Source organism: Methanoculleus sp. UBA303 (genome assembly GCA_002501655.1).
In the GTDB taxonomy this organism is placed as follows: Archaea; Halobacteriota; Methanomicrobia; order Methanomicrobiales; family Methanoculleaceae; genus Methanoculleus.
Window position 1 is genome coordinate 1 of sequence record DANY01000040.1, and the last position, 47,159, is coordinate 47,159.

Sequence of the window (47,159 nt, forward strand, 5' to 3'; positions counted from 1 at the left end):
CGGCTTTGCCATGAACGACGCATGCAGGCCGCGCATCAACGCCATCGTCTTGACCGCGAACTTGAAGGTGATGACGTTATCTGCGGTGTGGAGGGCGTCGCTGTACTTGAAGTCGATCTCGTGCTGACTCTCGGCGACCTCGTGGTGCGACGCCTCGATCTCGAACCCCATCTCGGTGAGGGCGATGATGATCTCGCGCCGGACGTCCTCCGCGAGATCGGTCGGCGCGAGGTCGAAGTAGCCGCCGACGTCCTGAAACTGCGTGGTCGGTTTGCCGTCGATCATCCTAAAGAGGAAGAACTCGAGTTCCGGGCCGGTGTTGAAGGTATATCCATCCTTCGCCGCATCTTCCATCGTCTTCCGGAGCACGTAGCGCGGGTCGCCCTCGAACGGCTCCCCGTTCGCCTTGTAGACGTCGCAGACGAAGCGCGCAACCGTGTACTCCTGGGGACGCCAGGGCAGGAGGGTGTAGGTCGAGAGGTCGGGCCGGAGCACCATATCGGACTCCTCGATACGGACGAACCCCTCGATCGACGATCCGTCAAACCCGATACCCCCGGTCAGCGCCTTCTCCGCCTGCTTCACCGGGATAGCGACGTTCTTGGGCATGCCGAGGAGGTCGGTGAACTGGAGCCGAAGGAATCGGACGTTATCCTGTTCGATGCGCTCAAGCATTGCAGAAGTGGCATCACGGGACATGTGGAAGTCTACTTCTATCCGATGGAATAAATATCTACTGACACAAATATACCCGGGCAGACTTATAGGAAACGGCAGCAGAACGTTATTCACCGAGGTTACAATGTGCGGCATATTTGGTGTAATGGATAAGAGGCGTCAGATGATGGATGGTTCAGGCATCCGGCAGGCCCTCTCCATAATGAACGAGCGCGGCAGCGGCGAGGGGGCGGGGTACGCGGCCTACGGTATATACCCCGACTACCGGGATTGCTACGCGCTCCATGTCTTCCTCGACAACGCTTGCGAGAGCAAAGCGGTTGTCGACGCAACACTGGAGCAGTGGGGAGCGATCGAGCACGACGAGGCGATCCCGACCTACGACCAGCCGAACCTTCGGGCGCCCTGCACCCCCTGGCGCTACTTCTTCAGGCCCGACCCCTCTCTCGCGCCCGGGAGCGCAACGCCCGAGAAGGATGTCATCACGAACCTTGTGATGCAGATCAACAGAGCGTCGAACGGCGCCGAGGTCTTCTCGTCCGGCAAGAACGTCGGCGTCTTCAAGGCCGGAGGAGCCGGCAGCTGGCCGGAAGCCGTGGCGGACTACTACCGGATCGAGGACTACGAGGGCTACATCTGGCTCGCGCACAACCGGTATGCGACGAATAACCCCGGCAGATGGGAACGCCCCGACCCGTTCAACCTGCACGACTGGAGCGTCGTGGAGAACGGGAAGATCACCACCTACGGGACCAACCGGCGCTACGTTGAGAGTTTCGGCTACACGTGCTCGAACTTTACCGACAGCGAGGTCATCACCTACTTAATCGACCTCCTGGTGCGGCGGCACGGCCTTGACATCAATCTCGCCATCCGGGCGCTTGCCCCGCCCTACTGGGAGGATATCGACCAGATGCCGAAAACCGAGCAGGACCTGAACCGCGCCCTCCGGTTCGCCTACGGCTCTGCGACGATGAACGGGCCGTTCACCATCGTGGCCGCGAACCCCGACATGATGGTCGGGTTCACCGACCGGGGCAAACTCCGGCCGATGGTCGTCGGCGAGTGCGGAGACTGCCTCTACATATCGAGCGAAGAGGCGGCGATCCGGGCCATGGAGCCCAACGTCGAATCGATCATGATGCCGGCCGCAGGCGAGCCGGTGATCGGGAGGGTTGCCCCATGAGTAACAACCTCGGCAGCATGCCGCTGCGGTACCGGGTCACGATCGACCGCGAACAGTGCATGGAATGCGAGCGGTGCATCGAGAACTGTTCTTACGGCGTCTTCCGGCGGGACGGCGACCGGATCCTGATCAACTCCCGGAAGTGCACCGCCTGCCACCGGTGCCTCGCCTACTGTCCCCGGGACGCCATCATGCTCGAAGAGCAGCCCTGCGACTACCGGAGCCACCCGGTGTGGACCAGGGCGACCCGGGAAGCGATATACAACCAGGCACGGACCGGCAAGATCATCCTCGCCGGAATGGGCAGCGTCGCGAACCTCCCGATCATATTCGACCACCTGATGCTGGACGCCTGCCAGGTCACCACGCCCCCCACCGACCCGCTTCGCGAGCCCGTCGAGCTCCGGACCTACCTCGGGAAGAAGCCGTCACGCCTGGATCTCCGCCGGAACCCGGACGGGGACATCGAACTCGCCACGGAACTCGCCCCGAACCTCATGGTCGAGACCCCGGTCATGCTCGGTCACATGAGTTACGGGGCGATCAGCCTCAACGCCCAGATCTCCATGGCCCGGGCCGCGAAGGAGACCGGAACGTTCATGGGTACCGGGGAGGGCGGACTGCACGCCGGTCTCTACCCTTACCAGGACCGCATGATCGTCCAGGTCGCCTCGGGAAGGTTCGGTGTGAACATCGATTACCTGGAGCGCGGCGCCGCCATCGAGATCAAACTCGGGCAGGGCGCAAAACCGGGTATCGGCGGCCACCTCACGGGCGAGAAGGTCAGCAAGGACGTCTCCCGCACCAGGATGATCCCGCAGGGAAGTGATGCGATCAGCCCCGCGCCGCACCACGACATCTACGGCATCGAGGACCTCTCCCAGCTCGTCCGGTCCATCAAGGAGGCTACGGAGTGGAAGAAGCCGGTCTTTGCCAAGATTGCAGCCGTCAACAACACAGCCGAGAACGTGGCGGCCGTTGCCCGGTCCTCGGTGGACGCTGTCGTCATCGACGGGTTCCGGGGCGGCACCGGCGCGGCGCCGCGGGTCTTCCGCGACCACGTCGGCATACCGATCGAGGTCGCCGTCGCAAGCGCCGACCGGGAACTCCGCAAGCAGGGGCTCAGGAACGAGGTCTCCCTCATCGCCTGCGGCAGCATACGGGAGAGCGCGGACGTTGTGAAAGCAATCGCCCTCGGCGCGGACGCGGTCTACATCGGCACCGCAGCGCTCGCGGCGATGGGCTGCCGGGTCTGCGGGAACTGTTACCAGGGCCTCTGTCCCTGGGGGATTGCCACCCAGCGTCCGGACCTCGTCGAGCGCCTGGACCCCGACGTGGCATCGAAGCAGGTGGCGAACCTTATCCACGCATGGACGCTCGAGATCACTGAACTGATGGGTGCGGCAGGGATCAACAGCATCGAGAGCCTGCGGGGCAACCGCGACCGGCTCCGGGGCTATATGCTGGACGAGGGTCTCCTTGACGTTCTCGACGTCAAGCCGGTGGGAGCGTGAGCATGATGGTAAAACTGGTCACAATCGATGCGAAGGGGATGCACTACACTCCCCTGAACCAGCAGGTCCGGAGAGCTGTTGAGGACGGTGCCGACGAGGTCGTCGTCCAGAACGTCCTCGGGCAGCGGTTCATCGGCGACGGACTCAAGGGCGACGCCACCATCCACGTCTACGGCGTCCCGGGCGGCGACCTCGCCATGTTCATGAGCGGGCCGACGGTCATCGTCCACGGTAACGCGGAGCACGCACCCGGCAACACGATGGATGCCGGGAAGGTGGTGATCCATGGGAGCGCCGGCGATGCGGTAGCGCACAGCATGCGGGGCGGAAAGGTCTTTATACGCGGCAACATCGGCTACCGGGGCGGGATCCACATGAAACAGTATGAGGCGCAGCGCCCCATACTGGTCGTCGGAGGGTCTGCCCAGACGTTCCTCGGCGAATACATGGCGGGCGGCCTCCTGATCGTTCTCGACCTTGACGGGGCCATGAAAGCCCGCGGTATCGGGAGCGGTATCCACGGCGGGGAGATCATCATCCGCGGGGATGTGGACGACGCCTGCCTTGCCGCCGGGGCAAAGAAGGTGCCGCTCACCGATGAGGACCGGAGAAGGATCGCCCCGGTGATCCGGGAGTTTGCAGGCGATTTCGGGCTTGATCCGGAACCGCTCCTGAACGCGGACTACACCCGGATTGTGCCCGCGAGCGCACGGCCCTTTGCCGGGAAGTATACGTGGGAGTGATTGGGATGGATATGAAGACATTCAAAGATCTGGAGGCCGAGGTCTGGGCTACGGACCTCTGTTCCGGGTGCGGGGCATGCGTGGCGGTCTGCCCGGCAGACGCCCTCCGATTTATGCCGGGGAACACCGATGCACCGGTGAACATCGGCTACTGCAAGGCCGAGAACGACAGTGTGCCCTGCGGGGCATGCTACGCGGCCTGCCCGCGAGTCGACCTCGCAGGGCAGGGGGAGATGCTCGGGTCGTACAAGGAGATCGTTGCGGCCCGGTCGGTCTTCCCGGTTGAGCGAAAACAGAGCGGCGGTGCGGTGACGGCGATCCTCGTCAACGCCCTCGATGAGGGGCTGATCGACGCGGTCGTCACGGTGACGAGGGATCCCTGGACGCTGAAACCGTCGTCGGCGGTGATCACATCGTCGGATGCCCTCATCCAGCATGCCGGGAGCCGCTACTCCTGGTGGGTGCCGCTTCTTGCCTCCCTCAAGGAGGCAGTGGTCACCCGGAAGTACCGGCGGGTCGCCGTCGTGGGCGTGCCCTGTGTGGCACGGGCGACGCAGGCGATCCGGGCGAGCGACCATGAACTCCTCCGGCCGTACGCGAAGGCGATCCGGCTCGTCGTCGGCCTCTTCTGCACGGAGACCTTCGATTACGCGAAACTGGTCGAGGGGAAACTGCAGGCCGAGCGCCAGATCGAGCCCTGGGAGATCCGCCACCTGGACATCAAGGGGAAACTGGACGTCTACCTGCAGGACGAGCGGCATATCTCCATCCCGCTCGCCGAACTCCAGGAGTCCGTCCGGCCCGGGTGCCGGGTCTGCACCGACTTTACGGCGGTTGAGGCCGACGTCTCGGCCGGGGCCGTCGGGTCGCCGGAAGGCTACACGACGCTTGTGATCAGGAACGATATCGGCAGGGGGTTCGTCGACCGGGCGGTCTGGCAGGGGAAACTTGCGACCGGCGGGAGCGTCGACCTCACCCTCGTCGAGCGTCTGGCCGCGAAGAAAGCAGAGCGGCGGCCGGAATAATACTTTTTTCGCGGGGTTCCCGGCGCAGACGGCAGGCCGGAGGCTGATCCCGAACTCCGCGATACCGAGAATATCCTGCTGAAGGAGTCCATCTACGATTACTTCGAACGCGAGGTGCTGCCCCGGTCGCTTGATGAGGGCGAGGCGAACATGAAGAGCCTTGCGGTGGAGATCCCTGGTATGGTGAGGAAGATAGTGGGATGACGGTCGCGCCCTACGTGCCGGAGCCGCTGCCCCCGGCAGGTATCGACTGGGAGGCCCACATCCCCCAAATTGCGTCGGCGAACCGTGCTCTCGCCCGATACGCCGGCATCATTCAGGCTATCCCGAACCCGAGATCCTGCTCATCCCTACCTCCCCCGTAAGCCCAACAACGCTGCCATCTGCCACGATATCCGGGTATTTCACGCCGTTTCACCATCGAACCGACAGGAGGAGAACAGCCGGCTCGCGTAGATTTAAGCGTATCGCGCAACATCGCCGGGTGAGAAGAAATGTTTTTGATATCCTCAAAGAGAGAGGCGTCTCGTGAACATCCATGGATGCAAAAAAGATCATTGCAGGGGGGTTCATCGGCGGTATAACCCTCCTCATCGTGAACTTCGTCATCTCGGCGCTCATAATGCTTGTCGCCCCCTACGATGCCCTCACCCTAGGGGGTATGCGCCCGGCGGAAGATCCGCTGATACTGTTCCTCTTCGCCTACCCCTTTGTCCTGTCGTTTGCGGCGGCCATCGTATTCGATCTGGTGAAAGACGCATTGCATGGCCCGCCGGGCAGCAAGGGAGCAGCCTTCGGTGCGGCACTCTTCCTGATCTACACGGTGCCCAGCGTCTTCATCACCTTCACGTCGATGAACTATCCGGCCGGGTTCTACTTTGAAAACCTCCTCTTCGGTGCTGTGGGCTTTCCCCTCATCGGCGCCATATATGCCCTGATCTGGGAGCAACTGTAGCCGGTTCTCACCCCGGGCCCGGCGGGAGAGACCCAAAACAACGAGCGGCAAGGGTATCGGAAGCCCGGGCCGACCGCGGCGCCGGAGCGGGGAACCCGGCGAACGACGCAGGCCGGGCAGGACTTTCCAACCGCCACCCGGGGGCCGGGTCCCCCTACCTTCCCGTCGTCCTCTTGATCCTCGCAAGCGGCGACGAACGTTCCAGGAACGCCGAGAGGAACCCGGCAAACTCATCGTCCCAGCACTCCGCACCGGCCTTCACCGTCCAGCCCTGCTTCATTGAGCGGCGGACGTGTTTGCCGAGCGCCACATCAAAGAGGCTTTTTGACCGCAGCAGGTCGACGGCGCGGGTGAACGGGCGGGGGATTTCCACGACGTAGCGGCCGTCCTCGATGTAGGGGCCGGCGAAGACGTCCTCCTGGACGTACTTCAGAAGGAATTTCTCTGCGTTCTCCCTCGATGAGACCGGCGGCCCGATATGCCGGCGCATGACCGGGACAGACCCGGCCATCAGCTCGAAGAGGAGCATGCACCGTTCCTCCTGCATGCAGACGTCGATGCGGTTGGCCAAAAACCCGCTCCGCTCGAGGAGTTCCCGAACCGATTCGGCGGACTTCCGGAGCTGGGGGACCACCGTGTCGGGCGTGTACTCCGGTGTCGCGAAGGTGAGAGAGAAGAGGTGTGTCCCCCGGGCGGAGAGGAGACGGGCGAAGACCTCCCGGGTGAGCGGCGGGGACGGCGGCCGGCAGAAGAACGTCTCCGACGGCTCTGCGAGGTAGCCGCGGGCGAGCTCCGCGAACTCAAACATCCGCGAGAGCGAGAGCGCCGCCGCCACGTTCCTCTCCGGGTCGACCGGATCGATGACGACGAGCGGTTCATCGAACTGCTTTGTCCTGTGCTCCTCGATATCGATCACCTCCCCCGGCTTCCAGCGGGCGGCGGCCTCGATGAGCGGGTGGAACCCACCGTAGTAGATCGTCAGGATCTCGCAGAGGTAGCCGGAGAACCCCTCGGTCATGTGGTCCGACCCGTAGACCCCGCCGGCCTTCGCGAACTGCTTTACGAGGAGGACGTCGTCGGCGTAATCATTGATGTGGGCGAGTATGTACCGGGTGTGAAACGGGGTCCGGTCCACGGCGCTCTTGATCTCAGTGGCGCTCGATACAGCGTAGCAAGGGACGAGATCGATGTCCAGCGAGTTGATCGTCGCGTTGACGTAGGGGTGCTCCGCGTACTTCTCGCGCCAGGTCGCGCCGAACTCCTCCGCGATCCGGTGTGCGAGGCCAAGCCCCTGCTCTTGCAGTTCCTCCCTGGGGAGGGCGGGGTCGAAGAGCATGAAGACGTCGAGGTCCCGGTCGCCCCGGACGAATGTATCGCGGGCGACCGAGCCCACCATCATCGCCTTCGCCACCCCTGACTTCTCCACCGCCTCGATCAGGCGCTCTCCCATCGCCCGGATGTAGGTTCGCTCTTCGGGTGTGGGACGGATCCTCCTGAGCACCTCCTCCTCACAGGGGCACCGGGTCAAAGTGGAACCTCCCGGAGATCCTCGTAGACCGATCCGCGGGGTGTAAGCGTGCTCTTCTTGAGTTTGATGCTCTCCACACGGAACTTCCCGAGCGGTTCGCGGGGCGTGCACGCCACCTGCGGGATGAGCGAGGGATGGAACTCCTTTACCCGTGCAAGGGTCACGTGGGGGCGGAAGGGGCGGCTCTCCCGGGGGAACCCAAGCGGCAGAAGGAGGTCGTCCACCTGCCGGGCGAGGGCGGCGCTCTCCCCGGCGTCCGTGACGTCGCACCAGACCACCCGCGGCCTCCGCGGGGGGTTGCAGACCGGGTGCCCGACCGTCATTTCGAAGGGGGCGGCCCTGACAGCCAGGAGCGCCTCGATGACCGGCTCGATCCTCTCGGGCTCGACCTCCCCGAGAAACTTGAGCGTAATGTGGAGGTTCGCAGGGTCGACGATGGCGAGCCTTCCTTCGGACCGTGCCAGGATCTCCTGGGACTCAAGGGCCCTCTCACGGATCTCCTGCGGCAGATCGATTGCAACGAACGTCCTGACCATATCATCGTACTATCGTGCCTCACCCTACAAAATGGTGATTGTGCAGCAGAGGCGCACCCGGCGGAACGCGGCCGATGGCGGCGGAGGAGCGAATCCGACGGGACTTTTCTCCGGGGTCCGCACACAGATGCAGGAATGCGCGCCAGGCGATAACCAGGATCCTCGCACGAATGAGATTTTTTATAAGAGTACAGAACGAAAACATAACGACCGACTCCGGGGGTATTATCATTTCAGATACAACGCAATTCATCGTATATACACTTGAATTTTGCCCGAATTGCGAAATTCTCAAAGAGTTCCTGGCCTCCAGGGGTGTTCCCTTCGTCGAGTGCGACATGGCATCTGCTGAGGCGCTGACGGAACTCCGCATGAACGGCATATTCGTCCAGGAAGCACCGGTGCTGCAGAAAGGCGACGCATTCTATACGTCCGCCGATCTTTTTGCCGGCGGCGCGTTCCGGGAAGACCTTGTCGCTGACCTGATCGCGGAGGCATGAGGTTGGCGCGCAAGTCAACACAGACGACCATATTCGGGGAGTTCATCCCCACCTTCCCTAAAGTCCGAACATCGCGGGGCTACCTCCTCGACTGGAACCGCGACCGAATCGTCAGGCAGATCATAGAGGAGAGCCGCCTCGTCGAGGTCTTCTACGGCTACAAAGGGGCCGACGAGGAGACAGCGCAGGATATCGCCCGGCGGGTCGAGAAGAAGATCCAGATGCTCGGACTGCAGTCGCTCTCCGGCCCCCTGATCCGCGAGATCGTCAACATGACGCTCCTTGAGCGCGGCCTCACATCCTACCGCAACGTCTGCACCCGGGTGGGAACCCCGGTCTTCGATGCGCACCTCATCGATGTCGGGCGGGGATTTGAGGCCCACGACAACGCAAACCTCCAGGAGAACGCCGAGACATCGCACAAGAAGAAGGCTGACAAGATCAGTAAAGAGCAGTACCTCCTGCAGCTCCCTCCCGACCTTGCGGACCACCACCTCCGCGGTGACCTCCATATCCATGACCTGGAATACTTTGGGACAAGGCCGTTCTGTATCGACGGGAGCACGGCCATACCTGTGCGGATGGAGAACCGCGTTCGGAGCATCCTCCCTGCCGAACTCCCGATCGAGGGAGGCGAGTGGCGCCCGGAAGACCTCTCCGCGCTCACCCCGAAGGGCTGGCGGCGGGTCCTGAAGGTTACCCGCCGGAAGGTGAAGTCGGGCGAGATGACCCGGATCCGGACATCGGGCGGACGGTCGCTCTCGGTCACCGGCGAGCACCGGATTCCGGTGCGGACAAAAGAGGGCATGACCATCCGCCGCGCCGACGAGATCCGCCCGGGGGACGCCCTCTACAGGATCTCCCGGACCGATGCCATCCGCGGGGAGGCAGTCGAGACGATCGATCTCGTCCGGGAACTCGCAACATCGGTGCCGGCCCACCTCCTTCGAGACGTCCACGTCCGCGGTGCCGGGGATATCTTTGCCGATGTGGTGCGAACCGGACGGGCCGCCTCGTACGTGGATATCTCGCGGGCGCTCGGCGTCGAGCACCAGAAGCAGTGGTATACGCGCGGGACCATGCCGGTCGCTCTCTTCGGAGCCTTCTCTCGCCTTTACGGCGTCGAAGACTACGGTCGGGTCACTATCGGGGTCACCGGGAGCGAACACGAACTGCCCGCTCTTCTCACGCTTACGCCGGAACTCGTCCGCCTCCTGGGATTCTTCGTCTCTGAAGGCAACTACAACGTCTCGTTAGAGGCCGGGCAGTATAACCTCGCAACCACCGAGAACGCCCGGGCACCCGCCATCCAGGCGGCGGCACAGATGGCCCTGAACACCTATGCAACAGTTGCTGGCGGCACCCCCGGCACCACGACCATCTACGGGGTCGAAGTGGAACGTAACCGGGCCCCGCAGGTCTATTTCGGCGGGAAGATGGGATACCTGCTCTTCCGCTACGTCTTCGGCATCCCGGAGGGAGCGGCGGGAAAACGTCTCCCCTGGATAGTATACCACGTAAGTGACGTGCTCCTGCACGAATTCCTCTCCGCCCTCTTCACCGGGGACGGTTCTGCGTACTACCGCCCGGAGAAATCCGACTGCATCGTTAACTACACCACCACCTCACCGGCGCTCCGGCAGGAACTCTCGCTCCTGCTCACCGCGCTCGGGATGGTCCCCCAGATCGTCGAACTCTACGGGGAGGAAGACCGCCCGACTCTTTACCAGCTCCAGCTCAACGGGCGGAAGAATATCGAGACATTTGCCCGGTATGCCACCTTCCTCGATGAGCGGCAGGACCACATCGACAATTTCCTCTCTGCGGTGAAGGGAGGACGAACCGTGGAACGGGAGGAGACAGTCATCGAGGTCGCTCCGGCAGAGCCGACCGGCGAGTACGTCTACGACCTCTTCCTCGACGGCGACGGGACCGAGGAGAGCCATACGTTCTTCGCCTCCGACGGCCTGCTCATCCATAACTGCCAGGATTGGGACCTGCGCTACTTCTTTTACTACGGCCTGATGCCCGACGGCAACGGGACGAAGGCGTCGGTCGCCGGCCCCGCAATGAGGGCCGAGGTAGCGGTCCTCCACGCGGTCAAGGCGCTCGGCTCCGCCCAGACGAACTTCGCCGGCGGTCAGGGTTACTACAACTTCCTCACGTTCATGGCGCCCTTCCTCGAGGGGATGGACTATAAGGAGATCAAGCAGCTGATGCAGATGTTCGTCTACGAGATGACCCAGATGATGGTCGCCCGGGGCGGCCAGGTGGTCTTCTCGTCGGTCCAGCTCTCCCCGGGCGTTCCCGCCCTCTGGAAGGACAAGCCCTGCGTCTACCGCGGCAAGGTCTGGGACGGGACGCAGGCGCCGCTCCGGACCTACGGCGAGTTTGAGCGGGAGGTCCGGCTCCTCTTCAAGGCGCTGATGGAGGTTATGCTCGAGGGGGACTACTGGGGCAAGCCCTTCTCCTTCCCGAAACCCGAGATCAGCATCGAGCCCGACTTCCTCACCGAGAACGAGGAGTTCAACGGCGAGCACCCGGATCTTCCCACCTACCACGACCTTTACCTGATGACCTTTGAGCTGGCATCCAAGTTCGGCACCCCTTACTACGACAACCAGATCCCTGGATACCGGGGCGCCGGGGAGGGGATATCGTGTTACCAGTGCCTTGCAGGCGACGAACTGGTCCCGGTTGCCGATAAGGACGGTAAGGTCGCCGTCAGGACTATCAAAAGCCTCTTTGATGCTGCAGCGAAGAACGGGCGGCGGGTCGACTCGTTCGGCACAGAACTCGCCTACTATGACGGAAAAGCCCCGAGCGTCGACTTCACCACCCTGGAGGCGTCGCTTCGCCCGTTCCGCGGCGTGATGCGCCAGCGGTATACCGGGAACCTCCTCCGGATTACCCTGGAGTCGGGCCGGCAGATCACCGTCACACCCGACCACCCGGTCTATGTTCTCAATGGGGGCGGGTTCGTCAGAGAGACGGCAGGAGACCTCGAGATCGACGATTACCTGCCGGTGCTCAAGGCGGGCGGGTTCTGCGAGGGCACGGTTGCGGAGATCGACGTTGCAGAGGTCCTCACGGAGGCAGGCCACGCCGATGCAATCCGCGCCACGGAAGAAGCGGTGAAGATTCCGGGCACCCGGCATCCCGGCCTGCCCCGCACCCTCCCGGTCAGCCGCGACCTCGCCAGGTTCCTCGGCTACTACCTGGCGGCAGGGTCGAGCGAGCGTTCCGGACGGCGCTATACGGTCCGGCTCTCGTTTTCGGGGCACGAGACAGGCCTTGCGGCGGACGCCGCAGCCTGCATCCGCGCCGGCCTCGGGTACGAGCCCCGGGTCCGCGAGTCTGCAATGGGGGCCGACGTCATCGTCAACAGCAAACTCATCTACCTCCTGGTCGGCGCCCTCGGGTGCGGCTCCTCTGCCGGCGATAGAACGGTGCCCGACCTCCTCTTCAACCTCGACCACACCCTGGTGGGCGACTACCTCGGTGCGGCCTTCCGCTCAGCCGGGACGAGAGCCTCCGGGCGCCGCGCCCGGAGCATCAGGCTGAAGGCGGCCTCCCGGGATGCCGTCCGGAAACTGGTCTGGCTGGCGGGGCAGATCGGCGTCCAGATGGGCTACGCTGAGCGTGAGGCTGTGGTCCGGCAACCCGGGGATGAGGTCCCGCACAAGACCTACACCTGCAGGATCACGGCTCAGGACCAGATCGACCGGTTCCACGCGGAGACCGGGTGCTCTGGAGAGGTGCCCGCGGGAAGAGAGACCGGCGGGGCCTTCACCCACCTCCCGGAGAGCAGACACGCTCCCGGATACACCGCCGTCGCCTGCGCAGGCAGGTACAGTGCCGACGGGATAGAGGGGCTTCAGGTGTCGCTCTTCATCCCGCCCATCACCCGGCCGGCCGGGATAGGCCGGCTCGCCCGGGGCGACGTCCACCCGCTCCGCATCCGCTCGATCGAACCGGTGGAGTACGACGGCTACGTCTACGACCTCGTCGATGTCGCCGGTACCCACACCTTCGTAAACGCGCTCGGTATCGTGACCGGGAACTGTTGTGCCTACCAGTTCTCCTCGCTCGCCGACGAAGACGACGAATTCGAGGATAAACTCTACTTCCGGGAGGGGAAGCACTTCTCGATGGGCTCCTGGCAGGTGATGTCCATCAACTGCCCGCGGGCGGCGTATAAGGCGGAAGGCAACCAGGAACGACTCTTTGCCGAACTGAAGGCGCTCATGGACACCGCCGTTGAACTCTACCGGATCAAGCGGCGGTGGATGTCCCTGATCCGGACGAACGGGCGGATGCCGTTTGCCATGCAGCGCCCGAAGGACCCGAACACCGGCGAGCGCGGTGCGGTTGCCGTGGACCTCGAAGGGCTCGTCTACACCATCGGTGTGGTCGGCGTCAACGAGATGGTGCAGCACTTCACCGGCCACCAGCTCCACGAGTCAAAGGAGGCGTTCCGTCTCGCTGTCCGGGCCATGACCGAACTCGAGATGTATGCCCGCGAGCTCTCGAAGAAGCACAACATGACGATCGCCCTCGCCCGCACCCCGGCAGAGACGACCGGCCAGAGGTTTGCGGTCGCCGACCTCCTCGACGAGCGGTTCCGGGAGCACGCGCTCAAGGTCATCAAGGGCGACGCGGAGAAAGCAGTCGAGATGCTCGGCACGACGCTCGATCTCCCCATCTACTACACGAACGGCACCCACGTCACACCGGCAGCCCCGGTCCCGCTCACAAAAAGAATCGAGATCGAGCATATCTTCTTCCCCATCGTGGACGGTGGGAACATCTTCCACGTATGGCTCGGGGAAGCGCGCCCCGATCCCCGGGGGTTGATGGAGATGGCGATGAATCTCTGCCGGACGACCCAGATAGGCTACTTCGCCTTCACCCGGGACCTGACGGTCTCCCTCAAGGAGTACCGGGAGTTAAAACCGGTGCACCCGGACCCGGGGAAGACAGCAGGGGTCTCCCCGGCGGCAGACCGGGCGGATGCCTGACCACGATCACACCTTTTTTAGGTCCAGCGGGGAGACTCTGATAGGAACCGCCTGCCGTGAGGTTACAGCGGTGCGTGAGGCCATAATGATCGATCTGACGACTCCACTTCTCGCTATCGATGTCGGCAGGGGCACCCAGGACATCCTGATTTACGAGCCCGGCCGGCCGATCGAGAACAGCATAAAACTGGTCCTTCCCTCCCCGACCGTGGTGGTGGCGGAGAAGGTCCGGCAGGCCACCAGAGCCGGGCGCCCGGTATTCCTCGACGGATTCCTGATGGGCGGCGGTGCGAACACCGGCGCGATACGGGAGCACCTGGCGGCAGGCCTCCCCGTCTACGCCACCCCCGAGGCCGCCGGGACCCTCCACGACGACCTCGAGAGGGTGCGGGCGATGGGCATCGAGATCCGCGCCGCCCCTCCGGGAGACGCGGTGAGGGTCCGCACCACCGACTACATGGAGCCAGAGCTCCAAAAGGCGCTCTCCCTCTTCGGTGTTGGGTATCCGGAGGATGTCGCGGTCGCTGTCCAGGACCACGGCTACTCCCCGCACCGCAGCAACCGCATCCACCGGTTCGAACTCATGCGGGACCGGCTGGATGCCGGAGACTGGGACCTCCTCTCGCTCGCCGCGGACCCAGCCCTCCCCGATATGACAAGGATGCAGGCGGTCCGGAGGCAGGCGCCGGGCGCGCTCGTCACCGATACCGGACCGGTCGCGCTCATCGGGGCGCTCTGCGACCCCGTGGTGCGGCAGCGGGCGAAGGAGGGAGTCATCCTCGTCAACGCCGGGAACGGGCATACCCTCTGCTTTGCCCTGAAAGGACGGGAGATCTACGGGCTCTTCGAGCACCATACCGGCGCGCTCGATCCTGCAAAACTCCAGCACTACATCCGGCGGCTCGCCGACGGCACGCTGACGTCGGAAGAGGTCTTTGACGACGGCGGCCATGGGGCGGCGGTCAGAAAACCCCTCGTCACCGATACCGTGGTTGTCACGGGCCCGAACCGGCTCCGGCTACTTCCGGAGGCCTACCAGGCGGCACCCTTCGGGGATATGATGCTCTCGGGGTGCTTCGGGCTTATGTATCTCTGGAGGAGACTCCGGGAGAGGTAGGGCTGGAGGGCGCGGTTTTGCGATGCGTGGTGCCCGGGATCACGGAGAGGCGAGATGCAGAGTCTCACCGAACCACCCGAACAGCCCGCTGAAGAACCCCGCGATCAGGTCGAGGGGCGACGACGAGGAACCGGCCGGCTCCCCCGCCCCGCCCTTCCCCTCCCCGGCATAGATGGCCGCTACCTCCTCCTTCCCGAGGTTCCTGAGGGCATCAAGGTATCCGGCCGCCCCGGCAGTGATCGCATCGTAGTCGACGCCCCGTCTCCACGCATCGGTCATCGTCTCCGACGGACGGAGTGTCGAGTCCTGACCGCCGAGAAGCGCGTAGAGGGCGGGGAGGGATGACTCCTCCGCCACGCCCGTGCCCTCATCGGACCGGACGGCGATCACCGGGTCGGAGAGCGCTGTCGAGGGATGCTCCTGATTGCCGGCGAAGGCGTATGCCCGGAAGGCGAAGAGATCCGGGTTCGACGTCAGGTTGGTGACCAGCCGCTCCTCGGGAAGGGTGAGGTTTTCAAGCGTCAGCCTCCCGGTCCGGGTGACGACCGAGAACTCCCAGACGCCGCGCTCCCCGTCCCGGAGGCTCCGGGGTTCTTTGGTCCGCACGATCTCGTAGACCCCGATCTCACCCGGCGGTGGTACCAGGACGACACAGGCCGGGTCCTCCCCTGTGAGCGTCAGGTTCCTGGCCTCGACCGTCACCGTGACAGTGAACGTCTCCCCCTCAAAGGCCGCCCGCGGATGCCGACCGCCGAGACGCATGGCCGGATCGAGCAGCCAGTCAAGATTCGCTATCTCCACCCCACTCCGGGTGAGGGCGACGTCCTCCGGAGTCCGGTCGAGAAGGATCCCGACACCCTTGACGATCAGGCCGTCGCGCGGCACGACGACTTCAGGCGGTGTCCCGGTCTCGTTCTCAACAGGAGTGAACGGCGATGCAGGATTGACGAGCTGGTGATCACTCTGGACCAGCGGGCGGTCGTGGGACTGGTGGGCTTTCGCCATCGTCGCGCCCGGCCGCGGCGGGGCCTCCCGCTCCAGGGTCGGTATCGGCGCCACAGTCTCCTCCGGCTCCTCATCGTCATCAGAGCCGTCAGCGTATACAGTACCCGTCGCGGTAGGTTCCAGCGAGGCCGTTGCAGTCGGGGAGGTCGTCACTGTCGAGGTCGGTTCCGTTGTCTCAGTCGACGTTATCGCCAGGGCCGCAGGCTTCGTCTCTACGGCCTTTTCCGTCGGTTTCTGATGATCCGTGGTCGCTTTGGCCGTTGAATCCGGCGATCCCTGTGAGATGACATCTCCCCCGGAAACCGGGAGGGCGGCAGCGAGAGGGGCAATCATACCGATACAGAGCACCGCTATCACGGACACCATGAGAAGGCGCCTCAACGCCATCCCCTCCAGCACCCGGGAACACCATGCACCCGCCTCACCGGTTCTGCCGCAGGCTCCACCATCCGCCCGGATCCACCGTTCATGAGAGTCTCATGGAGCGCACACCGATATAAATAATTTCCGGATAGGAGCCCGCTGGAGACCCCCCGCGCGGATCAGCCCCGCCAGAACTTCGGAGGAACCAGGCAGATCGTCCCGGGCAAGGGAGCACAGACCCGGAAGATCCGGAGTCCAGGAAGGATTGAACCGCTCTATCCGGCAGGGCAGGAGCGCCACCGGGGATGATGGAACCCCAACAGGAAAATTGCAGGAGACCTGCGACAAAAAAAGGAGAAAATTCAGGCCAGATCGTTCTGCATCAGCTGGACATCGGCGATGTCGTGCTGCCGCTGTGCAAGAACCTTTGCCTTGAATATATTCTTCCCCGCTTTGCCGATGGCAAGACCCCGGTCCTCGTCCCGCACCTCGACAAGGGCGACCTGCTGGTCCTCCTCATCGGTGTCGAAGTCAATATCAGTGACCTGGGCAGGAAGGAAGCAGTTCCGGAGGAACTGACCCGGGTCTGCGGAGTATTCCACGACCTCGATCCTTTTGCCCATCACATCGGAAGCCTTCTTGATGCTCGATCCGCTCTTGCCGATGGCAAGTCCCATGTCGCCGGGATTGATCACGAAGATGATACGCTCATTGCGGTTATCAACGATACAATCGCGACTGCTTGCGCCGGTGAGGCTCTCAAATTGGGAGATGAGGCGCATGCACTCTTCAGTCAGCACGACCTGTGGCATTGTCTACACTCTCGCAGCATTCAGGATATCGGATTCACCCGGCTCGACCACAGCAAGCGTACTGACGACGTACGGCCTACCGCAGGCTTTCCCGAGCTGGACACTCGATCCATCGTAGACGAAGACAGGGATATCGGTCTCATTTACGAGAGTTTTGACGGATTCTGGGCTGTTTTTGGCCACCACGACAAGTTTAGCCTTGCCTTCCTCGATGCATTCCCGGGTCTTATTCTGGCCGAGGAACACTGTACCAGTCTTCACGGCTTTACGTAGTGAAGCATTAAAGTCCATAGATGATTCTCCTAGATTTTCAGGTTTACGGGTTTCGCGATGAGTTTCACATCACCGGTGCCGAGCTGGATAGGCTGGCCCACGATCACGTTCTCGGTGACGCCGTTCAATTCGTCCACTTCGTTGGCGATTGCCGCATCCAGCAGATGGTTGACCGTTACTTCGAATGCAGCCCGGGAGAGGACACTCTCCTTCTCACCAGCGATACCGTGCCGGCCGATCTGCTTGACCTCGCCATCCATGCACATCATGTCAGCGACGAGCATGATATGGCGGACATCAACGCCGATACCCTGTTCGTTCAGGGTACTTAAGGCTTCATGGATGATCGCGTTCCGGCCTGCCTCAATACCGAGCACATCGGCGATCTCGCTTATGTTGTTGCTCCGGGTGCGAGCGGTATCAACTCCCTCGACTTCGAAGACATCTTTTAGGTTGGAGCCTTCAGTATAAAGGATATACTCTCCGCCCTCCTTTCTGACGACCACCCGCTCGATATCATCGATACCCTGAACGATGACGTTCCTGACATGCTCTGCGAGCTGGAAGAGGTTCTGGTAACTCTCCCGGTTCTTCGGGATGAAAGTGATCGTCGCCTTCTTCGGGTCCCCTTCGACATCGAAGTCGCGGAAGTGCCGTTTTTCCCGGATCTTCCTTGGGGCCGCCTCGAAGATCTCATCCACCGTGATCTTCCGTCGGTCGCAGACCGACTTGTTCAGCAGGACAAGAACCTGCATGTTCTCCATGTCGATGGTGATATCCCCGAACTCGTGGAGCGGCGCGGCCTCGATCTGCCAGCTCACCTCACGGGCGCGGTCACGGTTGAACGTCCAGTCATCCAGCAGGTAGACCGCCATCGTGGGAGTGCTCGGCTCACGCCGGGCATCCATGATCTCGATGAGACGGGGGAGACCGAGGGTAACGTTGATTTCAGCCACACCTGCGTAGTGGAAGGTCCGCATTGTCATCTGGGTGCCGGGCTCGCCGATCGACTGCGCCGCCACGACGCCGACCGCCTCACAGGGCTCGATCCGGCTCTTCTCATACTCGGAGAAGACCATATCGAGGATCCGGTCGAACTCTTCATCGGTGATATCCCGGCCTGTGAGACTCGTCTTCAGGTCTTCCCGGGTCCGGTAGGGCAGATCGAGGGTATCGATCCGCTGTTCCATATCGTTGTTCACTTGACCTCCTCCTTTAACACGCTCTCCACGATACCCTTCACGTCTACCGGAGCGCCATAACTGCTCTTTCCGGGATCGGTCCCATCCTCGCCGTAGCAGAACTGGATGATCCGGCCGCCTGTTGTCCGGACGGTACCGTCGTACGCCACCTTGAGGTCCTGCAGGGCGTTGATCATCCGTCGCTGCAGGTATCCGCTCTGTGACGTCCGGACCGCAGTGTCCACAAGACCTTCACGCCCACCGATAGCGTGGAAGAAGAACTCAGTGGGGGAGAGACCGCTCTTGTAACTGCTGGCGATGAACCCGTGCGCCTCCGCACCGCGCTCGTTGCGCCGGAAATGCGGCAGAGTCCGGTCCTCGTAGCCACGCATGATCCGCTCACCACGAACCGACTGCTGCCCGAGACACCCGGCCATCTGCGTCAGGTTCAGCATCGACCCACGGGCGCCGGAGACCGCCATCACAACAGCGCTGTTGTCCATACCGAGATGCCGGCCGGCGATCTCACCGGTGCGGTCACGGGCCTTGCCGAGCACCTGCATGATCTGCATCTCGAGCGTCTCCTCGAGCGTCCGGCCGGGCATCGGTTCAAGTTGCCCCTCGTTGAAGATCTTGATCCGGCGCTCGACGTCACCGATAGCGCCCTTCAGCGCCTCGTCGATCTGACCATACTCATTCCGGGTCAGGTCTTCGTCGTCGATACCGAACGAGAACCCTTCGAGCATGATGCCACGGATCGAGAGTTTGGTCACATCATCGATGAACTGAGCGGCCTGCTTCATGCCGTGCTGCCGTATGATCCGGTGCAGGATCTGGCCGTCGAACGCACCTATTCCCTTTTTGTCGATGGTACCGGTGATCAGGTTCCCGTCGACGATCTGGACGAAAGCATCGTTCTCGCACATCTCCCGCCGACAGGTCTCACAGTTCTGGCACGACGAGGCGTGGAAGAGCATGTTCAGGTCCTCGGGAAGGATGAGCGAGAAGACCTGCTTGTTGGTCCAGAAGGGGTTCCCGGCAGCGTCTATCTTATCCGGCTCGGGCAGGTGATCGAGGGGCAGGTGCTGGGTGAGGTAGAGCGTCTCCTCCTTGCTGAAGTGGCGGATCCTGTGCGTCAGGAGGAAGATGCCCGATATGTGGTCGTGGATACCGCCGATGATCGGGCCGCCGGTCCTCGGCGAGAGGATGTTTGCCTGCACCGAGACCAGAATCTCGGCCTCGGCCCGTGCCTCCTCGGTCTGCGGTATGTGCAGGTTCATCTCGTCGCCGTCGAAGTCTGCGTTGTAGGGCGGACAGACGGCCGGGTTCAGCCGGAAGGTCTTCCCGTCCATCACGATGACCCGGTGGGCCATGATGCTCATCCGGTGCAACGAAGGCTGCCGGTTGAAGAGGACGATATCTGCGTCTTTCAGCTGCCGTTCCACGGTCCAGCCCGGCTCGATCATCTCTGCGACCGTCTCCAGGTTCGCGTCTGATAGGCGCATCCTCCGGTTGTCGGGCCGAATAGCGTAGTTTGCACCGCAGGGCGACCGGGTGGTGGGACGCTCGGGGCCGTTTAAGACGTACTGCCGCATCTCCTCAAGGTTGAACTGAGTTACCCTGATCGGGAGCGTCATCTCGTTTGCGATGGCAAGCGGGATCCCGACCTCACCGATGGAGAGGTTCGGGTCGGGAGAGATCACCGTACGGGCGGAGAAGTTCACACGCTTACCGGAGAGCGAGCCACGGAATCGCCCTTCCTTCCCCTTGAGACGCTGCGAGAGGGTCTTTAGGGGCCGGCCGCTCCGGTGCCGGGCGGGCGGGCATCCCGCCACCTCGTTGTCGAGGTAGGTGGTCACATGGTACTGCAGGAGTTCCCAGAGATCCTCGATGATCAGCTGGGGCGCACCGGCGTCCTGGTTCTCCTTGAACCGCTGGTTGATCCGGATGATATCCACGAGTTTGTGGGTCAGGTCGTCCTCGGATCGCTGCCCGTTCTCGAGGATGATCGAGGGGCGCATGGTGACCGGCGGAACCGGGAGGACGGTGAGGATCGTCCATTCCGGACGCGCGACGTCCGGGTTGACCCCCATAACCCGCAGGTCGTCGTCCGGGATCTTCTCGAGGCGCGCCCGGATGTCGGCCGGAGTCAGTTTGTGCTCGGTCTTCCTCCCGTCTTCCACAAAGACCTCAGAGAAGGTGGTGGGTTTCTCGAAGTTGATCTTGAGTTGCTGCTCCCCGCAGTGGGGGCAGACCCGCTCTTTCTTGATGTCCTTCTCAGAGACGATATCCCCGGCAAGTTCGCTGTCCTCGGGCCCGACGACCTTCTCGACCTCTTCGGCCGTCATCAGCAGCCGGGAACAGGACCGGCAGGTCACCCGCAGGAGTTTCCGGATCAGCCGGGTATACCCGACGTGGATGACGGGCTTTGCGAGTTCGATATGCCCGAAATGGCCCGGGCAATCTGCTGCCTTCTGGTCGCAGGTCTTGCACCGGAGACCCGGATCGATGACACCCAGGTTCAGGTCCATCAAACCCTGAGGGTAAGGGAACCCATCATCGTCATAGGTGTCTGCCCAGATGATCTTCCGGACGCTCATTTTGCGGATCTCCTTCGGGGAGAAGAGCCCGAATTCGATCCTTCCAACACGTTTTGGACTGGTCATAGTTTGAAACTGCCCCCTCTCTTATACCATATCATCGAGTCTCAGGCGGGGTGCAATGCCCATACTCTTCATCTCGTCAAGGAGGAGCTTGAAGGCGTAGCTCATCTCGACGGGGTAGATATCGGTCTCGCCGCCGCAGGCAAGGCACCGCGTGACCTTCCTCTTCCGGTCGAGCATCGCCACCATGCCGCACTTCGCGCAGACCCACTGGGTCACCTTATCCGACTCGTCAAGCAACCGCTCTTTGAGGGCCATGGCCGCGCCGTGACCGATCATTACGTCCCGTTCCATCTCACCGAACCGGAGGCCACCCTCACGAGCACGCCCTTCGGTCGGCTGGCGAGTAAGCACCTGGACGGGGCCGCGCGACCGCGCGTGCATCTTACTCGAGACCATGTGGTAGAGTTTCTGGTAGTAGATGACGCCGATGTAGATGTCGGCCGCAAACTGCCGGCCGGTGATGCCGTCGTACATCACCTCACGGCCGTTGTGGGCAAAGCCGAGCTCCTTGAGCGAACCCCGAAGGTCCGCCTCGCGCTCGCCGCGGAACGCCGTCGCGTTGATCCGGCGGCCTTCGAGGGAGCCGACCTTGCCGCCGAGCATCTCGAGCATATGCCCGACAGTCATACGACTCGGGATCGCATGGGGGTTGATGATCAGGTCGGGTGTCATGCCCGACTCGGTGAACGGCATATCCGCCGAAGGCTGGATGAGCCCGATAACGCCCTTCTGGCCGTGCCGGGATGCAAACTTGTCGCCCACCTCCGGGACCCTGAGATCTCGGGTCCGGACCTTCACGAGACGCGAGGAGTTCTCGCCCTCGGTGATGATGACGGTATCCACGATGCCGTGCTCGTTGCTCCGCATCGTGACCGACGTGTCGCGCCGCTTCTCGACGGCGATCAGTTCGCTCGTAGGCTCCTCGAGGAATCTCGGCGGGGAGGTCTTACCTATCAGCACATCCTTCTCACGGACAACCGTCTCGGGGCTGATGACGCCGTCGACATCAAGGTTCGCGTAGAACTCGGTGCCGTGCGCTCCGGAGACCTCTTCGTCCGGAACCTGGATCCGGTCGACCTGACCGCCGGGGTAGCGCCGCTCCTCACCGTCGTAGGTGCGGAAGAAGTGCGACCGTCCAAGGCCCCGGTCGATGGCGGCCTTGTTGATGATCAGTGCGTCCTCAATGTTGAACCCCTCGTAGGATATGATCGCGACGACGAAGTTCTGGCCTGCAGGCCGGTCGTCGGAACCGATCGCGTCGGAGGTCTGGGTGAAGGTGAGGGGCTTCTGGACGTAGTGGAGCATGTGCCCCCGGGTGTCGGGGCGGAGTTTCATGTTCGCCGCACCGAACCCGAGCGCCTGCTTGACCATCCCTGCCCCCATGGTGACACGGGGGCTGGCGTTGTGCTCGGGAAACGGAACGTGCGCCGCACCGATCCCCAGTATGAGCGAGGGGTCGATCTCAAGATGCGTGTGCTCCACCGTGAGATCCGCTTCGTTGATGGCGATGAAGAGGTCTTCCTCCTCTTCGGCATCGACAAACTCGATCGCGCCCTTCTTCACCACGTCCTCGAAGGTCATCTCACCTTTTCGGAGGAGTTCGATCTCATCCGTGGTCACCTCCGGTTTGCCGTTCCGGACCACGATCAGGGGCCGGCGGGCTCTCCCGCGATCGGTGTGGACGATGACGTCTTTGTTGAACTCCTTGTAGGAGACGTTAACCTCGGCAGGGATCTCGCCGCGCCGGCGCATATCGCGCATCCGGGCGACCAGGTCCTGAGGGTCATTCACAAGCCCGATCAGGGCACCGTCAACGAAGACACGTGACTGTCTCATGCCGTCTCCCTCCGGAGGGCGATGACACCCATATCATACAGAATGTTCTTCACTTCCTCTTCGTCGATAACGCCCTTACTGATCTCGACCATCTGGGCGAAGTTCTTCACCAGCCCACAGTTCGGACCCTCAGGAGTCTCGCTCGGACAGATCCGACCCCACTGGGTTGGGTGCAGGTCACGGGCTTCGAAGTGAGGCTGCGAACGGGAGAGCGGGGAGATAACACGCCGGAGGTGCGAGAGCACCGCCATGTGGTCCACCCGATCCAGAAGCTGCGAAACACCGGTGCGCCCGCCCACCCAGTTGCCGGTGGCAAGCGGATGCAACAGCCGTTCGGTCAGGACGTCAGCGCGCACGGCGGTGCCGATCGAGAGGTCGCGGTGGCGCATGCTGGCCCGTTCGAGCTGGTACTTCACGTCCCTTGTCAGGCGGTTGAGCGAGATCCGGAAGAGATCTTCCATCAGGTCGCCGGCGAGTTTCAGGCGCTTGTTCGCGTAGTGGTCCTTGTCGTCGATCCGGCGCCGGTCGAGCACCAGATCGAAACAGGCCTCGGCCATGCGGCCGAGGAAGTGCGCCTTTGCGAGGCGGACACCCTCGACTGCAGGTCGGTAGCCAGGATCTTCCTCTTTTAAGCCCACCGGCATCAGGTAGTTTAAATGAGGGAGGAGGTAGTTGTCAAGGACGAACTCCGCCCGCTTCCGCTGATAGTCCCGGGTCTGGTTGGGAGCGAGTTTCTTCCCGACATACATGACGCCATCGTCGACGGTGTCGCAATCGCTCTCCTCCAGGTTCTGCATCATGAAGGTGAGGATCTCTTCATCGGTAGAGACCGCCTCCACGATGTCGTGGTCACCCTGGAGCCCCAGCGCCCGCATCAGGTCGACGAAACGGAGGTGCCCGGCGACCGAGGGGAACGAGACCTCAAGCAGGTTCTTCCGATTGCGCTCGACGATCACGAGCGCCCGGTAGCCCCGGTACTGCGAGAAGACCTTGGCAACGTAGATCCGCTCGTTGTAGCGCTCGGTGAACTCGGTCATGATCTTGTTCGAGGCGAGGTCTTCGAGGGTCATCAGCACCCGTTCCGTGCCGTTGACGATGAAGTAGCCGCCGGGATCAAGGGGGTCTTCACCTTGCGCGGTCCGCTCGGCGTCGTTCATGGCGTAGAGGTTGCAGGCAGCCGATCCTACCATAACCGGCAATTGTCCGATGATGGTGACGATCGGATCCTGCGGCTCTTCGCCCTGGACGAGCGTCATGTCGAGTTGAATGGGTGCCGCGTACGTGAGGTTCCGGAGGCGCGCCTCGCTCGGGAAGAGTTCGGACTGCGACCCGTCAGCCTCACGGACCCGGGGTTTCTTCACCTCGATCTTGCCCAGTTCAACCCATACGGCCTCTTTGCCTTTTCCACGGGTCTCAATATCAGTCTCAATAACACGTTGTTCGTCGACAACTTTCTGGAGATTGTGCAGGAGGAAGTTATTATAAGAGTCTAACTGGTGACGTGCTACATGCTCCCGCGAAAAATATGCTCTCGACAAAACACTTCTATCTAACAGATGGATCAGCTCCCGGCCTCTGATTTATTTCTTTGGTCTCTTCATGACGAGGCGGTAGGCTTCAGCTCTGCCCGCCGTGCGACTGTCACGGGTAATCCGGATGACGTTCCCGACATCGCCCCCAATAGCCCTTACTGCAGGATCATCATGGTAAACTTTTGGCAGTTGTTCTAAAGAGATATGGTACGTCGCAAGAAGGTCCGCGACCTCTTCTTCGTCCATAATCTGATGGTCCGGAACCATCTCATGTTTGAGTACGTCAAGCGAAGTGCCCATCGCCTTACACCCCGCCGACGAAAGAGTTGCGTATCAGATGCATCACCTTTTTAAAACCCATAGACATCGCCCATGGCAACGGGCCCAAGGGGATTTGAACCCCCGACCACCTGGTTAAAAGCCAGGCGCTCTACCTAACTGAGCTATAGACCCCGCGCGTACTGCCATCCAGCATTATTACAATGCGAGAATAGTATAAATAATTTACTTGCAGGCGTATCATATCATTCGCAGTCAAACGATATAAACTTTTCAATACTCCACCCGCTACAGGCCTACCGGAATGTTTAATGCCCGAGGACGGCCTTTTTTTATATATTCTCCCTACCCGGGGCTCCCGCATGACTCCACTCAAAACCCGTGCTGATACAGCCATATCCACCATATCCGGGGTGACACTGGGCATATACCTGCTCATCGCCGTCTCGCTCTCCCTGCTCGCGCTCGTCTCATTCTACGATGTTGCCCTGCAGGTAGCGACGCTCATCCATGCCGAAGACATGACGCAGGGCGTGCTCCGGGTGCTGCACGCGCTCCTCCTGACCCTCATCATCGCAGAGATCCTGGAGACGGTGACAGCATACTTCAGGACAAACCGGGTGCAGGTGACGCCGATCCTGATAGCGGGCATCACGGCGATGGTGCGGCGGGTGCTGACCTTCGGGGTCGAGCCTGTCGAACCCCTCGATATCGGCATGACGCTTGCCGCGATCCTCGTACTGACGGCCGCGATCGTCTTTATCGGGCGGCAGGAACGTGCAGACTACTATTAGAGGGGGGTCGCTCCTACCGGCGCGCAAGGAAGGTCCCGCTTCAAGCCGGGGGAGTGAGGCCGATCAACGCATCTCGAATATATCTGCAAACTGAGCCCGGACCTGGTTCAGACGCTCTTCCTGGAGGTTGATGCTCGCCGCCATACTCTTTATGGCCCTCGTTATGTTCTCACCCATGCCCGCCCGGGCATCCTTGATGTTGTAGGTGGTCTCCAGGATCTTCAGGAGGCGCCTGTTGATATCGACGCTCTTTGAGAGGCGTTCATACTCGTCGATGATATGGGGATCCACACCGGCCTTGCGCGCCCGTTCGATGTCGGCAGCGATAGAGTGTCGGCGTGCCAGAACGTGTGCGATGGCTTCGTAGAGCTGGTGGTGGGTGGTTGGTTTGAGGATATAGTCCTCGATGTAGGCGCCGTATTCGTTCGCCTCCTCGGGCGTGAGGGGCTTGGCCGTCAGCATGAGGACGGGGATATCCCGCGTTTCAGGGTTGGCCTTGATCTTCCCGAGCGTCTCCCAGCCATCCATCGGCTCCATCATGATATCCAGAAGAACCAGATCCGGGGGGGTCGCCTTCAAGACCTCCAGGCTCTCTTCGCCGCTAAAGGCGGTGATCGGCCTATATCCACCACGCTCCAGCATGGTCACAAAGACGTCGACGATCATGGGGCTATCATCGACAACCAGTATTGTATACATCACGCCTCCTCTCCGATCCTGACTGCTATAACTGATAATCGTCTCTGTACTGATGGGAGATTCCCAGACTTATCTATTACCGCTGTGATCAGGGCATCCTCTCCCGCACCCACGATAAGAATTGTAGCGTCGGCTGCGGTGATGGTGACCATGGACGGTCGCTGCACACGAACGCTGCCGCAAGCTGCATCCGCCGATGCAAGGACCGTGGCACACATGGCTGCAAAAAGGGACGATGACGGGTTACCTTCCCGGAAGTGCTTACCCAGAACCACGCCCTCACAGGATACGAGAGCGCATCCGACGACGCCGACGACAGACCGGATCTCATCGATGCATCGTTGGGCATTCTCTTCCATGATAGGATTGTGACTCATATGGTTAAACCCCGGTATATCTTTATGGACATGTCTGCGTTACATCATATATGAATATCGAATTACTATTACTCCGGACTTTGCATTATCCCAGATTTGACCCAGAATAAAGGTAGTTTCAGTCGCCGGAAGGATAAGATGCTGTTGCAACACCCAATAGAACCCCGGGGCCGGTCCAGAGCAACAATATCATCGTAGAGGCAGGACCCGGGGCAGCACAGCACCTCCATAGAATAGAGTGCGAAAGACATATCCAGGCGCTTATTGTCCCCGTCTGCCGGGGAGAGAGTGCCCCCTCGCGCAGAATAGTCATTGTAGTCCCTCTGATGAAAGAATCAAACGAATAAGTTTAAATTTGACAACTACGATCTATCCTTGAGACGGTTTCGGATGATCAGGGCCTACACCATCGCCTCCGGAAAAGGGGGTACAGGGAAGACGACTGTGACCGCGAACCTCGGGACAGCGCTGGCCCAGTATGGCAGGGAGACCTGCATCATAGATACGGATATGGGTATGGCCAACCTCGGGCTGGTGCTGGGGCTCACAGAGACGCCGGTCACGCTCCACGAGGTTCTGGCAGGGAAGGCGCCGATCCAGGACGCGATGTATGAGGGGCCCTACGGCCTCAAGGTCGTGCCGAGTGGTCTCTCACTCCAGGGGTTTCAGAACGCGGACCCCGAGCGGCTCAAAGACGTCCTGTGCGACCTCACCGACCGCTGCGATTTCCTGCTCCTCGACGCGCCTGCCGGTATCGGCGCTGATGCAGTCATACCGCTCACCGTAGCAGACGAGGTGCTGCTGGTTGTGAATCCCGAGATCTCTTCGCTCGTGGATGCCCTGAAGATCAAGATCCTGACAGAGATGATCGGCGGGACGGTCGGGGGGGCTATCCTCAACCGGGTGACACCGGAGAGTATCGATATGAGCCGGAGAGAGATCGAGAAGGCTCTCGATGTGCCGATCATCGATACGATCCCCGAAGATGCGGATGTGCGGAGGGCAGCAGCGGCGAGGACACCGGTCGTCGTTAGATCACCAGGATCCGAATCATCAAAAGCGTTCCGAAGGATCGCAGCCCGGATAGCGGGTTTCCCTGTTGGAGAGGAGCCGGAAGAGGTCCAGGAAGGGTTTATCGAGCGGCTCGCCCGCGCACTATTCAGGAGAGAACCATGATGACTGATATCAACGCAATCATGATAGTCCTGCTCTCGGTGACCATCATCTGTCTGCTGTTTATTATGTACGTTATGTACGTGCGCATCCAGCAGCTCCTCACCGAGGTCAACACACTGGCAGGCAGGATGGAGATCACCGGCAGCGAACTGGAACAGCTGACACGGAATGTCGAGGATTACAAGAGAATGCGGGGGTGAACTACCCCGCCCTTACTGATGGAGTTTCCCGGCTATCATCCCCTTCCCATCCCTCCAAAAAGCGAAGATATATGTGTCGTTCAAGCACATAGTATGAGGAGGGGCCATAGGGTAGCCTGGCCATCCTAGGAGACTGGGGGTCTTCTGACCTGCGTTCAAATCGCAGTGGCCCCATCATACCATTTTTCACTTCCCCGGACCTAAGTACCTGCAACATGAGACTTCACCAGGGCTGCACGGATTGCCTGCTCTCCCGTGTCGAGTATGAGAGCCGGCTCTGCACCGACGATGAGGCGCTCGTCCTGAAGATCGCCGGGGCGTGCCGGGACCTCCTCCAGTGCTCTCTCGCTGACCCGGTGCCCGCACCCGTCATCGCGAGCCGGGTGCACCGCCTCGCCTACCGGATGATCGGCGACGCCGACCCCTACCGGTCCTTGAAGCGGGCCAACAACGAGGATGCAATGGCGGTCTCTCTGGCGGTGCGCCGCGACCTTGTGACATTCCGCGACCTTGTGCTCGCGTCGGTCATCGGCAACACGCTGGACTACGGCTCGGAGGCCCATACCGTCACCGACAACTTCGTCGAGTTCTTCCGCCGGGAGTTTGCGGCGGGATTGACCGTTGATGATACCGACGCGATGGAAACCCTCACCTCCCGGGTGGTCTACATCGCCGACAACTGCGGTGAGATCGTCTTTGACGCTCTCCTCGCCGGCCACCTCAGGAAGAGCGGGTCACACGTCACGTTTGCCGTCCGGGGCGCACCGATCTTGAACGACGCGACGATCGAGGATGCAGTGGCGCTCGGGCTCGACCGCAGGGTGGATGTGCTCACCACCACCACGGACGGCATCGCCGAACTCGGCCTCAACCGGGATATTGCCCCACCGGCCCTCACGGACGCCCTTGACCGTGCGACACTCATCATCGCCAAGGGCATGGCCAACTACGAGTCGCTCTCCGATGAGCGTGACCTCCCGCCGGTGGCCTACCTGATGTCGGTGAAGTGCAGCCCGATCGGCGCGGATATCGGTATCCCGGTAGGCTCCCGGGTCGCCCTCCTCCGTGAGTGACCCGCCGTGGAGTCCGGAAACGAGTGCGAGAGGCGACCCCAGGGCAGCGCGGGCCCGGGGATCTCTCCCACCCTACCCCGCCGGGTACATGGGTGTATATAAGAGATTGTGGTCGGAAATTAACTGCGTTTAAACAATCCCTATGATTAAAGGATACATCTTAAGGCCCTGATTATTATTTTAATAGATATATTTGCCCAGATAATTATTGAAAAATATTATATATCTAGTATTATAGACACTGGATCGGGGAAATACCACACCCAGTGATCATCAGTCGTTCAATTCCATCAGCAATTACCACAATTAACAACATACCTACCACACCAACCAGCATACAAGGATTCGGTGAGGGGCGATTCCGCAGCATACGGCGCTCCTGCACCAGCATTCAGCGACCACGAGGGATTACACCAGGCCACGACATCTCGGGTGTGGCCCCCCACCTCATTCCGTGAGGCTAGACCTCACTTCATTCTTTTTATCGGCTTTGTTGAACCCCTACCTGCTGGCTCTCGATGGTCGCACTCCCGGGGCACCCCGGTACGCGGCTCTCCACCGGACATCCCCATGACCGCCCCCGCTCTGAGAGAGGCGGGGAACGACTGCCGGAACGTGCGACGGTTCACAGAACCGGAGCATGAGCGCCAGGGAGACATGCCGAGGGAGAAAGCCGATCCGGGGGACAGGCCGGGCCTGGCGCCCCCCTCATCGGGGCAGGGAGAGACCCGAACAGGATTTCAACGGAGCCGCTTTGTCACAAGCCTTTCCGCCGGCCCGCCCCCCTTGACGCGCAAACGCCGTCCACGACACGTTGACGTATGGCATAGAGAGGATGCAACAGTTAGAAAGGTGAACTGCCCCGCGTCGCCAGGAAACCTGACCGCGCCGGAGAAGAGGTGAGGGCGCGGTGCCGCTCACCCGAAGATCTTCCGGGACATCTCCAGCGCCTCGATGGCAGGCATCTTCTTCCCGGTCAGGAACTCGATCGCCGCCCCGCCACCGGTGGAGATGTGCGTGAACTTCTCCTCGAGGCCGAGCCGTTCGATGGCCGCGCCGGAGTGCCCGCCGCCCACCACCGAGAACTCCACGGTGGAGGCCGCCCTCAGCAACTCAAAGGTGCCGACGGCAAACTGCTCCTCCTCGAAGAGCCCGGCAGGACCGTTCACCACAACCGTCCCCGACCCGGTGATCTCCCTTGAGAGGAGGTCGATCGATTCGCTCCCGAGGTCCAGCACCTGGGCATCCTCCGGAACAGCATCCACCGGATACTCCACCCGCTCGCCGTCCTCACGGACCGCGACCGAGTGCGGCATCAGGAGCCTGTCCCGGTATGTCTCGATGAGGTCTTTTGCCGTATCGATCTCGCCCCGATAGCCCAGGTGGTCGATCAGCTGGATCGAAGGCCGCCCGATATCGTAGCCTGCCGCAAGCAGGAAGACGTTCGCCACCACCCCGACAACGATGACGCGGTCGGCCGTCCCCCGCGCGAGGACGTTCTCTGCGACAGCGATCGAGTCGTCCACCTTCGTCCCGCCGAGCACGAAGGTGACGGGGCGCGGGGCACCGGTAAAGACCCGGGAGAGGTTCGCAACCTCCTTCTCCATCAGGAGGCCGGCCACCGACGGGAGCGCGAGCGGCAACCCCACGATCGACGGCTGCGACCGGTGCGCCGTGCCGAAGGCGTCGTTGACATAGAAGTCGGCCATCGACGCCAGCCTCCGGACAAGGAGGGTCTTCTTCGCCTCCTCGGGCTTCAGGGTCAGGTTCTCCTCGGCGGCAAACCGGAGGTTCTCAAGCATCAGGACGTCCCCCCGCTTTGCGTTCCGGATCGCCTCCCGGGCGCACCGCCCGAAGATATCGTCCACGTAGGTCACCGGGCGGCCGAGCAGACGCTCCAGCTTCGCCGCGTGTGCCTCAAGCGTCGTGTAGTCCTTCTTGCCGGGCCTGCTCTGGTGCGTGAGGACGACAAGCCGCGCATCCTCGAGTGCCTGCACCGTCGGCAGGTGCTCCCGGAACCGCTTATCGTCCAGGATCTGGTTTGACGAGGGATCGATGGGGGAGTTGAAATCCACCCGTAGCATCACCGTTCCCGTCAACTTCCCTGCATCAGCGAGCGTACCGATCTCCACCGGGTATCACCTGACCCCTGATCAGGCGCTCCGCGCCTTAATCTTTTTCAGGCGGAAGAGCTCCTCACGTTCCATCTCATCGAGCCGCATCTTGATGAAGTCTCTGCCCTCGGTGAGTTCAGGGATCACCTTAAACTCGAGCGCGTTCACGCGCCGCTTGGTGCCCTCGATCTCATCGAGCAGCCGCTTCATGGTCGTCTCGATCTCGGCGGCCTCGATGATAGCCTCGAGCAGGTCCTCGAACGCCTCCGCGGTCTCGTCGATGACGGCAGATGTGCCGAGCATCCCGTAGCCGCGGTCGAGCACACCCTTCCGGACCGAAGACGCCTCGATCTCCGGGACGACGACGCCCATGATGTTCTTGCTTTTGAGGGAGATGGCCGGGATGTCCGCCGTCGATAATGCGGCAGCCTTCACTCCGATAGCACCCTCGACCGTCTCGGCGAGTGCGATCATCTCCATTGCGTGTGTGTAGCGCTCCAGCAGTGCACCGCGGCTGTCTTTCGCCTGCTGCAGCACCTTGAAGAACTCCAGGATCAGCCCATCGCGCTTCATCTTTAAGATGTTGTAGCCGCGCTCCGAGAGCTTGATCCGTCGCTTGATGTTGATCAGTTCAGATCGGGTCGGCTTGATATCTCGTAGCGCCATTGGACACTTACCCCTGCGCCTTCTTCCGGTACTTCGGGTGGTACTTCTGGATCAGTTCGCGGTCGATACGCACGAGTTGCTCCTCCGGCAGCGTCGAGAGGAGATCCCAGCTGAGGTCGAGCGTCTCCTCGATCGACCGGTCCTCGTAGAGGCCCTGCCTGACGAACCGGTCCTCGAAGAGGTCGGCGAACTCGAGGAACATCCGATCGCGCTCCGAGAGCGCGTCCTTCCCGACGATGGCCACAAGGCCCCGGAGGTCGTTCCCCTCCGCATATGCCGCGTAGAGCTGGTCCGAGACCTTCTTGTGGTCTTCGCGGGTGTGCCCCTTCCCGATACCGAGGTTCATCAGACGGGAGAGCGAGGGCAGAACGTTGATCGGCGCGTAGATACCCTTTCGGTGCAGATCACGGTTGACCACGATCTGCCCTTCGGTGATGTAGCCGGTCAGGTCCGGGATCGGGTGAGTGATATCGTCACCCGGCATCGTCAGGATTGGGATCTGGGTCACCGAGCCCTTGGTGCCCTTGATGATACCGGCACGCTCGTAGATGCTTGCAAGGTCCGTGTACATGTAACCCGGGTAGCCACGCCGGCCGGGCACTTCTTCACGGGCCGCACCGATCTGACGGAGCGCCTCGCAGTAGTTGGTCATATCCGTCAGGATGACCAGCACATGGTAGCCGAGTTCGAACGCCAGGTACTCGGCCGTGGTGAGCGCGAGACGCGGCGTGATGATCCGCTCGACGGCCGGGTCGTCTGCAAGGTTCAGGAAGACGACAGCCCGCTCGAGAGCGCCCGTCTTCTCGAAGTCGGCCATGAAGTAGTTGGCCTCTTCCCGGGTGATGCCCATGGCCGCGAAGACCACGGCGAACTCTTCCGTCGAGCCGGGCACCTTGGCCTGCCGGGCGATCTGGAGTGCCACATCGTTGTGGGGCAGACCGGAACTCGAGAAGATCGGGAGTTTCTGGCCGCGGACAAGGGTGTTCGTCCCGTCGATGGTCGATATACCCGTCTGGATGAAGTCCGCCGGGGACGCCCGGGCGTAGGGGTTGATGGCCGCGCCGGTGATCTCGAGCCGCTTTTCGGGCACGATCTCCGGGCCGCCATCGATCGGCTTGCCGCCGCCGGAGAGGATACGCCCAAGCATATCCTTTCCTACCGGCATCTTGATCGTCTCCCCGGTGAAGCGGATGCCTGAATCCCTGCCGATCCCTGCGGTGGTCTCGAAGACCTGGATAACCACAATCTCGTCGCTCGTATCCAGCACCTGGCCGCGCTTGACCGTGCCGTCGGCGGTCACGATGTTGACGAGCTCGCTGTAGCCCACCGGCTCCGTCTTCTCGACGAAGACCAGAGGGCCCGCAATCTGTGTTACCGTTCTGTACTCCTTCATGGTCACGCCGCCCTCATGGCATCAAATTCAGCTTCCATGTCCTTTTGGATCTTCGCGAGCATGGGTTCGTAGTCCTTGGTGAACTTGATCTGCACAAGCTCGTTCTTGCTCTTTATGCTGATGACCTGCTGCGGGGTCGCTCCTACCGTCTGGGCAGTACGCGCGAGGTCGGCGTAGTGTTTGATCGCCTTCATCATGTCGTACTGCTTGGTCATCGAGCAGTAGGTGTCCACGGGGTCGTAGGCGTTCTGCTGCAGGAAGATCTCCCGGATCATCCGTGCCACCTCGATGGTGACCTGCTCCTCGTCGGGGAGAGCGTCGGAACCGACCAGCTGGACGATCTCCTGGAGTTCGGCTTCCTTCTGGAGGACGCCCATCGCCCAGGCCCGGAGAGGGTTCCACTCGGGGGAGACCTCGCGGTCGTACCACTCGTTGAGCGCGTCCAGGTAGAGCGAGTAGGAGTTCAACCAGTTGATGGCCGGGAAGTGACGGCGCTGGGAGAGTTTCGCGTCCAGTGCCCAGAAGACCTTGACGATACGCAGGGTGTTCTGGGTGACCGGCTCCGAGAAGTCACCGCCGGGCGGCGATACCGCACCGATGACCGAGACCGAACCGCCCGTCTCGTTTAAGTTGATGACGCGGCCTGCACGCTCGTAGAACTCCGAGAGGCGTGCCGCAAGGTATGCAGGGTACCCCTCTTCGCCGGGCATCTCCTCAAGACGGCTCGATATCTCCCGCATGGCTTCGGCCCACCGGGAGGTGGAATCGGCCATCAGGGAGACGTCGTAGCCCATGTCCCGGAAGTACTCGGCGATCGTGATGCCCGTATATACGGACGCTTCACGCGCTGCGACAGGCATGTTCGAGGTGTTGGCAATCAAAACCGTCCGCTCCATCAGCGGGCGGCCGGTCTTCGGGTCCTCAAGATCCGGGAACTCGGTCAGCACCTCAGTCATCTCGTTGCCGCGTTCGCCGCAGCCGATGTAGACGACGATCTCGGCGTCGGACCACTTCGCGAGCTGCTGCTGGGTGACCGTCTTGCCGCTCCCGAACGGTCCGGGGATAGCCGCCGTTCCGCCCTTGGCGATGGGGAAGAGACCGTCCAGAATCCGCTGACCGGTGATCAGCGGGATGTCGGGGTTCAGCTTCTGCTTCACGGGACGGGGCACACGGACCGGCCAGCGCTGGAGCATAACGATCTCGGTGCCGTCCTCAAGGACGCAGACGGTCTCGTCGACCGTGAAACTGCCGGCCGCGATCTTTTTGATCTTGCCGCCCTTCGAGCGGGGCGGGACCATGACCTTATGGACGATGTTCGTCTCCTGGACCGTGCCGAGGATATCGCCGGCCTTGACGACGTCGCCCACCTTCATCGTGGGCACGAACTCCCACTTCTTCTCGTGGGAGAGGCCGGGAGCCGAGACGCCACGCTCGATGAAGTTGCCCATCTTGTTCACGAGCACCTCGAGCGGCCGCTGGATCCCATCGTAGATACTGGTCAGCAGACCGGGCCCGAGCTCCACTGCGAGCGAGAGACCGGTATTCGTCACCGGCTCACCGGGCCTGATGCCGGCGGTATCCTCATAGACCTGGATGATGACGTTCTCACCCTGGATCTTGATGACCTCCCCCATCAGTTCCTCATTGCCGACCTTCACCACGTCGTACATGTGTGCGTTGAGACCAACAGCAGTGACGACCGGCCCTGAAATCCGTTTCAAGGCTCCTTGAGCCTCGTTCTCTTTACCTTTCTTCATTACTTCCACAGATCAACACCCACCGATCTCTTGATTCTCTCTCTCATCGACAGGCCGCCCTCGTCTCCGCCGACAGCGATCACCGTCGGCTTAACGGAGTTCTCGAGGACGGTGCGGAGCCGCAGAGGGACCCGCTCCATGTCACTGCCCTTCAGCACGAGGATGCCGACGTCTTTGTCCTGGAGCACCCGGTTGATCTGCTCGACCAGGTGCTCGTCGGTCTCGGCCGCGTAGGTCTTCCTGACGCCCGCAAGCCGAAAACCAAGGATGAATTCACCGGTACCGACAACTGCGATCTCCATTCTACATCACCAGGTAGCCCTGTAACCGCTCACCGGGGAGGTCGGCCTCCTTGCCCCGGGCGAGAGCGCGAAGGTTCGCGACCTCGTACTTCTTCTCCTCCAGGTAAACCAGAATGGGAAGGATCGAGAACGGATACCGTTTCGACATCCGCTCCATCTGGTCCAGCTGGACCCGCGTCAGCGCAACCTCGATCTCATGGAGGACACTCTTGCCCCGGATAGCCTCGAGCGTGTTCAGGAGCGGGGCAGCCCTCACCTGCCTCTTTAAGGCGTCGATGAACTCGTCCCGGTCCTCAAGCCCGGAGAGCCGTTGCAGTTCTTCCACCGAGAACGAGCCGCCGGGGATCATCAGTTCCCGCACGTCCTCACGGACGTGCCCGGCCCGGAGGCGGAAGAGGTTCTGTATGTTCCGGGTATCGATCTCGAGCTCGATGTACTTCAGGAATATCTTCCCGCCCTTGACGCCTTCCGTGGCGTCGAGGATGAGCCGTGCGTAGTAACTCTTGTAGAGTTCGTTCTCCAGGTGGGCAAACGACCCGGTCTCTATCGCACGAGGGAGTTCCGTCTCGAGGATCGGGTAGAATCGCTCGCCCTTGAGCGCCTCGACGACCCGTTCCGGCGAGTCTTCGGTGAGAAGACGGTCGAGGGCGACCTTGTCCAGCCTGCCGGCCGGGACCAGGACCTCCTTGATCTTGCCGGGCCGCATCCCCTGCATCTTCCCGCGCAGGATGGTGACGACGTTCTGGATATCCCAACGGCGCAGGTAACTGGCGGTGAAGTACTTCAGTTCCCCGGGCACAAGCCCCAGTATGCTCTGATACTCCTTGGCGAGATTCCAGCTCAAGGCCTCCTCGACGAGGTTGATACCGGAGAAGGAGGTGCCGAGTTCATCGATCTCGGACCGGTAGTTGGTCTCGCCGATGAACCGGGTGATCTCAGGCAGGCTCATATTCAGCATCCGGAGATAATCTTCGCGCGGTATCAGCAGCGATCGCCGTACCCGCATGCGGGTGCAGGCGTAGATGTAGTTGGTTGCCAATCCGCTACTACTTATCCCTGCCATGTATGAACCTCCTCATGCAAACAGTATATCCGACGCATCCTTCAGGGCGGATTCCCAGATCTCATCCAGGAACGTGCCGTAGCTGTAGTCGATCTGCAGCTCGCCGTCGTTGCTCTCGACGATGATGCCGCCGGGAATAGTAACCGGATCACCCACGGTATAGCCCGAGAGGGACTTTGTCTCGCCGAGGATCTTCTCGACAACCGGGATATCCCGCTTGTTTGCGTGCACGGTACCCTTCTTGATCTCCTTTGCCGCTCTCTTCAACAGGTCTGTGAGCGCCTTCTCGTGGAACTCAGCAGGCAGGTCACCGACAGCAGCGAGCGAGGCCGAGTAGACCTGATCCAGGAGCGTCTTCTGGGCGTTTAAGACCTGCCGTTTGACAACGAGGTTCGCTGCCGAGGCTTCCTGGTTGGCGATGTGGGCGGCAGCCCGGTCCGCTTCCTCTTCAGCCGAGACCTTGATCGCGGCAGCCCGGGCCTGTGCGTCCTTCAGGATCTCCTCGACATCGGCCCGGGCAGAGACCCGGGCCGCCTCAACCTCTCTTCGCCCTTTCTCCCGGATCTCGTTGACGACTGCTTCGAGTCCCATGGTTCACTCCATCAGAACAGAAGCAGCAGTGCAACCACAAGACCGAAGATGACGATGGTTTCGGGAATAACGGTAAGCAGCAGCACCAGACCGAATACGTCGCGGTTCTCCGCCGTCGCCCCGACCGCAGCAGAACCGATCGCCATCTCCGCGACACCGGCACCGATGCCGGTAAGGCCGACAGCGAGGCCTGCGCCGAGTGCTTTCATTCCCAACTGCGATGCCTGTACCATTTCAAGAGTCATGCCAACATCTACCATTTTTATTCCTCCGTAAACTTTGATTTCATACCGAATGGGTTGTACTTCTTTCCTCCACCTTTGTAGAACTTGGTGAAGAATTCAACATAGTGAAGACGAATCGAGTGCAGACCGCCTCCAAGGAGGCCGAGTGCTGTGTTCAGCGCGTGCCCCATGAAGAGGACGAGAATGCCGAAGATGATGATGATCACGCCGACCGGTGTGATCGCTTCAAGCTGGGGCTGTATCATCATACCGATCGCGATGAAGTTGATCACCATCGCGATAGCGACCGAGGATAAGCCCACAGCCACAAGACGGGCGTACGACAATACGTGGCTGATGATCGACGGGAGTTCGACCAGTTCGAGCGGGTTCTCCTGAGCGATCGCAAGGATGCCTGCCACCAGAAGGACGGCTCCTGCCACGGCGGCAACGTTGAGCCCCATGACGACAACAGGGAGACCCGTCAGGTCGGGCATCAACGGGATGGCGTAGAACGCCCAGATCATGATGATGATCCCCCACATCGTCCCGAGCCACCCGGCATTGGCGATTGCCGCCTTTGTCGCGTGCTTTCCATGGTGGAACTTCCGGGCATTGACCATGCCGAGGATGCGCCCGAGCGTGATGTGCAGGATACCGATCCAGATCGCAAGGACCATGAGCTCGGCTACCTGGGGGCCGTGACCGCCCGCGGCAACCCCTATGTTGAGGTGCCGGGAGAAGATCAGCGCCGGCCATGGGAGCGCAGCCCCGAAGAATTCGCTGTAGAGTATGCCGAATACGATGCTTGAGATGCTTGCGTAACTGAGCACCTTGAGGAGCATTCTCCCCTCGTCACCCTTCAGAAACTTCCGGAGCCCGAGGCTCAGGGCAAGCAGGATCGCTCCGTAACCCACGTCACCGAGGATCAGCCCGAAGAAGATGGGGAACACAATGGCTACCATCAGCGTCGGGTCGATCTCGGAGTACCGGGGCCGCGCGTAGATATCCATGAGCACCTGTGTCGGTGAGGCGAACGACGGGTTCTCATACTCCACCGGGACCCGGGCATCGTCTTCGATATCCAGTTCTCCGATGTATATCCGGCCGTTGGTCGCCTTCTCCAGTGCTTCCCGGATCCTGTCCGCCTGATCGCCAGGCACCCACCCTTCGGTGATGAAGGTCTCCTCTGTGGTAGCAAACCGCAACGGGGCTTCCGCCCGCTCTACGTCAGCCGTGAGTAGTTCATCGCATGCTACCAGGAGGTCAGTGTGCCTATCCCGGACCTCCGCGATCTCTTCGTTGATCGCAGTGAGTTCAGCAGCGGTCCGCTGGATCTCGTCGGCATGGGCCTTCAGGCGGTCAGCCGGAGCCCCTGTCTCCTCCGGGACGGGAATCACCTGGAACCCGGCATCGAGAAGAGTCCGCTCGACCTGCTCGCGGTGCTCGTTCTGCACGACGACGGCGATCATGTTGCCGTCCACCCTGTCGGAAAAATATTTCTCGTGGGGAACGTCAATGGATACGTCGTGCGCGATATGTCCGGTAAAGACAGTAAACCGCGTATACCCACGGTAGAGTTCCAGATCCAGAGGGAGCGCAGTAAACGGCTCGAGTTCTCGCGCGCGCTGCTCGTGCTCCTTCTGCCGCGCCTCCAGTCTCGAACGTGTTGCGACGAGGTCTTCCACCCTCTTCTGGATGGCAGGAAGATCCGTCCGGATCATCTCCCTGACCTTCGGTGCAGGGATCTTCTCTCTGACTTCTACGTTATCGGGGTTAATCCCGCACGCATTCTCTATAGCCCTGACCTTAATGAGCGCCGAGGCGGCATCGCTCGCTCCCGGGAGCGGGTGGCCGATCGATAACGCCTCAAGAGACTCGCTCTCCGGCACAAAGTCTTCGATATGGTAGACGTTGTAGCGGTAGAGTACCCTGATGACGGTATCAATCTCACCCTTCGGGACCGCGATGAGCAGCCGGCGCATCTGTTCAGGCCTTAACATGCAGCTGCTCCTTAAACTGTGAAACAATAAAGTCTACAGCTTTTGCGAGGTTTTTGTTTCCCTGTGCTTTGAGCGTCTCTGCGCGCGCTTCACCCTCCTTGACGATCTCTGTATACCTGTTCTGCGCCTGGGCTCGTGCCTCTGCAAGGCGCTGATTCCTGTAATCCCCGGCATCCTTCTGTGCCTTCTGGACCAGATTATCAGCTTCCTGCTCGGCATCCGAGAGGCTCTTCTTCCTCCCGGCCTGCGCATCACGGATCATTGCCTGGTACTCTTCTTCAGTTTCCCTGATGCTTTTCAGGACATCGGTCTTCATCAAACCCTCCTTCTCACGGCTCATGAATATTTGATGAAAATAAGCATATATTTATTGTTGTTTGTCCGCTGAGTAATTCTCCGGATTCAGATGCCTCACCACCACCCCGGAGGGCAGTTGTTTCATCGTAACACCTCCGGGAATCCCGGCAAGCGAGAGCCCGGAGAGTTCCGCTGATGAGCAGAGCAGGTGCTGCTCGGGGTGGGTCCCACGCCGGATATCGCAGGCGAGGAGGATCTCCGGAGCGACCGAGACGACCATCGATAACCGTCTCGACCCGGGATGGTCTTTTGGAAGGACGACAAGCGGAATATGGTATTGCCGGACCAGCTCGAGCATCATGCGTGCCTGCCCGACCGGGCCGCCTTCCGGCATGGAGACGGCAACCAGGTCGTCGGGGTCGATGGCCTGACAGTACTCGTCGTCCGGGGTCTCGATGCAGAGCGTAAACCGGGAACCGGCTTTCCCCACGAGCAGAAAAGAGCGTTCTCCCTGGATGAGCAGGGGTTCCCCGCCGAGGGAAACGGTCATCCCATCCGGCCCGGCGGAGGGTCTCCCGGACGCGCCGTCTTCAGACTTCTTCGACATCTTCCGACTGGCAGCTCGGGCACATGGGCCGCTTTCCGATACCCTTGAATCGCTCGCCGCACTCTTTGCAGCGGTAACTCTTGCCCTTCACCCGCTCATTGAACTCTATATCGACAGGTCCACCGACTGTACACATATGCCATCACCAGGAGAGAGATGGGGGGCGGAGGATATAAAATTCTATCGTGGCCACCCCGGGCGGGGCCTACAGAACGACGGTGAAGACCACGAACGCGATGATGACCATCACGGCTGCGTGTTTGACTCCCGCCCGGAGCGACCCTTCCCCCATCTCCCCGGCAATCAGGCCCGAGAAGAATGCCTGGATGAGACACGCATGGAAGAGGAGACGCTCGAACGTGGCGATGGAGGTGCTCCCGAACGACATCCCGCCGGGCATGCTGCCGGGCGTGAGCGTATCGACCCCGGCCAGCACGGAGAGGAACTGGGTATCGATGACAGCCACGACGAAGATGAAGACGATGAAGACCAGGTAGACGATGGTAGTGTAGATGAACATCTCGGCCCGCCTCTCGCGCTTGAGAGTCTCCGCGATCGCGGCGTCGCGGGCTGCTATATCCAGGACTTCGCCGATATCCCCGGTCATCCGGCTCGCCGTCGTGATCAGGGTGACCGCCCGCGCGATGGTGGGGGTGCGTATCCGCTCCTCGAACCGTACAAGCGCGTCCTGGACGCTCGCGCCCCACTCGATGTCGCGCTTGACCTTTTTGATCTCGTAGGAGAGCACCCCGAGGTCCGCCTTCACCACGATCGTGATCGCCTGCGCAAGTGTGAGGCCCACCTGGTTTATCCCGGAGAGGCGGTTGAGGAACTCGGGGATTGCCGCCTCGAGTCCCATCACCGTCTTCTGCCAGGACCAGTGGAAGATACCGAAGGGAAGGAGAAGGATCAGCAGCGCAACGATCAGGTGGTCGTCGAGAACGTCGATAAGCACCTCGACGTCGGTGTAGGCCGGGGTCGCGAGGAAGGCGAGGAGGACGTAGGCAAGCGCGACCGGTACCGTCACGTAGAATGTCCGGTTCGGCTCGACGAGGAACGCCTGGAGGGGATGGCGCAGGAAGGCCCGGATATTCCGGACCCGGTCGTAGTGCTGCAACTGCTCGACAAGCGGTTCGTCGCCGGTCCGCTCTTCGACCCGGACGTCGCCGAACTCGTTAAGCCATCGCAGCTCGGTATGCCGCTCGATCCCCTCGGTCTTGAGCGAGACCGCGTCAAGAAAGAGGATGAAGAAGAGCGACCCGACCGGGATCAGGAGGTAGATGACGACCGCGAGCTGTGCAACCGGCGTGCTGCTCATAAAACCCATGACGACCATGACGATGATGATGAAGAGCGGGCCGGCGACAAAAAGCGTCACGTAGGCTTCGGCCACGAGCTGGAGCGTGGAGAGGAATATCTTCTGCTCGAACCGGGCCTCCTCCTGGTAGGTGCGCACCCGGGTCTCGAGGAAGGCGAGCACGTCTCCCCCGCTCTCGACCACGGAGACGAGATCCTGGACGAACTCACGCAGTTTCTCCGACGGGGTCGTCTCCTGCAGGTGCCGGAGCGCCGTGATCACGTCGTAGCCGAAGTAGTCGGCGTCCCGGACGACGCGCCGGAACTCGTGGGCCGCTTCGCCGTAGACCGCCGAACTCCCGCTGATCGCCCGGAAGATCGCCATCATCTCGGCCCCGCCCTGGCGCATGGCATACATGTAGGCGACGGCGTGGTGGAGCAGCAGGTTGATCCGGGTCGCCCGGTTCTTCTTTGCAAGGGACGGGTACTGCAGGAAGAAGACGGCGGCCGCATAGGCGGTAAGGGCGAAGACAACCGCGCTCGCGAGGGCCTGCAGGACGCCGATCACGGGGTCCGCCGGCATGAACGCCGGCAGCCGGATGGCAAACACGTTGTAGATCCTGATGCTCACCTGCGGGAGAACTGCAAACCGCATCACGAGGAATGCTATAACTGCCCAGAAAGCACCGAAGAGGCCGGAAATGAGGAATGTCCGCAGGAGATAGCGGTCGAGGGTGACCCCCAGGTTCGCCGCAACGAGGTCTTCATGGAGGCTCCGGTAGCGCATGGGGTCGCGCTCCACCCACCAACGGACGAGGCGGCGACCCCATGTGCAGGCGGGCATCATCACCGGATCAACCTGCCGAGGTCGTCAAGGGAGGCGAGCACCCGGTCACGGTCGATCGTGAAAGCCTGGACGATCCGGGCAACCGCCCTGTAGTCCCTGATACCCTGTTCGTGCATCGCAAGGAGGACGGAACGCCGGATCCGCAGCTCTTCGTCGAGCCGGGTCCGGCTCCAGCCGCGGTACTCCATGATCTCGCCGAGGATCCTGGATCGCCCAGAATAAGAGAAGGTGTCGGGCACGGCGTTGTACTCGTAGACCGTGTTCACCTGGAGGCTGCCGGTGACGGGGTCGATCCCGGCGAGCTCGACGATCTCCCGGCACCTTCTCACGCGGTCGCGCCCCCGGTGGGTGAGGGCCTGGACGGATATGACGTCGAGCGCCTGGAGCATATTTCTCGGCACGTTGAGCGGTTCGTTCTCCAGGCGGTGGATCGCCGCGTCGACGCCGCCGGCGTGCATGGTGGAGAACGTCGTATGCCCGGTGCTCATCGCCTGAAAGAGGGTCTGGGCTTCGCTTCCTCTGACCTCGCCGACCAGGATGTACTCGGGGCGCTGCCGCATCGCGGCCTTGAGGAGATCGAACATACCGATGGTGGCGCCGAGCCCCTCGGATACCGTGTCGCGCGTGACGTTCGCGACCCAGTTCTCGTGGTAGAGCGTGATCTCCCGGGTATCCTCGATGGAGACGACCTTTGCAAGCGGCGGGATGAAGAGGGCGACCGCGTTGAGCGACGTGGTCTTTCCTGACGCGGTGCCGCCGACGAAGAGCAGGCTTTTGTTGTTCTCGATCGCCATCCAGAAGTAGACGAGCTGGTTGACGTCGAAGGTGTTGGCCTCTATCAGTTCGACCGGCGTAAACGGCGCTTCGCGGAACTTCCGGATCGTGAACGATGTGCCATGGGTTGTGATTTCGTTGCCGAAGGTGAGCTGCAGCCGTGAGCCGTCGGGGAGGGTCGCGTCCACGAGCGGGCTCCCGATGGAGACGTGTTTGCCCGAGCGCTGGGCGAGGGTGATCGCGAGCGAATTCAGGGTCAATTCGTCAAAGAGGATGTTCGTCTTGATGTTCTGGTGCTGCCGGTGATAGAGGAAGAGCGGAATCCGGGTGCCGTCACAGGATATATCCTCGATCCGGGGGTCTTTCATCAGCGCATCGATGCGTGACCAGCCGAGAAAGTTGCGCTCGAGGTAGTAGCGGAGTTTGAAGGTCGTTGTGTCGTCGAGGGGGAGGCCGTACTCGACGAGCAGTACCTGTGCCTTCCTGGAGAGGACCACCCGGGGGTCGGCGATGATATCGTGGTCGTCGAGGATCAGGACGTCGCGGAGGTCGTCGAAGAGCCGTTCCAGGAGTTCGTACTCGAACTCCGAGAGCACCGGCTCGAAGAGGAGGTATTCGGCCTGATTCGTCTGCGTGTTCCGGGCTATCACGGCGAGCGAGAGGCCCTCGACGATCCAGTAGCGGTCAAGCTCCTCGTAGGGCAACGAGACTGCCGCCTCCACAAGGGGGGCGTGCACCGCGGGGTCATACTCGCCCACGGCCTGGCCGCCGTTCCGGAAGAAGCAGGCCCGGTCCAGGAGCCGGGCCAGGCCGGACCTCTTCCGGGTGGAGGAGGGCTCAGGAGTCGCCGGAGATTCTCGCTCCGGTGTCATCGCGGCACCCACAGGAGAGGTGCATCGGTATACGCCTTCTTGATCACCGGGTCCCTGACTGTTGCCTGCATGGTTGCTGTGACCTACGTCGTTGTCCATATCGGGTCCCTGCCGCCTTCCACCCGGGTTCTGGGGGCGGACGAACAGCGCACGGGAGGCTGTGTGAGACTATACGTGGTGTGGAGCAGCACCCATATAAATCTGCTTTTTTTGCAGGGACGTTTCGGGTGGCCGTAATTTTCTCTCAGACCACACAGGACCAGAACGCTTTAATCGTTCTCCTCATATACATGGAATATCTATGCACGACCGCCTCCGACAACGGATGCCGACGGGCATCGCCTCGCTCGACCCCGTGCTGGACGGCGGCGTCCCGGCGGGATCGGTGGTGCTGCTCCTCGGGGAGCACGGTGCCGGCAACGTCGAGTTTGTGCAGACCTCGATCATGCATCTTTCCCTGCTGAGACGGAGCGGGACGGCCGGCGAGCACCTTCTGCTCCCGGGCGGGATCGTGTACGTGACGCTCACCCGGATGCGAGAGGATATCCTCAAGGAGATGGCCCTCTCGTTCAACCCGGATTTCTATAATCAACTCGGGGAGGAGATCGTCTTCCATGACCTCTCGGAGCTCTACTTCGACGCAAGTATCGTTCCCCCGGACTGGTACGGGGAGGGGAGTGCCATCGAACGTCTACGGAAGAAGCAGCGCAGGGAAGACGGCAATATCCTTGCAGAACTCGCCCGGGTGCTCGGCGGATGCCCGGAGAACAGCCTGATTGTCCTTGATTCACTGACCGGGATCACTCCGTCGCTTACGAGGGGTCCCGAGTGGCATGAATTCATCGCCTTCCTGCGGGGGCTGCAGCAGGTGGCAAAACGCCGGAACATCACGATCTATCTCCTGCTCACCTCCGGCATCCTGGACCGGTCGCGGGAACTCGAGATCGCCGACTGTGTCGACGCCACACTCCTCTTCCGCTGGGAGGAGACCGGCGCACAGCGCCGGCAGCGGGTTATGTACTTCGAGAAGTTCCGGGGCGTGATGCCCCGCCTCGAGGATAAGGATCTCGTGAAGTTCGCGGTGAAGATCTCCGCGGCGGAAGGGTTTGAGGTGCGCAACATCAGGATGGTGATATAAACGGCAAACCGGGTGAAGTTCGGCGTTGTGGGCCTGGATGCGATGCTCTCGGGAGGGGTTCTTGAGAAGAGCGTCTGCGCGATCGTCGGCACCTACGGCACCGGGAAGACGATGTTTGCCCTCCAGTTCGCGTACGAGGGGCTCTCGCGGGGCGAGAAGGTAATCTACATCAGCCTCGATGAGCGGGAGGAACTCCTCCGCGCCACTATTGCCCAGAAAGGGTGGGATACGGAGAGGTTCGGTGATCGGTTCTATCTGCTCAGGCTGGACCCGACCGACTTCAACCTTGCTATCAGCAGCATCAAGAGCGAGCTTCCCGCCCTCATCAGGAGCACCGGGGCCTCAAGGGTGATCATCGACCCGATATCGCTCTTCGAGGGGCTTTTCGTGGACGAGGCCGTCCGACGGCAGGAGATGTTCCGGTTCGTCGAGGTGATGCGGGACGAGGCCTGCACGCTCGTGCTGACGAGCGAGACCGATGCAGCGAACCCGGACGGGAGCAGGTACGGCCTTGCGGAGTACCTGGCGGATACAGTGGTCCTCCTCCGCTACATCCGGTCTCCCGGCCTCACCGAGGTGCACCTGGCCCTTGAGGTCGTGAAGATGCGCCGGTCAGCCCATTCCCGGGAGATCAAGCCGTTTGAGATCCACGAGGACGAGATCACGGTCTACTCGGAGGCGAGTCTGTTTTAGTGCATCGATTTTCAATAACCAGTACAGTGAACTACCACGCCCTTTAGGGCGGGATAGTTCACAGGAACCGGCAAGCAATGTTCATATTACCGATTAGAATTCCTCTGAGGATTATCCTTCTGTGGTTATCGCAGAAAAAATGCCCATCATCTGTCGGGCTGACCGTCGACGTACCCAACCTTCCTGGAACACGGGGGAGGGAGCGGGTGATCCCCGCCGACCCCCCCTGCAGGGCCCGGCAGACTCGTTGGTCACCAGTATCTGAGTGACCGGCGCCGCCCGGTGCAAAAACATTAACATTCATGCAGTTTGAATTGAATCTATAGTTCCTGGCGATACCCTCTTGAACCTTGAACCCCCCCTGCCCGCATGACTGGCCGTGAACAGATCGCGATTGTCCGACACGTTTCCCTGTCCACTTTGACGAAACGGATCAAGCATCACCAAGGCTTGCCTGAAGTGGTCCCGCGCCTGGTGTTTATTCAGTTGCGGTATATGGGCATGAGTGTCGTCAAAGCGGCCGAGTCTATCGGTGTTTCCGGTCAAACGGGCTACAACTGGCAAGAACGCTGGAATGCTGATGGGTTGGAGGGACTGGCTCCGCGGTATGCCGGTGGTCGCCCCGCCAAACTCACTGCCGACCAGAAGGCCGCACTGCTCGAGCGGTTGCGCGAAAACGATCATTGGACGACCGTCGAGGCACAGCAGCTGATTCAGTCTCAATTCGGTGTCACCTACAGTCTGGATCAGGTCCGGCGGATCCTGAAGTCATTTGGCATGCATTTTGGCAAACCCTACCCGCGGGATTACCGCAGACCGGGGGATGCAGAGGCGCAGTTCAAAAAAAACTTCCGCGGATGAGCAAGCATACGGTGCTTGGGTTCCTGGATGAGTGCTCTCCACAAACCACGGCCAATACCCGGCGGATGTGGTCGTTCGACCGCACCCCGCTGGTGAAGAACACCACAAAGATCCGGGCCAATACCTTCGCCATTCTCGCCGTCAATGGCACCTCCATCGCCACGTTTCGGGAACGCTCCAAGCAAGAAGATATCCGGGAGGTATTGAGAGAGTACAAGCGAGCAAACCCCAGTAAACGACTTGTTATCGTCCTTGATAACTTCAGCTCACATCATGCGATTCTTGTCAGGCAGTACGCCGCCGGCAACAATAGCCGTCTTGCATATCTGCCGCCATATTCTCCGGATCTCAATCCCATCGAGCAGATCTGGCGAGCGATCAAGCGGGAGGTCTCAGCGACATTCATCAGGGATGACGAACACCTTACAGCCACGATTATAGCGGCATTTGAGAGACTGGCAGGGAAAAGAACCTATTGGGAGAAATGGGTGGTGAAATTCTTGATTCCAAAGTATGCTTCAAAGATGTTGGCCCAGTGACTATATACGCATCTTCAACCGACTTCAGAGTCTGCTGAGCAGCGTCACTGTGC

Annotated in this window: 43 protein-coding genes and 2 tRNA genes; 17 read left to right on the plus strand and 28 right to left on the minus strand. The window is 61.4% G+C overall.

What is annotated here, in order from left to right; genetic code table 11:
• Positions 1 to 699, minus strand: a 699-nt coding sequence (locus BP846_RS09620) for a glutamine synthetase family protein (protein WP_292394813.1), incomplete at its 3' end; no start/stop codon positions are given.
• Positions 700 to 802: 103 nt separating this feature from the next.
• Between BP846_RS09620 and BP846_RS09625 the strand changes: the two genes are divergently transcribed.
• The 5 genes from BP846_RS09625 (at position 803) to BP846_RS09645 (ending at position 6,101) form a co-directional block, all read left to right on the plus strand.
• Positions 803 to 1,864 (plus strand): class II glutamine amidotransferase, encoded by a 1,062-nt coding sequence (locus BP846_RS09625; protein ID WP_292394815.1) that lies wholly within the window; start codon positions 803 to 805, stop codon positions 1,862 to 1,864.
• Positions 1,861 to 3,378, plus strand: coding sequence for a glutamate synthase-related protein (locus tag BP846_RS09630; protein ID WP_292394818.1), 1,518 nt, complete (start codon positions 1,861 to 1,863; stop codon positions 3,376 to 3,378). The genes BP846_RS09625 and BP846_RS09630 overlap by 4 nt, the downstream gene beginning before the upstream one ends.
• A 5-nt stretch (positions 3,379 to 3,383) precedes the next feature.
• On the plus strand, positions 3,384 to 4,121 hold the full coding sequence (locus BP846_RS09635; protein WP_292394884.1) for a hypothetical protein: 738 nt from the start codon (positions 3,384 to 3,386) through the stop codon (positions 4,119 to 4,121).
• A 5-nt stretch (positions 4,122 to 4,126) separates the two neighbouring features.
• Positions 4,127 to 5,146: a Coenzyme F420 hydrogenase/dehydrogenase, beta subunit C-terminal domain gene (locus BP846_RS09640; RefSeq protein ID WP_292394820.1), complete on the plus strand. Its 1,020-nt coding sequence runs from the start codon at positions 4,127 to 4,129 to the stop codon at positions 5,144 to 5,146.
• Positions 5,147 to 5,684: 538 nt separating this feature from the next.
• A complete protein-coding gene (locus BP846_RS09645) occupies positions 5,685 to 6,101 on the plus strand; it encodes a hypothetical protein (RefSeq protein WP_292394822.1) in 417 nt (138 codons plus the stop codon).
• Positions 6,102 to 6,255: 154 nt separating this feature from the next.
• Here the strand turns inward: BP846_RS09645 and cca are convergent, their stop codons facing one another.
• The gene (gene cca, locus BP846_RS09650; RefSeq protein WP_394339965.1) at positions 6,256 to 7,629 is read right to left on the minus strand and encodes a CCA tRNA nucleotidyltransferase; all 1,374 of its coding nucleotides are present in this window, start codon (positions 7,627 to 7,629) and stop codon (positions 6,256 to 6,258) included.
• Positions 7,626 to 8,165 (minus strand): RNA 2',3'-cyclic phosphodiesterase, encoded by a 540-nt coding sequence (gene thpR, locus BP846_RS09655; RefSeq protein WP_292394826.1) that lies wholly within the window; start codon positions 8,163 to 8,165, stop codon positions 7,626 to 7,628. The genes cca and thpR overlap by 4 nt, the downstream gene beginning before the upstream one ends.
• Before the next feature lie 338 nt (positions 8,166 to 8,503).
• Here thpR and BP846_RS13075 point away from each other — a divergent pair, with 338 nt between their 5' ends.
• From BP846_RS13075 to BP846_RS09670, 3 genes are all read left to right on the plus strand, one after another.
• Positions 8,504 to 8,665 carry a hypothetical protein gene (locus tag BP846_RS13075; RefSeq protein WP_349680774.1) on the plus strand — a complete coding sequence of 54 codons (162 nt, stop codon included), beginning with the start codon at positions 8,504 to 8,506 and terminating at the stop codon, positions 8,663 to 8,665.
• The gene (gene nrdD / locus BP846_RS09665) at positions 8,662 to 13,686 is read left to right on the plus strand and encodes an anaerobic ribonucleoside-triphosphate reductase (RefSeq protein ID WP_292394828.1); all 5,025 of its coding nucleotides are present in this window, start codon (positions 8,662 to 8,664) and stop codon (positions 13,684 to 13,686) included. Before BP846_RS13075 ends, nrdD begins: the two co-directional genes overlap by 4 nt.
• 70 nt (positions 13,687 to 13,756) lie before the next feature.
• Positions 13,757 to 14,803, plus strand: coding sequence for a DUF1786 domain-containing protein (locus BP846_RS09670; protein ID WP_292394830.1), 1,047 nt, complete (start codon positions 13,757 to 13,759; stop codon positions 14,801 to 14,803).
• A 39-nt stretch (positions 14,804 to 14,842) separates the two neighbouring features.
• Here the strand turns inward: BP846_RS09670 and BP846_RS09675 are convergent, their stop codons facing one another.
• The 9 genes from BP846_RS09675 to BP846_RS09715 form a co-directional block, all read right to left on the minus strand.
• Positions 14,843 to 16,174: a hypothetical protein gene (locus BP846_RS09675; RefSeq protein ID WP_292394832.1), complete on the minus strand. Its 1,332-nt coding sequence runs from the start codon at positions 16,172 to 16,174 to the stop codon at positions 14,843 to 14,845.
• Between the two features lie 359 nt (positions 16,175 to 16,533).
• A complete protein-coding gene (locus BP846_RS09680) occupies positions 16,534 to 16,983 on the minus strand; it encodes a NusA-like transcription termination signal-binding factor (RefSeq protein ID WP_292394834.1) in 450 nt (149 codons plus the stop codon).
• A gap of 3 nt (positions 16,984 to 16,986) precedes the next feature.
• Positions 16,987 to 17,274 (minus strand): 50S ribosomal protein L30e, encoded by a 288-nt coding sequence (locus BP846_RS09685; RefSeq protein WP_292394835.1) that lies wholly within the window; start codon positions 17,272 to 17,274, stop codon positions 16,987 to 16,989.
• Between the two features lie 11 nt (positions 17,275 to 17,285).
• Entirely contained in the window at positions 17,286 to 18,446 is a 1,161-nt protein-coding gene (gene rpoA2 / locus BP846_RS09690) for a DNA-directed RNA polymerase subunit A'' (protein WP_394339968.1), read from the minus strand.
• Positions 18,447 to 18,454: 8 nt separating this feature from the next.
• On the minus strand, positions 18,455 to 21,103 hold the full coding sequence (locus BP846_RS09695; protein ID WP_292394839.1) for a DNA-directed RNA polymerase subunit A': 2,649 nt from the start codon (positions 21,101 to 21,103) through the stop codon (positions 18,455 to 18,457).
• Between the two features lie 21 nt (positions 21,104 to 21,124).
• Positions 21,125 to 22,939 (minus strand): DNA-directed RNA polymerase subunit B, encoded by a 1,815-nt coding sequence (gene rpoB, locus BP846_RS09700; protein ID WP_292394841.1) that lies wholly within the window; start codon positions 22,937 to 22,939, stop codon positions 21,125 to 21,127.
• Positions 22,936 to 24,477, minus strand: a complete 1,542-nt coding sequence (locus BP846_RS09705; RefSeq protein WP_292394843.1) for a DNA-directed RNA polymerase subunit B'' — start codon at positions 24,475 to 24,477, stop codon at positions 22,936 to 22,938. The genes rpoB and BP846_RS09705 overlap by 4 nt, the downstream gene beginning before the upstream one ends.
• A gap of 42 nt (positions 24,478 to 24,519) precedes the next feature.
• Positions 24,520 to 24,771: a DNA-directed RNA polymerase subunit H gene (locus tag BP846_RS09710; RefSeq protein WP_292394845.1), complete on the minus strand. Its 252-nt coding sequence runs from the start codon at positions 24,769 to 24,771 to the stop codon at positions 24,520 to 24,522.
• A gap of 79 nt (positions 24,772 to 24,850) precedes the next feature.
• Positions 24,851 to 24,924: transfer RNA gene (locus BP846_RS09715), tRNA-Lys, on the minus strand.
• A 188-nt stretch (positions 24,925 to 25,112) separates the two neighbouring features.
• On the opposite strand from BP846_RS09715, the gene BP846_RS09720 reads away from it, so the two are divergent.
• On the plus strand, positions 25,113 to 25,544 hold the full coding sequence (locus tag BP846_RS09720; RefSeq protein WP_292394847.1) for a phosphate-starvation-inducible PsiE family protein: 432 nt from the start codon (positions 25,113 to 25,115) through the stop codon (positions 25,542 to 25,544).
• Between the two features lie 63 nt (positions 25,545 to 25,607).
• Here the strand turns inward: BP846_RS09720 and BP846_RS09725 are convergent, their stop codons facing one another.
• Both BP846_RS09725 and BP846_RS09730 read right to left on the minus strand, forming a co-directional pair.
• The gene (locus tag BP846_RS09725) at positions 25,608 to 26,243 is read right to left on the minus strand and encodes a response regulator (protein WP_292394849.1); all 636 of its coding nucleotides are present in this window, start codon (positions 26,241 to 26,243) and stop codon (positions 25,608 to 25,610) included.
• Complete coding sequence (locus BP846_RS09730) at positions 26,243 to 26,620, minus strand: roadblock/LC7 domain-containing protein (RefSeq protein WP_292394851.1); 378 nt, start codon at positions 26,618 to 26,620, stop codon at positions 26,243 to 26,245. The genes BP846_RS09725 and BP846_RS09730 overlap by 1 nt, the downstream gene beginning before the upstream one ends.
• Before the next feature lie 390 nt (positions 26,621 to 27,010).
• Here BP846_RS09730 and minD point away from each other — a divergent pair, with 390 nt between their 5' ends.
• The 4 genes from minD (at position 27,011) to BP846_RS09750 (ending at position 29,069) form a co-directional block, all read left to right on the plus strand.
• Positions 27,011 to 27,796, plus strand: coding sequence for a cell division ATPase MinD (gene minD / locus BP846_RS09735; protein ID WP_292394888.1), 786 nt, complete (start codon positions 27,011 to 27,013; stop codon positions 27,794 to 27,796).
• Positions 27,793 to 27,996 (plus strand): hypothetical protein, encoded by a 204-nt coding sequence (locus tag BP846_RS09740; RefSeq protein ID WP_292394853.1) that lies wholly within the window; start codon positions 27,793 to 27,795, stop codon positions 27,994 to 27,996. Before minD ends, BP846_RS09740 begins: the two co-directional genes overlap by 4 nt.
• Positions 27,997 to 28,096: 100 nt before the next feature.
• Positions 28,097 to 28,170, plus strand: a tRNA-Pro gene (locus BP846_RS09745).
• Between the two features lie 41 nt (positions 28,171 to 28,211).
• Positions 28,212 to 29,069, plus strand: coding sequence for a damage-control phosphatase ARMT1 family protein (locus tag BP846_RS09750; protein ID WP_292394855.1), 858 nt, complete (start codon positions 28,212 to 28,214; stop codon positions 29,067 to 29,069).
• A gap of 917 nt (positions 29,070 to 29,986) precedes the next feature.
• Here the strand turns inward: BP846_RS09750 and BP846_RS09755 are convergent.
• From BP846_RS09755 to BP846_RS09820, 14 genes are all read right to left on the minus strand, one after another.
• Positions 29,987 to 31,201 (minus strand): phosphoglycerate kinase, encoded by a 1,215-nt coding sequence (locus tag BP846_RS09755; protein WP_394339966.1) that lies wholly within the window; start codon positions 31,199 to 31,201, stop codon positions 29,987 to 29,989.
• A gap of 21 nt (positions 31,202 to 31,222) precedes the next feature.
• Positions 31,223 to 31,849: a V-type ATP synthase subunit D gene (locus tag BP846_RS09760; protein ID WP_292394857.1), complete on the minus strand. Its 627-nt coding sequence runs from the start codon at positions 31,847 to 31,849 to the stop codon at positions 31,223 to 31,225.
• A 7-nt stretch (positions 31,850 to 31,856) separates the two neighbouring features.
• Positions 31,857 to 33,242, minus strand: coding sequence for an ATP synthase subunit B (locus tag BP846_RS09765; protein WP_292394859.1), 1,386 nt, complete (start codon positions 33,240 to 33,242; stop codon positions 31,857 to 31,859).
• Between the two features lie 2 nt (positions 33,243 to 33,244).
• Positions 33,245 to 34,999 carry an ATP synthase subunit A gene (locus BP846_RS09770; RefSeq protein WP_292394861.1) on the minus strand — a complete coding sequence of 585 codons (1,755 nt, stop codon included), beginning with the start codon at positions 34,997 to 34,999 and terminating at the stop codon, positions 33,245 to 33,247.
• A complete protein-coding gene (locus BP846_RS09775; protein ID WP_292394863.1) occupies positions 34,999 to 35,301 on the minus strand; it encodes a V-type ATP synthase subunit F in 303 nt (100 codons plus the stop codon). The genes BP846_RS09770 and BP846_RS09775 overlap by 1 nt, the downstream gene beginning before the upstream one ends.
• 1 nt (position 35,302) lies before the next feature.
• Positions 35,303 to 36,364: a V-type ATP synthase subunit C gene (locus BP846_RS09780; RefSeq protein WP_292394864.1), complete on the minus strand. Its 1,062-nt coding sequence runs from the start codon at positions 36,362 to 36,364 to the stop codon at positions 35,303 to 35,305.
• Positions 36,365 to 36,376: 12 nt separating this feature from the next.
• Positions 36,377 to 36,955, minus strand: coding sequence for a V-type ATP synthase subunit E family protein (locus BP846_RS09785; protein WP_292394866.1), 579 nt, complete (start codon positions 36,953 to 36,955; stop codon positions 36,377 to 36,379).
• Positions 36,956 to 36,966: 11 nt separating this feature from the next.
• Entirely contained in the window at positions 36,967 to 37,215 is a 249-nt protein-coding gene (locus tag BP846_RS09790; protein ID WP_292383159.1) for an ATPase, read from the minus strand.
• Between the two features lie 2 nt (positions 37,216 to 37,217).
• Entirely contained in the window at positions 37,218 to 39,182 is a 1,965-nt protein-coding gene (locus tag BP846_RS09795) for a V-type ATP synthase subunit I (protein WP_292394868.1), read from the minus strand.
• Positions 39,169 to 39,522 carry an ATPase gene (locus BP846_RS09800; protein ID WP_394339967.1) on the minus strand — a complete coding sequence of 118 codons (354 nt, stop codon included), beginning with the start codon at positions 39,520 to 39,522 and terminating at the stop codon, positions 39,169 to 39,171. The genes BP846_RS09795 and BP846_RS09800 overlap by 14 nt, the downstream gene beginning before the upstream one ends.
• Before the next feature lie 27 nt (positions 39,523 to 39,549).
• The gene (locus tag BP846_RS09805; RefSeq protein WP_292394870.1) at positions 39,550 to 40,086 is read right to left on the minus strand and encodes an alpha/beta hydrolase; all 537 of its coding nucleotides are present in this window, start codon (positions 40,084 to 40,086) and stop codon (positions 39,550 to 39,552) included.
• Positions 40,070 to 40,222, minus strand: coding sequence for a hypothetical protein (locus BP846_RS09810; RefSeq protein WP_292394871.1), 153 nt, complete (start codon positions 40,220 to 40,222; stop codon positions 40,070 to 40,072). Before BP846_RS09810 ends, BP846_RS09805 begins: the two co-directional genes overlap by 17 nt.
• Positions 40,223 to 40,291: 69 nt before the next feature.
• Positions 40,292 to 42,229 carry a type II secretion system F family protein gene (locus BP846_RS09815; RefSeq protein ID WP_349680777.1) on the minus strand — a complete coding sequence of 646 codons (1,938 nt, stop codon included), beginning with the start codon at positions 42,227 to 42,229 and terminating at the stop codon, positions 40,292 to 40,294.
• Positions 42,229 to 43,875 (minus strand): type II/IV secretion system ATPase subunit, encoded by a 1,647-nt coding sequence (locus tag BP846_RS09820; RefSeq protein WP_292394873.1) that lies wholly within the window; start codon positions 43,873 to 43,875, stop codon positions 42,229 to 42,231. Before BP846_RS09820 ends, BP846_RS09815 begins: the two co-directional genes overlap by 1 nt.
• Positions 43,876 to 44,176: 301 nt before the next feature.
• Here BP846_RS09820 and BP846_RS09825 point away from each other — a divergent pair, with 301 nt between their 5' ends.
• The 4 genes from BP846_RS09825 (at position 44,177) to BP846_RS09840 (ending at position 47,106) form a co-directional block, all read left to right on the plus strand.
• A complete protein-coding gene (locus BP846_RS09825; protein WP_292394875.1) occupies positions 44,177 to 45,013 on the plus strand; it encodes an RAD55 family ATPase in 837 nt (278 codons plus the stop codon).
• Between the two features lie 42 nt (positions 45,014 to 45,055).
• On the plus strand, positions 45,056 to 45,706 hold the full coding sequence (locus BP846_RS09830; RefSeq protein ID WP_394339969.1) for a KaiC domain-containing protein: 651 nt from the start codon (positions 45,056 to 45,058) through the stop codon (positions 45,704 to 45,706).
• Between the two features lie 369 nt (positions 45,707 to 46,075).
• Entirely contained in the window at positions 46,076 to 46,567 is a 492-nt protein-coding gene (locus tag BP846_RS09835; RefSeq protein WP_292394879.1) for an IS630 family transposase, read from the plus strand.
• Entirely contained in the window at positions 46,564 to 47,106 is a 543-nt protein-coding gene (locus tag BP846_RS09840) for an IS630 family transposase (RefSeq protein WP_292394881.1), read from the plus strand. The genes BP846_RS09835 and BP846_RS09840 overlap by 4 nt, the downstream gene beginning before the upstream one ends.
• The last annotated feature ends 53 nt before the right edge of the window (positions 47,107 to 47,159 follow it).

What these genes read in the sequence shown, in the direction of transcription:
- BP846_RS09625 (WP_292394815.1), top strand. Translation starts at nt 803, where the DNA reads ATGTGCGGCATATTTGGTGTAATGGATAAGAGGCGTCAGATGATGGAT.
- BP846_RS09630 (WP_292394818.1), top strand. Translation starts at nt 1,861, where the DNA reads ATGAGTAACAACCTCGGCAGCATGCCGCTGCGGTACCGGGTCACGATC.
- BP846_RS09635 (WP_292394884.1), top strand. Translation starts at nt 3,384, where the DNA reads ATGGTAAAACTGGTCACAATCGATGCGAAGGGGATGCACTACACTCCC.
- BP846_RS09640 (WP_292394820.1), top strand. Translation starts at nt 4,127, where the DNA reads ATGGATATGAAGACATTCAAAGATCTGGAGGCCGAGGTCTGGGCTACG.
- BP846_RS09645 (WP_292394822.1), top strand. Translation starts at nt 5,685, where the DNA reads ATGGATGCAAAAAAGATCATTGCAGGGGGGTTCATCGGCGGTATAACC.
- thpR (WP_292394826.1), bottom strand. Translation starts at nt 8,165, where the DNA reads ATGGTCAGGACGTTCGTTGCAATCGATCTGCCGCAGGAGATCCGTGAG.
- BP846_RS13075 (WP_349680774.1), top strand. Translation starts at nt 8,504, where the DNA reads ATGGCATCTGCTGAGGCGCTGACGGAACTCCGCATGAACGGCATATTC.
- nrdD (WP_292394828.1), top strand. Translation starts at nt 8,662, where the DNA reads ATGAGGTTGGCGCGCAAGTCAACACAGACGACCATATTCGGGGAGTTC.
- BP846_RS09675 (WP_292394832.1), bottom strand. Translation starts at nt 16,174, where the DNA reads ATGGTGTCCGTGATAGCGGTGCTCTGTATCGGTATGATTGCCCCTCTC.
- BP846_RS09680 (WP_292394834.1), bottom strand. Translation starts at nt 16,983, where the DNA reads ATGCCACAGGTCGTGCTGACTGAAGAGTGCATGCGCCTCATCTCCCAA.
- BP846_RS09685 (WP_292394835.1), bottom strand. Translation starts at nt 17,274, where the DNA reads ATGGACTTTAATGCTTCACTACGTAAAGCCGTGAAGACTGGTACAGTG.
- rpoA2 (WP_394339968.1), bottom strand. Translation starts at nt 18,446, where the DNA reads ATGGAACAGCGGATCGATACCCTCGATCTGCCCTACCGGACCCGGGAA.
- BP846_RS09695 (WP_292394839.1), bottom strand. Translation starts at nt 21,103, where the DNA reads ATGACCAGTCCAAAACGTGTTGGAAGGATCGAATTCGGGCTCTTCTCC.
- rpoB (WP_292394841.1), bottom strand. Translation starts at nt 22,939, where the DNA reads ATGAGACAGTCACGTGTCTTCGTTGACGGTGCCCTGATCGGGCTTGTG.
- BP846_RS09710 (WP_292394845.1), bottom strand. Translation starts at nt 24,771, where the DNA reads ATGGGCACTTCGCTTGACGTACTCAAACATGAGATGGTTCCGGACCAT.
- BP846_RS09720 (WP_292394847.1), top strand. Translation starts at nt 25,113, where the DNA reads ATGACTCCACTCAAAACCCGTGCTGATACAGCCATATCCACCATATCC.
- BP846_RS09725 (WP_292394849.1), bottom strand. Translation starts at nt 26,243, where the DNA reads ATGTATACAATACTGGTTGTCGATGATAGCCCCATGATCGTCGACGTC.
- BP846_RS09730 (WP_292394851.1), bottom strand. Translation starts at nt 26,620, where the DNA reads ATGAGTCACAATCCTATCATGGAAGAGAATGCCCAACGATGCATCGAT.
- minD (WP_292394888.1), top strand. Translation starts at nt 27,011, where the DNA reads ATGATCAGGGCCTACACCATCGCCTCCGGAAAAGGGGGTACAGGGAAG.
- BP846_RS09740 (WP_292394853.1), top strand. Translation starts at nt 27,793, where the DNA reads ATGATGACTGATATCAACGCAATCATGATAGTCCTGCTCTCGGTGACC.
- BP846_RS09750 (WP_292394855.1), top strand. Translation starts at nt 28,212, where the DNA reads ATGAGACTTCACCAGGGCTGCACGGATTGCCTGCTCTCCCGTGTCGAG.
- BP846_RS09760 (WP_292394857.1), bottom strand. Translation starts at nt 31,849, where the DNA reads ATGGCGCTACGAGATATCAAGCCGACCCGATCTGAACTGATCAACATC.
- BP846_RS09765 (WP_292394859.1), bottom strand. Translation starts at nt 33,242, where the DNA reads ATGAAGGAGTACAGAACGGTAACACAGATTGCGGGCCCTCTGGTCTTC.
- BP846_RS09770 (WP_292394861.1), bottom strand. Translation starts at nt 34,999, where the DNA reads ATGAAGAAAGGTAAAGAGAACGAGGCTCAAGGAGCCTTGAAACGGATT.
- BP846_RS09775 (WP_292394863.1), bottom strand. Translation starts at nt 35,301, where the DNA reads ATGGAGATCGCAGTTGTCGGTACCGGTGAATTCATCCTTGGTTTTCGG.
- BP846_RS09780 (WP_292394864.1), bottom strand. Translation starts at nt 36,364, where the DNA reads ATGGCAGGGATAAGTAGTAGCGGATTGGCAACCAACTACATCTACGCC.
- BP846_RS09785 (WP_292394866.1), bottom strand. Translation starts at nt 36,955, where the DNA reads ATGGGACTCGAAGCAGTCGTCAACGAGATCCGGGAGAAAGGGCGAAGA.
- BP846_RS09790 (WP_292383159.1), bottom strand. Translation starts at nt 37,215, where the DNA reads ATGGTAGATGTTGGCATGACTCTTGAAATGGTACAGGCATCGCAGTTG.
- BP846_RS09795 (WP_292394868.1), bottom strand. Translation starts at nt 39,182, where the DNA reads ATGTTAAGGCCTGAACAGATGCGCCGGCTGCTCATCGCGGTCCCGAAG.
- BP846_RS09800 (WP_394339967.1), bottom strand. Translation starts at nt 39,522, where the DNA reads ATGAGCCGTGAGAAGGAGGGTTTGATGAAGACCGATGTCCTGAAAAGC.
- BP846_RS09805 (WP_292394870.1), bottom strand. Translation starts at nt 40,086, where the DNA reads ATGTCGAAGAAGTCTGAAGACGGCGCGTCCGGGAGACCCTCCGCCGGG.
- BP846_RS09810 (WP_292394871.1), bottom strand. Translation starts at nt 40,222, where the DNA reads ATGTGTACAGTCGGTGGACCTGTCGATATAGAGTTCAATGAGCGGGTG.
- BP846_RS09815 (WP_349680777.1), bottom strand. Translation starts at nt 42,229, where the DNA reads ATGATGCCCGCCTGCACATGGGGTCGCCGCCTCGTCCGTTGGTGGGTG.
- BP846_RS09820 (WP_292394873.1), bottom strand. Translation starts at nt 43,875, where the DNA reads ATGACACCGGAGCGAGAATCTCCGGCGACTCCTGAGCCCTCCTCCACC.
- BP846_RS09825 (WP_292394875.1), top strand. Translation starts at nt 44,177, where the DNA reads ATGCACGACCGCCTCCGACAACGGATGCCGACGGGCATCGCCTCGCTC.
- BP846_RS09830 (WP_394339969.1), top strand. Translation starts at nt 45,056, where the DNA reads ATGCTCTCGGGAGGGGTTCTTGAGAAGAGCGTCTGCGCGATCGTCGGC.
- BP846_RS09835 (WP_292394879.1), top strand. Translation starts at nt 46,076, where the DNA reads ATGACTGGCCGTGAACAGATCGCGATTGTCCGACACGTTTCCCTGTCC.
- BP846_RS09840 (WP_292394881.1), top strand. Translation starts at nt 46,564, where the DNA reads ATGAGCAAGCATACGGTGCTTGGGTTCCTGGATGAGTGCTCTCCACAA.